Here is a 52,196-nt window from a genome sequence, read left to right on the forward strand (position 1 = left end):
TTCTTAAAAGCGAGTGCAAAGGTAGAAAGTATTTTGTAATAAGCAAAGAAAACTGAAGTTTTTTTATTAAAAAAGTTTCAGAAGAGGTCTTGAATGCTCATTAAAGTATAGTCACCTCCGTGTCATCTCCGTACCAAGTCCGTATCAACTCCCAATAAAGGTACCTTTATACGGACTTGGTACGGACTTGACTATATCCGGATAGGTAGCAGAGATATCAATATACCTCACCAACATATATATTAGATAGGAATGCAGAAAACATAAAATAATAGCTGGCAAAACGATATTTTTCAACTAACTTTATGCCCCAAAAAACAATTGGCTGATTTCAACGTTACACTATAATAAAAAAGACATCATGAAAAAACAAATCTTTAGTATGGCTGTCATGGCAGTCGTATTTGCTGCATGTGGTGGCACTAAAGCCCCCGTTACAGTAGTAGGATCGTGGGTAATGCCCATTAATGGACAACCCGGAGAAGTACAAGGCATCAAACTGGAAGAGAATGGAGAAGCATCTTCCATTAATATGCACACACTGGTATACAAAGAATGGGAACAACAAGGCGATCAGCTTTACCTGACAGTAAAAAGCATTGGTAATGGAATAGAAATAGAAGGTGTGGATACTCTGAAAATTGACAAGTTAACACCGGATTCTTTAGTGTTGAGCTCTAATTACGGATACACTCTGGAGTATGTAAGGCAGAAATAATACAAACTGTAACATATGAATCCCTGACGACTTTAAAATATAAAGTATCGTCAGGGATTTCTTCTTACCCCAACCAATCAATTACCTTGAACGAATTTCTCTACGCATAAATATAATATAAGAAAGGGCAAAGCAAAGTATTGTAACTGCAATCAATCCTGTCAACTGTGGCCATATAACCAGTAAACTCTGTCCCAATGGGAGAGGACTGGGTATAGCCCCTTGGACCTGCTCCATCATTAATGGTCCCAAACTTCGGAGAGACGGCATCAACAATACAGAAGTTGCCTGATTAAATAACTCACACGGATTCAACGACGTTATACCCCAAACTATTTTCTGATAGCCAATGGCATAATAAGGAGACATCATATCAGAAGGCATCAACATTTTGGCAATCCAGTTGACAATCATCGTATAGAAGACGCTAAAGAACAACCATATTGCCAAAGAAGCCAAGGCTGAAGTTGCCGTTTGCCGGAAACAAAGTGAAAACAGTATCGCCATATTCAACCAAAGCCCTACATAGAAAACACTGAGGACCAAAAAGGAAATGATACGGGCAAATTCTTCCGGCGTGGGTGGAATACCAATAGCAATCAATCCGGCACCCATCACCAGGAACCCTAATACAAACAGCATAATTGTAATCACGATCAATGCAGCAACAAATTTGGCATTGATTATGCAATCACGATGTATCGGTTGTGATAATATGCGGCATAACGTTCCCTTGTTCTGTTCCGAGTTCATGGCGTCAAATCCCAAAGCAATGCCTAGCAACGGTCCTAAAAAGTTAATGAATAGAACGAAGGAAGGTAACGTACCATCCGATACAGTAAACAATTTCAGGAAGAAAAAAGTATCTTCCACACCACCTGACTTGATAGCCTCGCGCATACTGGTGAGTGATGTATACAAAGCTCCCATACAGGTTAGTGTAATAATGGCAAGTAAGATAATAAAGCGCCAACTACGTACATGATCTCGGATTTCCTTATTCACAATAACCCAGAAAGGCTGCTCAACTTTGTTCATGTTTCTCACCTCCTTCCTTTACATAATCATTGTAGACATCAATAAGTTCCACCTGTTTACCCTCCATCTCCTCAAGATCAAGCTGTGCCAATAATTTTCCGTGATTAAACAAACCCACACGATCACAAGCTTTCTGCACCTGATCCAAGTTATGGGAAGAAAACAATACAGTCAAGGAATGCACTCTGCTCAAATTACGAATCAATTCAATAAATTCCTGAATTCCGGCAGGATCGATACCCGATGTCGGTTCATCCAGGATTATGATTTCCGGATTCTTAATCAGTACATCTGCCAATCCCAGACGTTGCCTCATACCACGGGAATACTTTCCAGTCTTCTTGTTTGCCTGTTCGGAAAGCCCTACCCGCTGCATGAGTTCCTTTGCTTTCTCCTCAGCCTCCCTCTTTGAAAGACCATTCAGAAGTGCTGTATAGACAAGGTTTTCCAATCCTGTCATTTCATCATAAAAGCCTAAGTCTTCGGGAAGATAACCTATTCTCTTCTTAACCTCAATAGGGTTTGTAGTGGAGTCTATTCCACAAATTTCCACTTTGCCGGAAGTCGGCTCCGTCAGCCCCAGCATCATCAGGATAGTTGTGGATTTTCCCGCACCGTTCGGACCTAATAATCCGAAGATCTCTCCTTTGCAGATTGACAGGCTAATATGGTCAACAGCAGTGAAATTACCGTATTTTTTTGTCAAATCGGTAAGTACAATCACTTGTTCGCCCATAATTACCTCCTTCCATATTTTCGGAATAGATAGTAGACACCTCCCACAGCTACAACGATAACTAATATTCCTACCCACCCCCAAAGCATAGGTGTTTTTACTGCAATCCTGAATTGTGCGGTAGCATTCACTTCGGGAGTTCTGGCTTCCATGGTTGCAATATAATCGCCGGGCAAGGCTTTTTTCGAAGCCTTCATTACAGCCGTAACAGTAGTTGTTTCTCCGGCTTTCAGCATCTCTATTTTAGCCGGCTCAAAAGAAACTTCCCAATCTGTAGGTTTACCGGATGAAAGTTGTATATCTTTTAGTAAAGAAGAGCCTGTATTCCTGACTACCAGTTCCAAGCGCTTCACATCTCCGGCAGTAATCTCAGTACTCAACAATCCTCGTGGAGTGGTCAGTTCCATTTGATAGGTACCTGTAACCACTACTTCCAAGTCCAGGTCGGCAGATGTATTGCCAGCAACCGCACGTACTGAAATCTTATAATTTCCGGCTTCTACATTGGCGGGTGGGGTGACGTCTATCGATACATTCTGGCTGGCATTTGCTTCCACTTGTGCAGAGGTAGCCTGTTTATAGTTAGGTTTGAAAATAACATTCCACCCCCTGGGTGCATTGGACATCAAAGCATATAACTGCTGATCAGCAGTCTGGTTTTTCAGTACGGCATTGAAGGTGAATGTGGATTTAGAATTTCCCTGCATATTGGGCTGGTCAGTAGTAAATTCAGTCTGATAAGTACCTTGCTGGGCTACAGTGACTGTTAGAGGAAGTTGGCAATCTCCGGCGAAGACTGTGAAATTATAGCTACCTTTATTTATCTTCAGTGGTACTTCCAATTTCAAGTTAAAGTCTTTCTTTTCATTAGGCAAAACTGCCAGTTTGTTAATATTCCAACCACCGGATTTTAACTCACGCTTCCAACTTGCAGGTAGTCCTGTTACGGACAGATCGGCATTGACCGGTGCATCCGAATTGTTGATTAAATCAATTTTGTAGTCAATGCTCGTTCCCGGAGAAACGGAAATCTTTGTGTAAGGAGAATAAAGAAACACGCTTGGTACAGAATCAGAGGCGTGTGTGTAATTCATGGGGATCAAACCCAATAAAATGGTTAATAGCAGCAAATAATTAGTTCGCATAATCATATAGAATTTTATGGTTAATTAAATATGAGTTATCGATTTGTGTGGCTGCAAAAATAAATAATGGAAAAATTAGTAGCTGTTAAAAGCAATAAAATATCGACACATAATTTTTACGATTATATAATATTTGTATTTTTTAATAGACTCAAAACAACCTTTTGAGATGCAATGTCCATCTAACTGAATTGTAAAGTAAAGCAACTACCTTTTCCCGCTTCCGAATAAACAGAAATATTTCCCCCATGCTGATTCATAATTTGCTTGCAAAGGCTGAGTCCAATACCCGAACCGGCAGTTTTCGTCGTGAAGAACGGAACAAATATTTTATCCTGTACTTCGGGTAAGATACCTTCACCATTATCCCGAACAGTAATAGTACAACGCCAGGAAGTCAGAGAAGAAGTCACTTTGGGTGCAAAAGCAGCTTTTACCTCAATTCTGGGTTCTTCGCGACGGCCAGATGCTTCACGGGCATTTTTTAGCAGATTAATAAGCACCTGTTCTATCTGGGCACGATCCACATTCAATATTTTCTCTGAAGGTGGAAGTTCAAAATGAATCGTTTCGTCTGGAAAGAGTTTCTGCAAATCAGTAAACAGCTCCCGAACTGATACACTCGCGCAGACGGGAGCGGGGAGACGGGTAAGACGACGATAGTTTTCTACAAACCCCAACAATCCCTTACTACGCCGATGAATAGTTTGCATGGCTTGCAGCATTACGGCATATTCTTTTTCGCCTCCTGCGTCTTTTAATGCCACAGGCACTCCACGCTCACTCAATGTTTCGGAAAGAGAGATGATAGGCGTAATGGAATTCATGATTTCATGGGTGAGTACACGGATTAGTTTTTGCCAGGCTTCCATTTCATTTCGTTCCAGTACAGAATGGATATTCTTCAAACTAATGAGGCGCCTTTCCATGCCGCGAGCTACGAAAAGGGTAGTAGCTACGGCCATTTCCAAAGTAGCACCATTCCGGTGAATACGCATGACTTGCGTTTCACCGGAAGGAAGATTCAGAAGTTCGGCCGGCAACTGTGGATCTTGCCCCAGCTGAGCAGTAGCAGCACGATTCAACCACTCGATACGCCCGGACATGTCGGTCACCAATACGGCGGTATCCACTTTATTCAACAGACTTTCGTAATACTGGTGTTTCACTTCTTCCTCTAATAAACGGGCACGAAAAGCCTGTAGAGTTTCTGATAATTCTACAGCCATCTCTGTCATCAGCTTATTTTTATAAGGCGGACGGAATGCCTGTGTCATATCATTATAACGCAAACTGTCTGTCAGGCGACGCATCATCTGCAATTGTTTCATCTGTATATAATAAAGGTGTATACCCGTCCCCAGAAGAAACAAGGATGTGATAAGCATACTAAACCACAAATCTGCACAAAATAACACATAGACGCCTACAGAAAGTACTGCCAGAAGACAGATGTGCAAGATAACAATTAAGGAATACTGCTTCATTCTTCATTTAATTAAACTATAATCCCAACTTCTCAATCTTCCGATACAATGCAAAGCGCGTGATTCCCAGATACTCTGCGGCCCGCGTCATATTCCCTTCGCTCAATCGCATAGCCTTTTCTACAGCCTGCCGTTCCAATTGCTCCAGATTGAGTACTTCTTCCTCCTTCTTAGGACGGGGTGAAGAAGCCTGAAACAGGAAATTGTCTGGACGAAGCAACGAACCGTCACCCAGAATTACGGCACGCTCCATCGTATGTTGCAACTCACGCACATTTCCCGGCCAGGGATAACGCAGTAATTTCGCTTTTGCTTCACGCGTCAAGCCCCGCATTTCCTTCTGATATTTACGGGCATAGCGCTGCAGAAAATGGTCTGCCAGGAGGATAATATCATTTCCCCGTTCCCGCAATGGAGGGATGTGTAATTCAATCGTATTGATGCGATAAAGCAAGTCTTGCCGGAAATTTCCTTCTTCCACCAGATGGCGGATATCTGCATTTGTGGCACATATCAACCGTACATCAATAGGTACAGACTGCGTACTCCCTAGACGATTGATCCGGCGTTTTTCAATGGCTGTCAGTAACTTGGCCTGCATGGACAATGAAAGATTACCTATTTCATCCAGAAACAGCGTACCTCCCGTTGCCACCTCCATACGTCCGGCTTTCGGTTTTCGGGCATCAGTAAATGCTCCTTTCTCATAACCGAATAATTCACTTTCAAATAATTGTTCAGGAATGCTTCCAAGGTCAATCGTTACAAACGGACGGCCGTAGCGTGGCGAACATCGGTATAGCAAACGGGCTATTACATCTTTACCTGTTCCATTCTCACCAAGAATAAGAATATTAGCATCTGTATCGCGTAATTTCTCTATCGTTGCAAATACCTCTTGCATCGCAGCTGATTCACCAATTATAGATTCTTCTACACCACTGCCTGCGCCACTAAGTACTTCCACCTGTTCTTTCAGCAGATTCACTTCACATCGGGAACGACGCAACTTGATACCGGACGAGAGGGTAGCAAGTAGTTTTTCTTTCTCCCATGGTTTGGGGATAAAATCGGTGGCGCCCGCTTTAATTGCCCGTACTGCTTTATCCGTATCTGCATATGCTGTCATGAAAATAACAACTGCCTGAGAATCGATACGCAATATTTGTTCCAGGCTCTCAAAACCTTCCTGTCCGCTTATGGCATCACGACTGAAATTCATATCCAGTAATATTATATCGGGCTGGAAAGTCGTCATGAAGTATTCAATACGATCAGGGGTTACTGCTACTTTAATCTTTTCCGCATAAGGCTCCAGTAAAAGGTTAAGGGCAAAAAGCACGTCCTCATTATCATCTACTATCAGTATCTTTCCTAATTGTTCCATAAAAGCTATTGTTTTTCTATCATCACTTGTCGGCAAAGATAGACAATATATCAATGTGTTGTGTGTGCGTATACGCACTATTTTTGTGCGGTATGGCACAGAAGGAGATTTCCTTTGCCCGAAGTAATATTCTATATAACAATCAATTATAATTTTGGCACGAGATTTGAATATCTATTATCAAAAGGGATATACTATGTACAAAAATATACTATTATCATTGATAACCTGCAGTACTCTGGTAACCGCTACTGCCCAAGAACATACTATGGAATTGACCTTAGGACAAACCATAGAGCGCGCTCGCCGACAATCGCCTGATGCACAAACTGCTCAACATAGCTTCCGTTCGGCCTATTGGAATTACAAATATTATAAGGCTAACTATCTGCCTGCTCTGAAATTGACTTCCGACCCTTATCTCAACCGTGCCATTAACAAAGTCACCATGGGTGATGGTAGTGTAAAGTTTGTAGAACAAAACCTATTGAGTACCGACCTGACTCTAAGTTTGACGCAGAATATTCCGTGGACAGGTGGTACATTGTTCGTGGAAACCTCCGCCCAGCGTCTTGACTTGTTTAGCGATCACTCTACTTCCTGGCAGACATCGCCGATAAATGTAGGTTACAGTCAGTCGCTTTTCGGATACAACAGTCTGAAATGGAACCGTCGTATCGAACCATTACGTTACCGGGAAGCCAAAAAGACTTATGTAGAAACTCTGGAGCTTGTAGCCGCTAATGCTACACAAAAATTCTTTGCCCTTGCCACAGCACAAAGTAACTATGAAATAGCTTCTACCAACTATGCCAATGCAGATACCTTATATACCTATGCACAAGGACGCTATAATATAGGTACTATTACCGAAAATGAGATGTTGCAACTGGAACTGAACAAACTGACAGAAGAGACCAACCGTATGAATGCCCATATTGAAGTGGAAAACTGTATGCAGGAGCTTCGCTCATACCTTGGTATCCAAGAGGATGTGCTAATCAAAGTCGACGTCAGCGATCATGTACCCAATCTTCAGATAGACCTGAATGCCGCTTTAATTACAGCCCGCCAAAATAGTCCGGATATACTGAACATGCAACGTCGCAAACTAGAAAGTGAGAGTAAAGTAGCCAATGCTCGTGCTAATGCCGGACTGAAAGCCGATCTTTATCTCCGTTTCGGATTGACACAAACAGGTGATAAGCTAAAAGACGCCTATCACAATCCTCTGGATCAACAATATGTAACCCTCGGCATCAGCCTGCCTATACTGGACTGGGGGCGGGGAAAGGGGCAGATTCGTGTGGCCCGCTCCAATCGAGATCTGACCTATACTCAAGTGGAGCAGGACAAAACAGACTTTGAATTGAATGTCCGCAAGCTGGTAAAACAATTCAATCTGCAATCCCAGCGCGTACACATTGCCGCCCGCACGGATGAAACAGCACAACGACGTGCGGATGTAGCCCGGCGGCTCTATATTTTAGGAAAATCTACCGTACTCGATCTCAATGCTTCTATCAGCGAAAAGGATGCTGCCCGACGTAATTATATAACTGCATTATATAATTACTGGAGCCTGTACTATACTCTCCGTAGCCTTACACTTTATGATTTTGAAAAAGATGCCCCGCTGACGGAAACGGAAAGAATAGAAGAAGTGATGGATGCAATGATAAGAAAATAAAGATTGAAAATATGTTGAAGCACTATTTGACTGTTGCTTTTCGCAACCTGATAAAATACAAGACGCAGACGGTTATCAGTATTATCGGTTTGGCAGTAGGGTTTGCCAGCTTTGCCTTGTCGGGTATGTGGCTGAGGTATGAGTTGACGTACGACATACATCAACCGGCAGCAGATCGCAATTACATGGCAGGAATGACTTCCGTGCATAATAATTCGGGATATGTACGATACACTTCCGTTTTGCTGGCAGGACATCTGAAAGATAATTATCCGGAAATAGAAGATGCCTGCTCAGTCGGGTTGCGCAATATGAAAATAGAAGGGAAAGAATATCAGTATATGAAGGTCGACTCTTCTTTCTTCTTTATGTTTCCTGTTACTCTGGTGGCTGGTAGTTATCAATTTCTGCATCGCGAAGGTGAAGCAGGTATTACGGAATCGGCTGCCAAGCGTTTGTTTGGTTCAGAATCTCCTTTAGGTAAAAAGATAAAGAAAGAATGGTCTTTTTCCGGTCAGGAGCTGACTATTACAGCTGTTTTCAAAGAGTGGAAGGAACACTCTAATTACAATTTCGATTTCCTGGTACCTATCGAACAAAAGTATGCACAGTGGGGATATCAGTCAATGAATACCTTAGTCCGCCTACATTCAGGGGTTAATGTTGAAGAATTGAGTCGGAAGTTACTGAATATATCAGTTACGGAAAAGTATGAAAACAATGGGCATACAACCGAATATAAAAATAACATAGGAGTGATTCTTACTCCTTTAACCGAACTCCATTATACTCATCCTCAGAATGATGCTACTATTCATTTGGAACACATCCGTTTATTTTGTCTGATCGGTCTGCTGATTGTATTAAGCGCCTTATTCAATTATTTAATCATGTATCTCATCCGCATTCGCATGAGGCAGCGTGAAATGGCACTCCGCAAAGTAAACGGAGCTTCGGACAGTAGTCTGATGCTACTTTTAATGTCAGAGCTTTTTCTGCTGATTGTAATTGCATTATTCATAGGAGGATTATTAATTGAGCTACTGTCGCCTGCTTTCAAAAAACTGTCCATGATAGAAGAGAACAGAATGTTTTTCTACCGCGAATCCATCTTATATATGGGGGGAATCATTATGGCAGCCATCCTTTTTTCCTGGTTGACCCTGCTTACACAACGTCATCATACGCTGCAATCATCAATAGTTTCAGCATCCGGGCGAGGTTTCTCCATGCTCTTTCGTAAAATAGGATTGTGGTTTCAGTTGGCTCTTAGTATTGGCTTCATTTTTTGTACTATAGTCATGATAAAGCAATTGCATCACCTCTATACATCCAGAGATATGGGATTCGCTAATATGGAAATTGGTATTGTGAAATACATGGAAGGATTAACAGATAGACATGAATTAGAGAATGGCATGAAGCAAATTCCTTTTATCGAATACCATCAATTAGTCGATGCGCCATTTAATATTAATGGAAGCTCTGTTCGTATAATAAAGAGATGGGATGGAAGCGAAAAAGATGCTGAAAGTGTGAGTATACAACAAAACAAATTAAATAAAGATATATTCAATCTCTTTGGGTTAGAAATGGCAGTCGGCGCATTCCCCAACGAGGAAGAAGCCGGCGATAATGTTCTCATTAATGAATCAGCCGCCCATGTCTTTGGCTGGGACGGGGAGGCTATCGGAAAGAAATTTGAGAATTATACTGTGACAGGTGTAATAAAAGACCTTCGTTTGTCACCCATTTTTCCCGCATTGCCCAGCCTTTACCAAATTACGAATCAATCGACAAACGATTTACCGCCCATCCATACATTCACCTATCAAGGTAGTTTGGGAGAAACCAAGAAGAAAATAGAGGCACATTTTCAAAAAACTTATCCGGAGTTTAGTATGCAAGTCACCAGTGTACGACAAATGATAGAGGATGCACTTGTTTCGGAACGGGCTTTAATGAAATTATTATCTGTGGCATCTGTGGTATGCGTAATTATTGCCATATTCGGAATATTCTCCCTGGTCAGTCTCTCGTGCGAGCAGCGCCGCAAGGAGATTGCTATCCGAAAAGTGAATGGGGCAACACTACGGGATATCATAGGTATCTTTATTAAAGAATATATGGTACTGTTAGTTTTTGCGGCCGTGATAGCTTTCCCAATAGGGTACATGATTATGAAACAATGGTTGGCAACCTATATTATTCAAACCACAGTTTCTTGGTGGATCTATGCTGGTATTTTGACAGCAGTCATTCTGATTATTTTTATCAGCATAGGCTGGCGAGTATTGCAGGCCGCCCAGAGAAATCCGGCGGAGGAAATAAAAACGGAATAAGAACCATTGTATATAACCTGATTATTAAATCGAAAATAAAATAGAACATCATGGATATTAAACTAGAAAAGAAACCTTGGTACATCCGTTACCGTTATTATCTGGCAGGAGGCGTTGTTTTTTTCGCTTTCATTGTCTACGTCATTATCCTTTCTGCCGGTCCCAGCAAACTGCGTATCGACCAGGAAAATGTACAGATTGCTGAAGTTAAGAATGATAAGTTCATGGAGTATGTAGATGTAGAAGGACTTATCCAGCCCATTCTTACCATTATCGTTAATGCCCGTGAATCAGGAAGCGTAGATCGCATTGTAGGCGAGGAGGGAAGCCTGTTACAGAAAGGAGATACAATCCTTGTACTCGAAAATCCCGATCTGATACATAGTATCGAAGAGCAACGCGATGATCTGGAAAAGCAATTGATTTCTTTCCGTGAGAAAGAGATCGAAATGGAGCAAAAGAGCCTGACCCTTCAACAACAAACTTTACAGACCAACTATGAGCTGGCTCGTCTTCAAAAAAGTTTCAATCTCGATAAGGAAGAGTTTAAAATGGGAATTAAAAGCAAAGCTCAGTTGGAAGTTGCCGAAGATGAATACAATTATAATGTTAAGAAGGCAAAGTTACAACGTGAGAGTTTACGTCAGGATTCCGTCGTTGCCATTATTCGCAAGGACTTGATCCATAATGACCGGGAACGCGAACGCAAGAAGTATGAACGTGCTTGCGAACGACTGGACAATTTAATAATTAAGGCCCCCGTCGCCGGGCAACTTAGCTTTGTAAAAGTTACCCCTGGGCAACAAGTAGCATCCAACCAAGGCATTGCAGAAATCAAGGTATTAGATCAATATAAAATTCACACTTCTCTTAGCGAATACTACATAGACCGCATCACAACAGGACTTCCCGCCACTATTAATTATCAGGGACGCAAATATCCGCTCCGCATCACCAAAGTAGTGCCCGAAGTAAAAGACCGCACTTTCGATGTGGACTTGGTATTTACCGGAGAAATGCCTGACAACGTACGTGTAGGTAAAAGTTTCCGCGTACAAATAGAATTGGGGCAACCGGAACAGGCTATTGTTATCCCTCGTGGCAACTTCTATCAATCCACCGGTGGACAATGGATATACAAACTGAATGCATCCAAAACCAAAGCTACACGTGTTCCTCTCAGCATCGGGCGCCAGAACCCGCAGCAATACGAGATTACAGACGGTTTGCAACCCGGAGATTGGGTTATTACAACAGGATATGATAACTTTGGCGAAGCGGAAGAGCTAATATTAAAGTAAAGAACAAATACATGATACAACATTATCTGAAAATAGCAATAAGAAACCTGTTGAAGTACAGAATGCAGACTCTGATCAGCATTATTGGCTTAACCGTAGGTTTTGTCAGCTTTTCCCTGTCCGGCATGTGGATGAATTATGAGCAAAGTTATGATAATTTTCATGATGGAGCCGACAGAGTCTATGTGGCAAGTGTTCCTTCCGTATTTAGAACCAGTGGTTTCTCAACTACGACTTCTCCTTTGCTGGCCCCTCATCTGGTCAATACCTTTCCTGAAATAGAAGTTGCGACTTATACAAACTTCACAACAGAGTATAACGATGATCAGAACAGGCATTGGACCATGATATCGGTAGACAGTGCTTTTATCTCCATGTTTCCGGTTACGGTATTGGAAGGCAGTTTGCAGTTTTTGTACAATACTGCCGATGAGATAGCCATTAGCGATAAAGCTGCCCGCTTGCTTTTCGGTAAGGAATCACCTATTGGCAAGGAGTTTCCGCTTGATAAGAAAATGACTGTTACTGCCGTGGTTCAAAAATGGAAAGGACATTCTAATTATGAATTCGACGTGATTTCAAGGCGAAAAGCCCCGGAATATCTGGACTGGGGCTATGCATCCGGAACTACCTTGTTTCGCGTTGCTCCCGGTACCGACATGGACGCTTTGGGTAAAAAGCTAAAAGATATAGAAGTCGATATGAAAGGAAATATACGGAAATATCCTGTTCACATTACTCCTATAACGGAATATCATTATACACATCCCAAATACAATATATTTATCCGTATAGAATATGTCCGCCTCTTTTGTCTGATCAGCCTGCTAATCGTTTTGGGAGCGCTATCCAACTATCTCATTATCTACCTGATACGCATTCGCATGAGGCAGCGTGAATGGGCACTCCGTAAAGTGAATGGAGCATCGGAAAGAAGTCTGGTCGCCTTGCTGATGTCTGAGATTGTATTACTACTGCTGGCTTCAGTTCCTGTCGGCTTCTTATTGGTGGAAGTTTCTCTCCCCATATTCAAGCGCTGGTCTTACATCACTGAAGAGAATAATCTCTTTTTTTATAAAGAGACGCTTATCTATATGTCAATCGTCATAGGAACCGTTCTACTTTTTGCCTGGCTCACCTTGTTGGTTCAACGGCGTTTTACATTACAGTCGGCTATATCTTCCGCTATCACCCGTCGCTTTTCTACCTTCTACCGACGGATAGGGGTTTGGTTTCAATTGGTGGTCAGTATTGGTTTTATATTTTGTACAATAATGATGATGAAACAATTGCATCATCTGCGTACATCTGCCGACATGGGAGTCACCAATACTGATATAGAGTATGTGGCCTATCTTGAAGGTATCCCTGACAGTGATAAAGAACATTGGGTAAAACTAATGAAAGAAATTCCGAACATTGATTTTCGGGAAGTCTCAAATTTCCCCTTACCGGGATTATCCCAATCTATGTTTACAGCCGTAGAATGGGATGGCAAACAACCGGGAGATAAAGAAGTAGCTGTCAATGATTTCCAGATTTCAAAAGAAACATTCGATTTATTAGGATTACAGTTAGTGGCCGGTATTTTCCCGGATGAGTCATCCAGCCCTAATGACATACTGATAAACGAATCATTAGCAAAAAAACTGGGTTGGAAAGACCCTGTTGGAAAGAAGTTTCATAAATCTTATGTGGTAGCCGGTGTTTTGAAAGATATCCGCCTTTCACCCATCACGCAGGCTTTGCCGGCTATATATACTGTATCGAAGTTTCCTCCCCGGAAACAGTATGTTTATACGTATCATGGGGAATATAAAGACGTTCTGAAGGCTATTAACAATCATATAAAGAAAAGTTATCCTGATTTTTACATGTGGTCACGGAGCGTAGGTCATATAATAGAAGAAGCTACCGCTTCCGAGAATATCTTGATGAAGCTGTTAACCGTAGCATCTATTGTTTGTGGAATTATTGCAGTCTTCGGAATATTTTCCTTAGTCAATCTATCATGCGAACAACGGCGCAAAGAGATTGCTATCCGTAAAGTGAATGGAGCTACCATTTCGGACATTATCAGTATATTCCTCCGGGAATATATGATATTACTGGCATTGGCTGCAATTGTTGCTTTTGCGGCGGGTTATATCGTCATGCAACATTGGCTGGAAGGATATGTCATTCAGACTTCTATCAATTGGTGGATTTATGTAATAATTCTGATCGTAGTTATTGTAATCATTTGCATTAGTATCGGCTGGCGGATATGGCAGGCTGCATGGCAGAATCCGGCAGAAGTGATTAAAAGTGAATAAAAAACACATTATACTTGAAAAATATGAAAACACTTAAATACGCTTGGCGTTTCCTTATACGCTCAAAATCATACACTATTATTAATATAATCGGGCTGGCACTTAGTCTGGCATGTACTATCATATTAGTCCGCTACATTCACCGAGAGCTTCAGGTAAACACACATTGCACGGATGCTGAAAATGTCTATATTCCACTTCGCGACATAGATGGCAACGTATTCACGGGCAGTGTAGGGGCAGATAGCGGAGCAGACACTGTTTATTTTCAGCCTGAGGCCGTCAAAGAAAGGAGTTACTTCATTACATCTTGCAATGATAATGTGACGATTGATGAAAAGCCTTATGCTGTCCAGCTATTGGCAGCTGATACGGCTTTCTTCCATTTCTTTAATTATCCGCTAAAGGGCAAACGCATGGCAGCACCGGAAGAAGCTCTTATCACCCGGCAATTCGCTAAACGTGTATTTGGAGGAAAAGACCCTATCGGGAAGACTATGGAATATTCCGGAGGCAAACATCTCACTATCTGCGGCATATTGGATGAACCGGCATGTAAATCCTCACTGACATTTGACATTGTAGTAAACCTGGATCTTAAAACAAGAAGAGAATGGAGCAGAATGTATGTGGAACTATTACGCTTTATGCCCGGAGTCGATGTGGATGCCATTAATGCTTCCAGTAATGTCTACCGCCAGACGTCACAGGGGTTTAGAATACGGTATAACTTCCTACCTGTCAGCCAACTTTATTGGAACAAAGAATTGGCGGCTTCCGGCGATGATCCCGAGATATGGCATTACAGCAGCCGTTCCCACATCCTGATACTCACAGGAGTATGCTTGTTATTATTACTGGCAGGCATATTAAACTTTGTCAATATCTATCTGGTCTTCATGCTAAGACGTTCTAAAGAATATGGTGTGAAGAAAGTCTTCGGTGTGCAGGGGCGCACTCTCTTCATGCAACTATGGACAGAGAATGCATTAATGATATCCATCGCCTTGCTATTGGCATGGTTTTTCATCGAGATATTCTCCGGATATGCCAACCGGTTGCTTGAAAGTGACATTCCCTATACTGCTTTTGACTGGCAGTTGTCATTAGGTATCTGGGTACTTTTGCCATTAGTCACCACAATCTATCCCTTCATCAAATACAATTATCTGCCACCCATCGTATCCATACGCTCCATCGGAGGATCACGCCAGTCTGTTGCCACCCGTACAATTTTCCTGTTTATACAGTATAGCATCACTTTACTGCTCATTATGCTATCCTTGTATTTCAGCAATCACCTCCACTTTTTGCAAGATACTCCTCCGGGATTCCGGACAAAAGGTATATTGTATGCCAACTTAGTACCTCTATCCAAAACTTGGTATTTAGAGAGTGAAGAACAGAAAAAGAAGCACTGGCAAGATGCTCAGAGCATTGAGCAAAAGCTGGAAGAATGTCCCTTCATCGAACAGTGGTTCCGTGGAGAACCCACACAATGTGGCATTTTAGGAGCAGGAAGCACAGGCACGTCCGTTCTTATAAATGATAAAGACGTGAAACAAAATATGATGCTGATGTGGGTTCCTCTTGACTTTTTCAAATTTTATGAGCTACGGATGAAAGAAAATGCATTGCCCGATAAAGTTGAAGGACGCAATAAATATCTGGTAGTCATGAACGAAGCTGCCATGAAAGCCTTCGGCTATACGAAACGTGACGAAGCATTTGTCAGGGGAGAACGAGCTCTTTGGATTGCCATGGGTATGGATGGAAAAGTAGTAGAAGGCGGAACATCTCTGATGCCCGTAGAAGCTGTTGTAGAAGACTATTACACCGGACATCTTACTGCAGGCAAGAAACCTCTTATATTCATGGTATCTCCCAGCGGAGGTGGTTCGCAATACCAGATAGCTTGTAAACATGGAAAAGAGAAAGAACTCATCTCTTATCTGAAAAAGGCCAGACAAGAGATTTTCAATACCGAAGAATTTGACCGTCACTGGCTGGAAGAAGATGTGCAGGCACTGTATCGCGAAGATCGGCGTGTGTCAACTGTCTTCACGCTTTTCTCTGCCATCTCCATCTTTGTTTCGGCTCTGGGTCTGTTTGGCCTCTCTCTGTTCGATATCCGCCAACGCTACCGTGAGATAGCGATTCGGAAAGTAAACGGAGCGCAATTGCGGAACTTATATTCAATCTTATTCCGCAAATATATATGGGTGATAGGAGGGGCGACGTTGCTTACTGTACCATTATCCTACTATCTGATATACATCTATACAAAGGATTTCGTGGTTAAAGCACCTGTCAGTATATCCATATATGTGACTGCCATACTCATTGTGGCGGGCATTTCATTGGGCACCCTGTTATGGCAAGTGAATAAGGCCGTACGCATTAATCCGGCAAAGATTATGAAAACAGAATAAAAACACATAGAGTATGAGACAAATCTTATTATCCATACGCATGCTATTGCGGTTCAAGGTGTATACCGTTGTTAATTTCATAGGATTAGCAATCAGCCTTGCCTGTGTATTTACCATAACACGATATATTCATCAGGAAAATACAGTAGACCATTGTTATCCGGAATACAAACGGATTTGTTTTATCGAACGTTCTATCAGCGACGGCACAAAAGAACTGGCCGGATACCAATCTGACTTAGAGAAGGATCCGGCAGTAGAACGTTATGCGTCATTCACTCCATGTAGCGATTTGGTTATGGATTTTGGGAAGCAAGAAATTACTGTCAATGCCTTATCCGTAGACAGTGCATTCTTTAGTATTTTTCCTTATTCCATTTATATGGGGAGCGGGAAAATAAAACGCCCCAACGATGCGCTCATAACTAAAGAGTTTTGGCTCCGTTCGCTAAATAGGGTACCCAACCCTATAGGCCTGACTTTCCAGAATTCCGTGGGAAGAAAGTTCCGCATTGTAGGTGTATTGGATACTCAGCAAACCAAAACATCGTGGTTGCCGGATATGTTCTTATCGGACGAACTGGAAGAATTGTGGTTTTCAAATCCGAACTATGCCGTAGTTATGGTACCGGGTACGAACATTGCCCAATTGAATGAGAAATATAATAAAGAACAGCCACGAGACGAATGGAGTACATTCCAGACCATGCACTACCAGTATTTACCACTGACAGATTATTATTATACGACCTCCCATGAAAAGACTGCATTATCCCGACACGGAAATAAAGATTATATTCGTATATTATGGATTGTTGCCTTTCTTGTGGGTATTATAGGCATCCTGAACTTTACCAATATTTATACAGTCATCATGTCCAAACGCGCCCGGGAGTTTGGTATAAAGAAAGTATATGGAGCAGGTAGAAAAGAGATCTTTCTTCAGATATACATTGAGAATATGCTACTCTCAGGAGCAGCACTGTTTATTTGTTGGTTGATTATTGAAATTACCAGACACTTGTTCTACAATGAGATGTATATTCCTACGAACTCAAATTTAAAGTTTGACCTGAATATATCCCTTCTTATTTTATTTGTGCTTCCATTGCTAACCACATTTTATCCATTTATAAAATTTACTCATAACACTCCGGTTTCTTCCATGCGCGAACTTTCTTCCACGCATTTCTCTGTCCGTTCACGCATGCTTTTTCTTGGCTTTCAATATGTCATCACCATCTATATGATTGTCATGTCACTTTTCTTCGTACGACAACTTGAATACATGCTTCATTCCGACCTCGGTTTCCGTACTCACGATGTGATAGAGTGCAAGATGTACGTCTTCAAAGGAGGCGGCACGTTCCATGCAAAAGAGAAGGAAGACCTTATGAAAGAAGGAAAAATACAACAAGCCAATAAAGAATTAGTAAACAAACGGATGAATGAAAGCACATTATTTACTCATTGGAGCAGGATACCAATGCCGATTCACCAGTTCAGCAAGCCGTCACGTTACGCTCTTAACCGGGCAGAGAATGGCTTCAAACCGGTACTACGAGCCAGAATGTCTCCACGCTCTATGGAATTATTCGAATTCCAACTACTGGAAGGCAGGTTATGGAATGATTCAATAGATGAAATGTTTACCAAAAACAGTTTTAAATGTATCATCAACGAATCTGCCAAAAAAGTATTTGGCATCAAGGATATTACGCGTGATAAACTTCAGGGTGAAGACAAAAGTTGGGCTTCCAGTAATGTTCCATCCGAGTATAATCCTCCAGTTGAAATAGTGGGAGTTATAAAAGACTTCAACGTCAAGCATTTATCACAGTCTGCCGCTCCCATGATTATCGAATATTTTGATGAGAAATATGAGCTTATTACCGTTACAGCTTCGTATCAGCACGAACGGAAGGCAGAAGCTATCGACTTCTTGCGTAAATTATATGAAGAAGTTACGGGAAGCACTGACTTCGAATATAAACTGATAGAAGATGAAATAGCTTCCATGTATAATGAAGATCGGCGGGTGGTGGATATCTATTCATTGTTTGCCAAAGTTGCCATTCTTATATCATCCTTGGGACTATTGGCCATTTCATTATTTGATATCCGTCAGCGTTATCGGGAAATAGGTCTGCGTAAAGTAAATGGAGCACAAGGGAAGAACATATATCCCCTGCTCATCAAAAAATATCTCTCAGTATTGGGGATAGCATCATTAATAGCTATTCCGTTGTCTTCCGGAGCGATAATACTCTATTTAGAAGACTTTGCCCATAAAGCACCCATCACTCCCGATTTATTTATTATAGGCATAGGCGCAACAGCCTTGATATCATTGTTGACTATTATCTGGCAGATTTATAAAGCAGCCAATGTAAATCCGGCAGAAGTGATTAAATACGAATAAGAGAAAGAAGAAAATACAGAAGCCATGATACAGCATTATCTTAAAATAGCCTTTCGGAATATACTGAAACATAAAACGCAAAGTATAATCAGCATTGTCGGCCTGGCAATAGGTCTGGCATGCTTTGCCTTGTCCACATTCTGGATACAATATGAGATGACATATGATAGTTTTCACAGGGATGCGGATCGCATCTATCTGGTACGCACGGATGATAATCAGTTCGGGGCACATTATTCCAACTTTGTACCCTATGCTTTGGGTGGCTATTTAAGAAACACTTACTCGGAAATAGAAGACTTCTGCATATTCGAGCAACAAAGTTTCTTCACCCTAAAAAACAAGCAACAGATAGAATGTCCGTATATTGCACCCGACTCTGCCTTTATACGCATGATGGATATAAAGATTTTAGAGGGTAGCCAAGATTTCTACTTATCAAATTCAGGAAAGACAGAAGAGGTGGCTATAACAGAAGCGATGGCTCATGAGCTTTTTGGTACCACAAAGGTTGTTGGCAAAAATGTGATTACTCCCAACAATATGAAGGAATACCGCATAGGAGCCGTTATAAGTGATTGGGGAAAACATTCCAATTTCAAATATTCCTTTATGGGATGGATGGGCAGTGATGACACTTCATGGGATAACAGCCACTATAGACTGCTGATAAAGGTAAAGAATGGAACTGACACACACGCACTTTTAGAAAAGATGAACCGGAATTTCCCTGAAGAATTGAAAAGGAATAGGTATACTAATGCAACCGGAATTACCCGTTTTTATCTGGAACCGATCACTAAATTACGCTATGCGGATGAATTTGTTCGTGGAGATGAACTCATTGTGCAATTCCGTTATATTGTTTATTTCTCAGTAACAGGAATACTCATTATTCTATGTGCATTAGTAAACTATCTGACGATTTATATGGACTGCTTCCGCTCCCGCAAACGTGAGATGGCTTTGCGTAAAGTAAACGGGGCTTCCGAAGGTTCATTGTTGGCATTGCTCAGTACCGATTTCTTATTTACCATCCTGCTGGCTTCAATATTGGGGATGTTTTTCATAGAACTGCTAAAGCCCTGGTTCTTACGCTATTCCATGATTGCTGATACAGACATATCTGTTTACAATAATTGCATGATATACATAGCAGGGATGGCCATATTGGCGTTTATCGTTGCTATACTTTCTGTCTTCATATTCCGCCGCCATTCGCTACAAAATACGATACATAGCCCACACACAAGCACCATAGGACATATTTGTCGCAAGGGAAGCATTGTAGTACAACTGGTTGTCTGTATAGCATTTATCTTCTGTACCACCATTATGCAAATGCAACTCTATCATTTACGTAATGTAGATACGGGAATGGACTATCAGAACCGGGCATCCTTGGCTATCTGGATGAATGTAGACATGAATGTGTGGGCAGAAAAAGTAAAGGCATTACCCATGGTCACCGAAGTGGTGAGACCCGTTTACTGGCCACTCATCAGCATGGGTGCCTACTCTGCTTTTAATGTCGATTCATGGGATGGTTTGGATGGTACAATTGAAAAGCCACTCGGTATAGATGAAATTCTGGCAGGAGAAGAGTTCTTCAAATTCTACAATATGCAATTGCTGGCAGGAGAGTGGGTTTCAGATAAATCGGATATCCGTGAAGTCAATATTATAGAGACAACAGCCCGGACTATGGGCTGGACGCCTGAAGAAGCAATTGGAAAGCACATCTTTTATTGTAATAAAGAAGTGACGCCTATGACCGTAATAGGAGTAATAAAAGACTGTGCTTACAAATCTCCCGCAAAAGATTTGCCACACACCGTATTTGTCAATACAAACAAATCGGAATATATGTGGCCGCGTTGTTTTGTGCTTTTCAAATATAAGCCGGGAACCTGGGAGGAATGCCGTCGCCGCATTGAGGAGATGCAACAGTCGGAACTTCCCGACCGCAAACTTTTTTTAGATAGTGAAGAAGAACGATACAACAAATACCTGAAATCAGAGGATGCATTATCCGGTCTTTTGAGTTTCTCTTCATTGGTTTGTATTCTGATATCCGTGTTCGGTATCTATTCCCTGGTCACATTGACTTGCGAACTGCGGCGGAAGGAGATAGCCGTCCGTAAGGTAAACGGGGCTACAATCGGCAATATTCTGAAGATTTTCTTTAAGGAATATACTTTGCTTCTGATCATATCTTCACTGATAGCTTTCCCGGCCGGCTATATTATCATGAAACAGTGGATTGAAACTTACAATCGTCAGGTGAATATAGGAGTGTGGCCGTTCATCCTCATATTTATGGGCATTATGATAGTGATTACTCTCAGTATAGGCTGGCGTGTATGGCAAGCTGCACGGCAAAATCCGGCAGAAGTGATAAAGAGTGAATAAACGGAGCTTATAACAAAAACGTATGGGCTTATAACTTGACAAGCAATGTGATTATGCAAAATANNNNTATTTTGCATAATCACATTGCTTGCTATCGCCTACATTTATACTTTTCACAAGATGTATCTGTGTTTTTTCAATAGACGATAAACGATAATCAAGATACATATTGATAAATTAAGCGAACATAAACATGGCTTTGCAAAAGTTTTTGGAAGCTATTTTAGGGGTCAAAATAGGGTCAGGGTCACTTATAACCCCGTCTGACAGTTATTTTTTCAAACAAAAATACATAAATTACTGTATATCAAAATATTACCGATTATTCTTATCCAATAAAAAAGTGTCTCTCCATAGATTTAATATGACAGCATTTTGCACAATACGGACAATTCCTGATTAAGTAAATACAATAAACAAGAAGTAAATATGATCCATCTCTTTGGCTACCTCTTTTTAGTCTGTGTCTTTTCATGCTTCTCCGAACTGAACTTTTCATTCACCACAAACGAATTTAAAATTTCGTCTACCATACATTGTATTCCCGGAGTTTCTTGATATACGGTTTCGTGCATGGTAATACTTACATGATGCACAATATCCAGTCCTTTCAATACCAGGCTGTATTCCCGTGTTTTATAATACTTGTACCCTGAAGTAGCATCTAAGGTTGCAGCCATTTTTGTAATCATGTATTTTCTTTGTCCGTTTTTTGCTTTTTGCTCCGTCACCACTACATCCTTTACATACGGAATCTGTTTGTAACTTTCTATCTTCATATTTGCTATATCATTGGCAGACAAAGGTTTTCTGCTCAACAAACTGAAACTCTCTATACGTATGTACATGTCGGGAAAGAATTTGTTCTTCCCTTTTTTTTGCCAAGTCAGATTATAATGATGGAACATTTCGCTATTTCGTTCGAAAGGTGTGATACCATCACTTGCGACATCCCCCGGCCGATATATTTCCCAATCGGCAGGGAGGATAAAGGAATACAAATCGTTTGTGATAGTTTGTTTTTCCGGTCCGACAGCTCCGACAGTAAGTGGACAGAGCAGAACGAACAGGAGGAAGAATGAAAATATGTAATTGAGACGGTACATCTTTTGGAGGTTTTTATGGTAAAACAAAATAGATAGCAACAATAAAAGCGAATGGATTATTTTATTTCAGGCAAATCGTAGATGTAAATCTCGTTGTCCGACAAATTGTCTATAGCATATATTTTCTTATGCTTTTCGCTGATGGTAAAAAGTGATACACGTCTGTCAAGCTTGTAGCATGCCACCGGATTGCCATCCCAATCGAATACATGCAATTCCGGATTGCACTTTGCTTCTGCCCCGCCTGCTTCTGCATTCAGGCACAAGGCATAAATCAGATTACTGACAGTCTGAGGTTGTCCGGTGTAATACAAAGGAGATTTCCTATTATCTTCTCCTGCCACAAAGTTGGTATTATATGGCTCTATCTTGATATCTACATCGTGCCGTAGTGTCATATCTTTATCATAAATCCGCAAACGTTTGAAGTAAGTATAGAATGCGGCAAATTTATTGCGTTCGGGGTGTACCCCGCACTGCTTCATATAAGCAAAAGTCAATGTTATGCCATCATACTCCTCCTGCCCGGATATCCATTGCGGATAATCGATTTTTTGAATGACATCTTGTTTTTTTCCATCATACAAAAAATATTCTTTAGATTCTATCAGGTTTCCCAAAGTAACGAAAGTGCCGTCTTGCAGTGGATAATAACCGTTCGTCTGTTCCGGTTGCATTACATTTTCCGTCTGCACCACTTCCAAATTTCCATCCTGGTATTTTAAGGTTTTAAAAATATTGATTCGGGATTCAAATACACCAAAGCCGGAATCAAGTTTCTGGAAACCGCGTGGGTCTAACAAAGAGACAAACTCGTCAGGTCCCGACCCGCGAGTCCCTGCACTGCCCATATAAACACAGTCGGGTAAAGAGAAAAACTCAAACAGGTCTTTTTCTCTTTCTTTGTATACAAACAACTGGTCATCGGCAATGCCTATATAACGAGGCAGCAAGAAAGGAACAGGCACCGTCTTTACTTGAGCTGTCAAAGCGAGTGTTTGTGGGAAAGAGGTCACAGTGACAACTTTTCCTTCCTGATTGTCACTGCAAGCATTACAAAGCAGAAACAGACATAAAAGGGACAATATAGAAACAGAAGATATATTCATTAGAGTTTTATATTTTACCACCTACAAGAGTACCGGGACCAGATGCAGCAGTAGCAAAAAGTCAATAATTATTTGCAAATAAAAGTATTTTTCCTGCTTAATGCAAATATTTGAGACACGAAAAAATGAAAACATGCCACGAAACATTCTTTTTTAAGGAAGGAAGATGCATCGGCAGATTACCCAGTGTAGACGGGACTAATTTCAATGCATTAGTACTAAGAGTCATATTTTTCTTTACATCACCTTAAAATGCTTCTTCATCTGTTGTGTGGATTTGGGGTTATAGGTGACCCTGACCCTATTTTGACCCCTATTTTTTCCTTTTAAAAGATATAACGCATTGATATACAATCATAAATAGTAAAATATTGCTCCTTATTACGAAATTATTCAATATACAATTTTGAGAGAAAAGTGAAAGAAGTTTTCTATAACTTATAAACAAATAACTTTACATTTAATACTATATTCCTTTAGTATTTACATCCCCAATATATTCTCTCTTCTTTGAAAACCTTTCCAATAATTGAGTAGTGCGATGTAGACAATGTGCGAATATGCACTATTTTTGTGCAGTATAGCACACTGCATTTACATCTTAAAGCTAATATCTATCTAATAAACAATTAGTTATATCTTTGGCATAAGATTTGAAAACTAAGTATTAAGAATCCTATAAAAGTCATCAAGAATCAACAACAGATAAGTAAATATAAACTATGATACAACATTACTTTAAGATAGCATTTCGTAATGTACTAAAATACAAGACACAAAGTATTATCGGCATCTTTGGTCTGGCAGTAGGCTTCACTTGTTTCGCCCTTGCCAACCTGTGGATACATTATGAAATGACGTATGACGCTTACCACGAAGGAGCCGACCGGATGTATATTCTTTGCAAAGAAAGCGTATTTGGAGTAAACGGATATTCTACTTCCATGCCATACCCGGCATCGACTGTTCTGAAAAACGATTTTCCTGAGGTGGAAGCTGCATGCGCTTACACCAGATGGGGACAAAAAGTAGATCTTAAAACAAATGATTGTACGGTAGAAACCAATAGTATACAGGCAGACTCCTGTTTCATGAAGATGTTCAATATATCCATTCTAACAGGAAGCAGGGATTTTATGTATTCCAATGACAAGATAGCCTTAACAGAAGATGTAGCTATACGATTGTTCGGTTCTACGGATGTACTGGGCAAAGAAGTTAAAAACTACAATGATGATACACTGACGATTTGTGCCATTCTCTCAAGCCTCAATCACAGTAATCTGTCATTCGGTTACTGGGGACAGGGAGAATACTTTCGCAGCTGGCAGAATGATTGGAATAATGGAAGTTTCGAAATCATTATCAAGTTACGTAAAGGGACTGATCCGATAGCCTTTCAGAAGAAACTTGCTGCAAATGAAACAAAAGCCGATCCGAGAGATCCCCACAGAGTGTTTGAGGGTATCCGGCTAATACCACTCGACGAGTATCATTATTCATCAGTTAACAGGAACCCATCTTTCCAATTCTACTATTTGATACTATTCTCTGTGGCCGGAGGTTTGGTGATTCTTTGTTCCCTGTTCAATTATCTCTCTCTGTTCATCACTCGCATGAGGATACGCGGGCGTGAGATAGAACTGCGCAAAGTATGCGGTTCCTCCATCGGAGGTATCTTTATTCTACTTTCTGTGGAGTACCTATACATCATATTGTTATCCGGTGTATTGGGTATGGCTTTTGTTGAGACGGCTTTACCCGCCTTTAAGAAACTGTCCGGGGTATCCGGAAATATTTATGGAGAATCACTTCTCTATTTTGCAGGGATCCTTTTACTGTCTTTACTTCTGTTAGTACCATTCGCCATCAGACGGTCGCACATCCGGAATAGCGGAAACAAGTACGCACTCCGTAAAGTAAGTATTGCATTCCAATTGGTGATAGGGATTCTTGTCACGTTCTGCATAATAGTGATGATGAAGCAAATCTATTTTCTTACGAATGTGGATTTAGGATGGGAAAGAAAGAATATAGCTTCCATCAATCTTTTATATCCGGACAATGATTTTGAAACCATTGCTGATAAAATCAGGCAATTCTCATGTACAAGGGAGGTAGTGACCGGACATTGTTGCCTATTGCCTAAATCATCAGGCTTTTCACAAACTTTCGACAATTGGGACGGAAAAGAAGATGCGGCGAAAAGTATAGATATGCTATGTCTGTGGAATTGTGAAAAGACAGTGTCCTTCTACAATCTGAAACTGCTGGAAGGGGAGATAGTAAAGCCAACAGAAACGAATAGCATAATGATTAATGAATCGGCCGTAAAAGCACTTGGAATGAGCGACCCAATTGGTAAGAAACTTTATCAGAAGGGCAGAACATGGACCATTGTAGGCATAATTAAAGACTTCCACATCACGGCACCGACAGAACCGGTGCAACCCTATACTTTGGTTGCAGTGGATATTCTTAAGGGTATAGGATTTTCTTTAGGAAAAGGGCAAATCTTAATCAAGTTTCATGATGGCAGATGGAAAGAACTGAAAAACCGGATAGACAGCATATTCAGCCGGGAGTATCCGGAAGTGAGATATAGATTATACAACACAGAAGAAGAGTATGGCGAATATCTCAAGTCCGAAGATGCACTGATAAAGTTATTGAGCTTTGTTGCCATGGTTTGTGTACTTATTGCTGCTTTCGGTATCTTTTCTCTGATTACTTTGAGTTGCGAGCAAAGACGCAAAGAGATAGCTGTACGCAAGGTGAATGGAGCTACAATTCGGGATATTCTAATTATGTTTATAAAGGAATACATACTTCTGCTCCTTATTGCAGCTGCCATCGCATTCCCGATAGGGTATGTCCTGATGAAACGCTGGCTTGAAAACTATATAGAACAGACCACAATTAATGCTTGGATATATTTAGTCATAGCCGGTGGCATAGCCATAATTATCTTTGCATGTATCGGCTGGCGAGTGTGGCAGGCGGCACGGCAAAACCCGGCGGAAGTAATTAAGAGTGAATAAAAAAAAGCGAACTATGATACAACATTATTTTAAGATAGCATTCCGTAATATACTGAAATACAAAGCACAAAGTATTATCAGTATCCTTGGTCTGGCAGTAGGTTTCACCTGCTTCGCACTTGCCACCTTATGGATACATTATGAAATGACGTATGACGATTTCCATGAGGGAGCAGATAGAATATATTTTGTCGGCCGAAAAAATCTTGTTGAAAACGAAAATACAATCTTTGCTTCATCCCGCCTGCCTTACGCAGTACACAAGCAACTGAAACTGGATTTTCCGGAAATAGAATCATCATGCGTATGGGATTATGGCAGAATGCAAATAGACAGTATTCAAGCTCCGGATGTCTCCCTTGCCCGTATCGACTCTTCCTTCATAAAAATGTTTAATGTTAAAATTCAGGAAGGAAGTAGTGTTGATTTTCTATATTTTCCTGATAAAGTAGCAATCACCGAAGAGGCAGCTATAAAACTTTACGGACATACATCCGTAATAGGAAAGAAAGTCAATGAACGGCAAACTATTTGTGCAGTTGTATCCGGATTTGGCAAACATACAAATTTGCCGTATGACTTCCTTGGTAATCTCATACAAACGACTGACCCGACAACGGAAAACTATACAACTCTTATTCGGCTACGTAAAGGAACCAATGTGGATGCATTCCAAAGAAAATTAGCAGAAGCTAAAATAGAAATAAAAAACAACCAAGGTAGAACGAATATCAGCAAAAATCTCGGTATGGTTCCTATTATGGAATATCATTACAGACCTCAAAATATTGCTATACAGATTCATTATTTGAAATTATTTGCTGCTATAGGCGGACTCGTTATTTTTTGTTCACTGATTAATTATTTATTCTTATTCGCCTCCCGCCTGCATATACGTGCAAGAGAAATCAATCTTAGGAAGTTTTGCGGATCATCTATGAGTCATTTGTATCTGATGCTGACTATAGATTTTTTGCTTATCCTGCTGTTTTCCGGTTTATTGGGTATGTTTTTTATAGAACTCTCCTTCGAAGCCTTTAAAGAGTATTCGGAGGTAGAAGGAAATATTTATACTGAAGCCTCGCTGTACTTTGTAATCATAAGCATCCTGGCTCTTTGTATGGCATCTCCTATTATTTTAAAACATAAAAATACTATTAAAGGAAATCGGCATTTATTCCGCAAATTCGCCCTTATACTTCAATTCAGCATCGGTTTGCTTTTCATTTTTAGCATAACTGTGCTTATAAAACAGACTCATTTTCTACGAAATACAGATGTTGGCATCGAAAGAAAAGGTATTGCAACCATGACTTGTTGGAATACATCAGAAGGAGAATTAGTACAAGTTAATCATGAAATCAAAAAAATGCCCTTTGTAAATGAAACTTTGCTTAATGCCTGTAGCCTCATACCTTTTAGAGGAAATGTTGCAGGAGTCTTCTCTTATTGGGATGATAAGAAAGAAGAAGATGCTCCTGTTGCATTTAACATTATGTATCACACACTGGAACTGGTACGTTTTTATGGAATAAAACTAAAGGAGGGAGAAATGCTGAATGAGGATGATACGGACAGAATACTGATTAACGAAACAGCGGTTAAAAAACTTGGAGTGCAACATCCGTTAGGCATGAAGATAGGCATGTATACAGTTATTGGTGTCGTAAAAGACTTTCATAATACTGCTCCTACTGTACCTATACATTCAATGATGTTTCTTCAGAATGTTCACTCCGGCGACACCAAAGGTCCTTGGTGTTGTGAAACTGATATTATAGTTAAATACGAAGTTGGTCAATGGAAAGAACTTAAACAAAATGTTGATTCCATTATGGAACTCCAATTACCGGGCAGACATTATATCCTGCTTGATGCTGAGGAAGAGTATGAAAAAGAGATACAATCGGAAAACTCGCTCATAAAGGTATTGGGAGTTATGTCTACAGTTTGTATCCTAATATCGGCTTTTGGCATATTTTCTTTTGTAACCCTCAGTTGCGAACAACGTCGCAAAGAAATTGCCGTTCGTAAGGTGAATGGAGCCACAATGAAAAATATACTTTACATGTTTGCAAAAGAATATTCGATTTTATTAGTCGTTGCCTCTATTTTTGCCTTTCCTTTAGGATACGTATTGATGAAACGTTGGTTGGAAGATTACGTAGAACAAACCAATATAAGCGCATGGATATATTGCGTGATATTCATTGGCACCGCATTTATTATAATTCTTTGTATCGGCTGGCGCGTATGGCAGGCTGCACGGCAGAATCCGGCGGAAGTGATAAAGAGTGAATAAATGGTGCGTATTCGCACTGCTTATGTGCAGTATAGCACACTATCTGAATATTATTTTCACATGTACATATTTAATATACAATACATTACAAGTTTGGCATAAGATTTGAAACCTATTATTAAAATAAATATACCATGATATTCCATTATCTCAAAATAGCATTCAGAAACCTGTGTAAGCATAAGACACAAAACATCATTTCCATCATCGGATTGGCAGTAGGTTTGCTCTGTTTCTGTGTCTGCATATATTGCAGTCGCTTTGTAGAAAGCACAGACCATTGTTTTGCTAATCACGATCGCATAGCAGAGTTAAACCTCTATGACGGCAAGGCAGACAGATATTTTTCCGGTTCTCCGGTTCCTCTGGCCGAAGAATTGCGCACATGGTCTTTGGGAGAAACGGAAGCCATTTCATCCGTAACCTATCCTCGTGAACGTCCTTATTATGTAGAGTTATCTCCGGAAAAGACGCTGCCTTATGAACTTGAAACGATTGAAATAGATACTTGCTACAATAAAATCTTCACTCAGGAAATGGTAGCAGGACACTGGAAAATGGCAAGTCAATCTCTTAACTCCGTGATCCTGAGCCAATCTATGGCCATTAAAATATTCGGTAATGCAGAAAGTGCTATCGGCAAACACATGACCCTCATGAGAAGGCTCAATACCTCTCCTGAAAGCACTCCGAAAACAGGAGGTATCGTCTATACCATTCAAGCAGTAATGAAAGATATCCCTCTGAACAATAGTTTGGATTTCATGCAAAACATAGATATGCTGACCGTAAACGATAGTGAAGGACTTCTACAAAGTCCAAAACGGCATAACATGACGGGAGCAAATACCTACGTACTGTTATCACCACAAACTACATGTACCGATTTAGAAAAGCAATTTTTCCAAAGAGACTATACCTATACTTTGTATGGTGAAGCTTACACTGTCACTGCCAATAGCATGGGAGCCACATTAAAGAAACAAGGCGCTTCCTATTTGGGATTAGTGACCGGAATTATCGGTACCCTGATATTATTAGTAGGACTGATTAACTTTTTCCATTTCCTTATCGGTTCTTTCTTCAATCGCACCAAGGAATACAGTATCATGAAAATGATAGGATGCAACTGGAAACAACTTTTCTACTTGCTGTTCACACAGTCATTGATCGTCATATCCATATCTTCTATACTGGTATTATCAGGCATAGAGTTATTGGGGAATCACATGAATTTCTCTTTACCGGGTATTGCAATGACCTTTACCACTGAAACGCTTTTAATACACGCTCTGCAATATATCGTTCTTCTTATCATACTCTGCGTCATTATATGTATGTCTGTTTCCATTCGCATCCGTAGAATTTCAGTACAAACAGGCATTTACGGAAGCAATAAACGCAGGGCGAAGCAATGGGGACGTAACTTTATGCTAGGCATCCAGTTCTTTATTTGCTGGGTATTCGTATCGCTGACAGCCGCTTTATATCTGCAATCAGAAAAAACAGCCAATAGTTTGCTTCATACACTAAGTCAAAAAGAAAAGTCGGAGATTCTTAGTATTCCCCTGGACTATCCCTTTATGAAGAATGAGGAAAAGCTGGCATTGATAGAGCGTTTTAAACAACATGCCGGAGTGAAAGAGATTCTGTTATCAGATATCGGTTATATGCAAGGTATGTCGGGCAATGGATTAACGACCGAAAAGGGAAATGAGAACTCCTGGGTTGATATTAGTGTCATGGCTGTACCCGCCAATTTCTTCTCTTTCATGAATATTCCCATAGAACAAGGAAGACTTCCTCAAACGGAAAAAGATATTGTGGTAGATAATGTCTGGCAGCAGATACAGAAGAAAGATGTAATCGGTATGAACTTGTATAGCGGTAATACCGACTACACAGTCTGTGGAATATCTGCACCTTTTCAGGCCGATGTATATAACCGAAGTAGTGGATATGCTTTCCTGCCTTATGATCCTTCAGTCTATATAGGCCATTGTTACATAAAGAGTCATCCGGGCCAGCAAAAGGAAGTAGCCCGATGGATTGAGAAAGTCTACCACGAGATGCTTCCTGAAAATATAACTTATCAGGCTAAAACATTCCTAGATGATATCCATGTTTCGCAGGCTCTTGAGTACAATCTGAAAGACATTATTTTGTTCTTTGCCGTTATCAGCATTATTATCACACTGTTAGGTGTGTACTCCAGTATCACGCTTGATACAGAACGACGCCAGAAAGAAGTTGCTATCCGTAAAGTAAACGGGGCAGATGTTCCGCAGATTATCCTGTTGTTTGCCCGTCTTTATATTATCTTGTTATTGTGTAGTGCCATCGTTGCATTCCCGCTTATATATGTTGTATTGATGTTATGGAGACAAATGTATACGGTATTCTTTGATTGCGGTCTGCTTTTCTGGCTCTGTATATTCTTGATTGTTACTTTCATTACAGGCTTTACAATACTTTTCCGTATCTTGCGGATAGCAAGGACCAATCCGGCGGAAGTTATTAAAAACGAATAAGAACAATGATATTACATTATTTGAAAGTTGCTCTACGAAATCTGCTGAAGTACAAGACTCACAGTTTCATTTCAGCCCTCTGCCTGGCAGTGGGAATCGTATGCTATACCCTTGTATGCTTTTTCATGCAGGAATGGACCAAACTTGAAAACTTACCTGACAGCGAGCGACGGATAAGAATAACAGTCAGCCAGAAACAAAGTCCTTTTTTCCGAACCCATGAAATAAAGCGACTGGAAGAGCAATCTATCAGTGGTTTAGAATGCCTGACCATACAATCCTTTAACAATTCAACGGAAATAGAAGTCATTGATAACGAACAACGTAATTTACCTTTTCTGATAGGTTATAGAGGGGTTAACAGTAACTTTTTCTCCTATAACAACAGAAAATTGCTACATGGCAGCCGACTTCCCGAAGCACCTGATGAAGTGGTATTATCCAATAAATTTGCAAGTAAAGCGTACGGCACTGCAAATCCTATTGGAACAACCATACGCCTTGCTAACCCACAAAGTATAGCGGGAAATACAATACAGAGCTTTAAAGTCGTAAATGTAGTGGAAGATAACGGACTGCAAGACCCCAAAGTCGATTGTTATTTCTCCTATGAAGTCACGCCTAATGACGCCTTGAGTGTAGAAGCCTATCTATCGCCTAAGGCAACGATGGAAATGCTAAACAAAAGTTTACAGTCCATAACGTGGCAACGGAATGAGGACACCGTACACCCTTACGCCGCGTTCAGTATGAGGCAGGACAAGGAACTGACAATGGTGCAGTTTCTAATACTGTTCATAGCCTCACTTATCCTGGTTTCAGGGCTGATTAATTTCCTTAAGTTCATCATTCAGATGTTCTATAACCGTCAGCGTGAAGTGGCGCTTCGCAAGTGTATGGGGTCCGAGATAAAAGGACTGTTCCTGCTTCTTTTCACTGAAGTATTTTGGATGATGTCCACTGCATTTCTTTTATCTCTGGTTCTAACGGAACTCATGATAAATCTTGCGGAAATATACATTCCAAGCCATGATATGCCCGATTTACCCTTGTCATCTATCTACGTTGTACAGTTTCATATATATATTGCACTTCTGATGATATGTATGCTCGTAATATGGTTTCCTATCCGCCGTTTACGGCAAGTGAGCATAATCAGCCAAATCAACAATAACCGTAGCCGTCATATTTTCCGTTCAATTATGATGTGGTTGCAGTTAGGCATTGCCATTTTCTTTGTGGGCAGCACGCTTGGTGTCAATATGGTGTGGCACGAAACGTTCAGTCGGGCATACAGTCCGCTTACATCCGAGGAAGAAGAGAATATCATTTCCCTAAAAGTGAATACCCAACGCATGTGGCAGAATCTAAATCCCATATTATCTGATATTCGGGCACTTCCGGAATGTATAGAGACACTGACTATGACAGATGATTTGCGAAGTGGAAGTCATTTTATGCGCACCTATAAGAAAGCCGACCAATCGGAAGTCTGGATTGCCATAGCAGAGGGATCTCCGAGTTACTTCAAATTCCTGAACATCCCGTTACAGGGAAAGGAAGTGAGTGAAGAAGCGGAAGGCACCGTCTATGTCAGTGAGGATTTCAGACTGCAACTGGATAAGGACAGCGTGCAAGACAGAGTAGAGATTGAAGGTCGAAGTTACCGAATCATCGGTACCTTCGAAGCGCTCTATAAAGAAATCCGGGGAGGAAATACCATTGGCTCGGCATTCTTTCCCGGTAATCGCTTCAGATGTTTCTATTTCAAACTGGCACCGAATGCGAACGCTGCCAAGAGTGTCCACCGTATTACTGATATTTGTCGGAAGTACGTACCCACTACTTTGCCTCTTGAAGTCCGTTCCCTGGCCGATAATAAACATACCATGATGGGATCAATGTATATGACACAAGTGGCGATGACAATCCTGGCCGTTGTAAGTATACTATTGGTTGTACTGAGCATCTATTCGGCCATCTCCATGGATACGGTCAGCCGACAGAAGGAAATAGCCATTCGTAAAATCAACGGAGCTACCCCACGGATCATTGCCGGTATATTCGGTAAGGCTTATCTGGTGATTTTCCTGCTGGCTTTTGCGGTTGCTTATCCTTTGGTACGACTGATGCTGCTATCAATAGACGCAGACACAGTGAAGTGCATACAGGGTTGGGATTGGGGAATTCTGTTATTCTTCAGTGTGGCCTTCATGATATTCCTCACCACCGCATACAAAATTTACCGGATCATGCATATCAATCCGACCGAGATAATAAAAAATGAATAAACAATATTACTAATTAAAATTATCACTATTATGATTAAAACAGTAAACCTGCAAAAAATCTTCAAGACCGAAGAAGTACAGACATGGGCTTTGAACAATGTGAACATCGAAGTGAAAGAAGGCGAGTTCGTCGCAATCATGGGACCTTCCGGTTGCGGTAAATCTACATTGCTGAATATCCTCGGCTTGCTCGACAACCCTTCGGGCGGAGAATACTACCTCAATGGAAAGGAAGTATCCAAATACACCGAAGCACAACGCACCAGCCTGCGTAAAGGGGTCATTGGTTTCGTATTCCAAAGCTTCAACCTGATTGACGAACTGAACGTATACGAAAACATCGAATTACCGTTGCTCTACATGGGCATTCCTTCCGCCGAACGCAAACGTCGCGTGGAAACAGCGATGGAACGCATGGCCATTACACACCGAAGCAAACACTTCCCGCAACAACTCTCCGGTGGTCAGCAGCAACGTGTTGCCATTGCCCGTGCCGTAGTAGCCAATCCAAAGCTGATCCTTGCCGATGAGCCTACCGGTAATCTGGATTCTAAGAACGGTAAGGAAGTGATGGAACTGCTGAATGAACTGAACAAAGAAGGAACCACCATCGTCATGGTAACCCACTCGCAGCACGATGCCGGTTTTGCAGGACGTATCATTAATCTGTTCGACGGACAGGTGGTGACAGAGGTGAGTCTGTAACCCATATTATACACATTTTTACTTAAGCCCTAAAAGGACGAAATCGGAGATGTACTATTTTATTTCGCCCTTTCAGGGCCCAGAAATGGGAATACTTATTACGTAGGGCGATGCCCTACGCTATATGATGTAAGCCTTTCAGGCTTCTGTACTGTAAATGCGAGCCCTTTCAGGTTTCCCGGCACTATATAATGTAAACTCTTCAGGCTTCCTGATAGAGCTAAAACCTATTAATATTATCACTAAAAGAACATGTACATTCTGAAGTTTGTCCTGCGTAGCTGGTGGCGAAATAAATTGTTCGTCACTATTTCTCTTGTCAGTCTGGTTATCGGTATCGCCTGCACCAATCTACTGACAGCCTTCGTCCTATACGAATACAACATCGAATATAACAACCCCAACCGTGACCGCATCCTCCGGCTGACACAAACACTACCTTTCGCGCAACAAGAAATGCAGGGAACATTCGTATACCACGAATCTGTCCCCGAAATCATCTCACAATTCCCAGAGATAGAAGCTTCATTACGCACACAAGCCATCACTCACACAAAAATCCGTGTGGGCGACCAAGAATATTCCGAACTGAACCTGCTATCGGCAGACAGCGCATTGCCCAAGTTTATCCCCATCGAAACCTTTGCAGGAAAAATAGAACAAGTATTGACTCACCCGGGAACCATTGCCATCAGTCAAGCTTTGGCCGAACGTTGTTTCGGTACCACCGACTGTCTCGGCAAGCTGCTGGAGATCCCCCAATCCAGCGAAAGTGCCTACCGTATTGCCGCCGTCTTCCGTCTACCATCACAAAGCATGTTGCGGGCAGACTTGCTCAAGCATCTCAAAAGTCCGGAAGGAACTACCTGTTCAATACTGCTCAAAGAAGGAACAGACCTCAACGCCTTTCGCCAACGCTTCGAGACAACCGAGCTTCCTACTTTATTAGGCAAAGGGTATTATCGTACCCAGACTTTACAGGAATCCTATTTTACCACTACCACACAAGATAGCAACCAGTGTATCGAGCATCGGCAGAAGGCCCTGTTAAGCGTCGGCCTGCTATCCGCTTTATTAATCTTGTTCATAGGTTGCTTCAACTATATCAACCTCAGTTTTTCACGCTTATTGAAACAAATACGCACCTTGCACATTGAAAGCCTTTTAGGTGCAAGCCACCGTCAAATCCGTTGGCACCTCTTTGCCGATACTTTCCTGATGGTGATTGCAGCATTCTTGTTATCCATTCTGTTGATGAGCGACCTGTTGGCAGTATTCAATGCAGCAATATCCGCGCATCTGTCGTTCTCCTATCTTTTCTCCGTTCAGGTATTCCCTGTTATCTTGCTGTTTGTCATCATTCTATCCGTTGTTCCGGCAGAATACATGAGCCGGAAGATACAGACCTTGTCCGAAAGCCGTTACCGCAGCTTCTTTACAGGTCGTAAAAAACAGCGCATTGTAGCGGCACTGGTCACCTTACAATTCATGATTTCTATCGGACTGCTAAGTGCTTTTATGATAATCCGTAGCCAGATGGACCTGATAAAACAGGAGGGAAGCCGCTACAAAGGAATCGTTGAGTTTGGAATCGGCGACTCCCGGCAATCCCCTTTATCTACTTGGATAGAAGACATTAAATCCATCCCCGGAGTGAAGTCTGTTGTATCTTCCCAATCAGGCCTTTATACCATGAGTATGGCCGTTCCCCGCCAAAATGGTGAGAAGAATGACCTTCTGATGCTTGAACTTTATGAAAACTGTCCGGACTTCCTGAATATATACGATTTCGACTTGCTGGATGCCAAACAAACATTCCATTTATTACTCCGTACCTCTGTGCCGGTCATCATCAACGAGTCCTTCATTCGCTATCTTGTGCCCGAAGGAGAAGACCCGATGGGACAACCTATCTCTAAATACGTGCCCGAAAAGAGTGAGAAAGGTACTATTATCGGTGTCATGAAAGATTTCAAGAAATATTCGCTCACAAACAATGTGTTTCCACTGAGAATGATCCTGCACGAAATGCCACAAGATAGCTATACCACATTGACCTTACGGTTTGACGAACAAGATCGCACAGCAGTTATCCATCATCTTCGCGGATTATGGGAGAAGAAATACCCCGGTACTCCATTCAATTATGAAGACCCTTATCAGGTACTGATCTCCAATAATCAGGAAGTCACCGACTTTTCCCGCATCCTGCTGATGTATGCATCAATCAGTTTGTTCCTCACACTGTTCGGATTGTTCGGCATCACCCATTATGCTATCCAGCAACGTATACGCGAAATAGGAATTCGGAAGATTCACGGTGCATCATTCGGGCAAATATTATGGCTTGTCAATCGCCCGTTCCTTTACTACATAGGTATAGCGTTTTTACTCATTGTACCCTTGGTCTGCTATCTGATGAATTATTGGCTGCAACAATTTGCTTACCATGTACACATTGGTATCCTTCATTTCCTGCTTCCATTGTTCTTCACTGTCTGCATCACCCTGCTCACAGTATGCCTGAACAGTTATCGGGCAGCAAGAAATAATCCGGTAGATAGTATCAAGTACGAATAACCGTATCCCGGTTAATCTCCAGAACCAGAGACTGAAAATCAATCATCGCATTAAATAAAGCGATGTGTAAATAGGAAGAAATCTCATCTGACGGAATATCACATTCCGTCAGTACTCCCTGTTCCAACAGCAACGCACGTTTTGTGCCTTTCAATAGGGGAGTCCTCGGTGTATACCAGACTCCCTCTTTTTCTAACGCCACATTAGCAATGGAAGTATCCGTCAAAAGATTATTTCTGATAATCAATACATCATCCTGATTGCCACGCAGGGCATACAATACTTCCAGTTCCTTCCGGTCCGTACTTTTGTAGCGATAATCAATCGTATCCGAACCGACCAACCGGAGTGAACGTACAGTTCTCATTGTATAAGCGGAAAATGCCACTTCACATACTTCTCTGCCATAAACTACCCGGCATTTATAAAAACCGCTTTCAGGGCAATCCCCTGTATAATCCAGAATATCCAGTTGATCCGTCATTCCGAAAACCGCCTGTCTCGTCTCATTCATCCTACGGTTATGATGGGCAAGGTTCTGCAACTTACCGTCACGTACTTGTATCGTTTCAATAAATAGGCACATATATTTTCTGTTTCATTTCTTCATATTCACTGCGGGCGTCACTCTTGAAAGTAATGCCACCACCGCTTTTAAAATACATTCCGTCCGCCTCTTGCTCCACAAAACGTATCATCACGGCACTATCCATATCGTCTCCATCGAAATATCCGGTTATTCCCGTATAGAATCCCCGTTCATATCCTTCAGCCTCACGAATAATCTGCATCGTCTTCTTTTTGGGTGCACCGGTGATAGAACCGGCAGGCAACATACTGAAAAGAATATCACCTAACTGCCGTTTGTAATCTTCTGGAAGTTCACCGCATATTTCCGAACTGGTCTGCAGTATCGGTCCACGATTTGTCTGCAACACATCTATATAGCGATAACGCTCCACCCGGACATGAGATGCCACAATACTCAGATCATTCCTGATCAGATCCACAATCGTAGCATGTTCCGCCGCTTCTTTCCCGTCGCTCATCAAGGTTTGTACGGCATCGGGCAGGGTAGCGTCTATCGTACCTTTCATGGGATAAGAGCTGATAATACCTTTCTTTATCCGAACAAAAATCTCGGGAGAGAAAACTACAAAACGATTCTTTACCCATACTTTATATAAAGCACGGGAGTTACAATATATATCCTTTAAAGTCAGATTGGTTTGTACCGGAGTCCGGCAAGTTAAATTCGTAAGAAAGCTGTTTCCGGCAAGAATATTCTTTTTCACATGTTCGAAAGCACGACTGTATTCCTGAAAAGAAACAGGCTGTGAGATCCATTCTATCTGTTCCGGCAAACTCTCCGGAAGCAATTCATCCGTTAAACCGGCAACTGCTTCATTCGTAAATCCATTCAGGTTATATATCAACTCCTCCGGTGAGACCTCTGCCGTCTCTTCCATATAAACCTGTTCCTGCGAATAATCAATCAAAAAGACAAACGACTTTGAACAGCCTGCCAGCATATTCATACGTGCGATTGCTTCCTGCTTACTATATAGTTTCATACATCTATTTTCGTTTAGCAGGAAGCAAAGGTAATAAAAAAACTATTTCCGTGCCGCCACTGCCAGCAATACTCCCAGCACAATGCCCAGCAATGCCGCAAACAACACGCGCATATCCGGCGGAAGCATGAAAGTAATGGTGTGTGCAGGATACCAGAAGAACGGGATTGTCTTCTTAAAGACAAAGTTCCATTGAACGTTCCAGTTCAGTCCGGTAATGATTTTTGTCATCGGAATAGGAGTGACAAGACTCTTAATAGAACCGCCGCACATCAAAATATGCGTATCTGTTATTTTATGGAAAGTCATGAATACCGGAGCAAAGATTGTGTTCATCGTTACCGATATGGCCAGCGCCACCAGCACCTTATCGAGAGATATCGCTTCACTTGTAAACGTTGCGGCAGCATTTGCCATTCCCATATACTCCATGAACTGCGGCACACCTTTTGAAAAGATAATCATAGCGGCATTGATACCCATACCGAGTATGCCCCATACCACCATGCGCGGAATAATGCCGAAACCCTTCCGGTTGTACACTCCCGCACTGATTCGTAATCCCAGCACTTCGCCCAACGAAGACAGAATGGCAAACTTCAGAAAGCTCATCACCATGCCGTGTTCAGCATTGAACGACTTATACCAGTCATAAACCGCGTCACTCAAAAAGAAGGGTAGAAAGACTACCACTACCAGAATAATAAACAGGAAATCTTGCTTTTTCATTGAAAAGACGTGTTTTTCATTAATAATGCGACAAACATACTAAAAAACTTTCAATATCAAAGCAAGATGATAACAAAATAAATAATATTGTAACTAATATGAATCCGAATATTAAAATTAGAGCTGAAATCCTGCGAAATCCGTCTTTGCCCAATCTTAATTATATCAGAAAAAGGCGCTTCTTTTCAGAAACACCCCTCAACCCTGTTGTAAACTATCATTTTTTCTTCAAGAAACGTTTAGCCAAGTATTTTCGTATGGGTTCGTCATACCACTTCAAACACAAATAGGCCAGTAATATATTCCATGCATAAACACATAAGACAACCTGCCAGGTCTGCTCTAAAGTAAAGAGTTGATTTTTAATCAACCATGCATAGAACAGATACATGAACGGATAATGTATCACATAAATCGGATAAGAGATATCTCTCAGAAACTTACATAATTGAGTTGACTTTTTATCCGTAGTAGTTCCCGATGCTCCTATCCATACAAGGACTGGGAAAGCTACGATAATACAAAATGCTTCATAAAGGCCATTTGTGCAAATCGGCTCCGCACCTTCCAGATAGGGTACTGAGAACAAAGCAATCAATACAATGGTACATATCCAGAACGCGCCTTTCACCTTCATAGGCTTAAAGTTACGCGACATAAGCATCCCCACAGAAAACGGGAACAGCATTCTCAACAACCCACCGCCAAAGTTTACACCGTCTAATGTCCATCCTACACCTATATTTCCATAACCGGAAACATCGAAGACCGCAAATAGCGCCAATGCCACTCCCAACAATACAACGAGCACAGTCAGCGCCTTATTAGATAAGCGACGAATAAACAAAGCATAAAGAATATTACCTATATATTCAAAGAACAATGACCAGCAAGGCCCGTTCAATGGAAACATCTCACCGTTGCCACGCACTTCATAACCTACGCCCGGCATTGCGGGAATAAAGAATATCGTACAAAGCAAGGACAGCATTATCATGGAGATGCCGATATGCGTTCCATCCCATTGCACAGAACCCTGAATACAGTATGTAATAGCACCCAGAACAGCCCCCATTATCACCATAGGATGAAGACGTATCAAACGGCGCTTAAAGAAATCTTTTATTGTGAGACTCTTACCCCAACGGTCGTCATAGGCATAGCCGATAACGAAACCTGAAAGGATAAAGAAAAAATCCACGGCCAAATATCCATGATTGAACGTTGTAATCATAGTATCGCTTGCAAAAGCATAGCCTTCGAATATATGATACCATATTACCATAAGAGCCGCTACACCACGAAGTCCGTCCAGAAGATCGTAATGCGCCTTGGTATCCGGAAATGCTGCTGAGGGGGTATTAGACATTTGTGTCTTAGTATTAAGTTAATATTTTCAGATGGCAAAGATACACAAAAAAAAGACCGCCTTTATAAAGACAGTCTCTTTTCATTTTATCTGATTTCAGGAAAATCCTTATTCAATCACTCCGAGTTCACGGAAACATTTCGTCAACTTCTCGACAGCATAGTCTACCTGCTCTTTGGTGTGAGTAGCCATCAATGCTACGCGTACCAGCGTATCTTGCGGTGCACAAGCGGGCGGAATAACCGGATTGATGAAGATGCCTTCGTCAAACGCCATCTTAGTTACGATAAATGTTTTTTCCGCATCACGCACATACAATGGAATGATAGGAGATTCAGTTTCACCGATTTCGAAACCGGCATCACGGAATTTCTTCAATGCATAGTTGGTGATGTCCCACAAACGTTGCTGACGTTCCGGTTCGTTCATAATGATGTGAAGAGCTTCACGGGCAGCAGCCGTAGCAGCAGGCGTGTTACTTGCCTGGAATATATAAGAACGGGCATTGTGGCGCAACCAGTTGATTACCGAAGCATCTCCGGCAACGAAACCACCGATAGAAGCCAGTGACTTGCTGAACGTACCCATAATCAGGTCGATATCATCTGTCACACCGAAATGATCGCAAACACCACGTCCCTGTTTTCCGAATACACCCAATCCGTGTGCTTCGTCCACCATGATGCTGGCATTGTATTTCTTCTTCAAACGTACGATTTCGGGGAGATTGGCAAGGTCGCCTTCCATAGAGAAAACACTATCCACCACGATCAGTTTGATAGCATCCGGCTCACATTTCTGGAGTTCTTTTTCCAGATCGGCCATATCGTTATGTTTGTACTTCAATTGAGTTGAGAAGGAGAGGCGGCGGCCATCTACGATGGAAGCATGCACGCGATCGTCACAGATAATGTAATCGTTACGTCCCGTCAATTGCGGAATAACACCCTCATTTACAGTAAATCCGGTGGAAAAACAGAGTGCATCGTCTTTTCCGACAAACTCAGCCAGTTCTTTTTCCAACTCTACGTGTATATCAAGAGTTCCATTTAATAAACGGGAACCTGCACAACCTGTACCGTATTTATCTGTGGCAGCTTTTGCGGCTTCTATTATTCTTTTATCGTAAGTCAGTCCCGTATAAGCATTCGAACCGAACATCAGGACTTTTTTACTATCCATCAACACCTCAGTATCCTGATGGCTGTCAATTGTGCGGAAATAGGGGTATACGCCCATTGCCATATATTGCTGTGGCAGGTCGTATTTCGCCAATTTGTCTTGTAGTAATCCCATGAAATGTTTATTATATAATATGAAATATTTAACTCTTAGTTACAAGCCTTTTGAAAACAGGGGGCAAAGATAGCAAAATATGTGCTTATCTGTTCTTTTTTTACTAAAAAATATATTTGCCTATGGATTAAAGCTCACTCTATGGTTAAAAATTCAAGTATTTGTATTACTTTTGCCATTTATAAAATTGCATAGTGAAACACCCCTTGCATGGACGAAGAAAAAAAGAAAATATCATTCATTATAAATCCGAAATCCGGTACGCAGAGCAAAGAGCAAATCCTCCATTTGCTCGATGAAAAGCTGGATAAGGCAAAGTATGTTCAAGAGGTAATCTATACCGAATATGCCGGACATGCTGTTGAAATTGCTGCACAAAAAGCAAAGGAAAATGTGCATGCTGTAGTGGCTATTGGCGGTGACGGTACGATCAACGAAATAGCCCGTTCGCTGGTGCATACAAAAACTGCATTGGGCATCATTCCGTGTGGCTCGGGAAACGGACTTGCACGCCACCTGCAAATTTCGATGGAGCCTAAAAAGGCGATAGAAATTATCAACGAAGGAATTATAGACGTCATTGATTACGGAAAAATCAATGAAGTACCTTTCTTCTGTACCTGTGGTGTGGGTTTTGATGCTTTTGTCAGCTTGAAGTTTGCAAAGGCGGGCAGGAGAGGACCTCTTACCTATTTAGAAAAGACTCTACTGGAGAGCCTGAAGTATCAGCCCGAAACTTACGAACTGGAAACGGAAGACGGTACCTTAAAGTATAAGGCTTTCCTGATAGCCTGCGGTAATGCTTCTCAATACGGAAACAATGCGTACATAGCTCCACAGGCCACTCTGACGGACGGATTACTGGACGTGACCATCCTTGAACCCTTCACGGTGCTGGATGTGCCCTCTCTGTCTTTCCAACTGTTTAATAAGACTATAGACCAAAATAGCCGCATCAAAACTTTCCGCTGCCAGACGCTGCGCATCCACCGTACCAAACCAGGAGTAGTGCACTTTGACGGGGACCCGATGATGATGGGAGAAAACATCGACGTGAAGGTAATCAAAGAAGGATTGCAGGTAATCATCCCCCGGTATGCCGAAAAAGACTCTTCGAATGTATTGCAACGGGCACAGGATTATATAAATGGCCTGAAGCAGATCAATGAGGAGATTGTGCATAAGAATAAGATGATATTGGATAAGAGTAAAGAGCAGATTAAGAAGTTAACGAAAATCTGAGTTTTTTATAAAATAAATCTGTATTTTTGCACGTCGTAAGCAATTAAGTATGCGCCCTGACAGCGCAGTCAATTTATAATTTATAATTATCAAGATGTTTAGATCACACACCTGCGGAGAACTTCGTATCTCCGATGTCAATAAGCAAGTAACGCTGGCAGGTTGGGTGCAGCGCAGCCGCAAAATGGGAGGCATGACATTCATTGACCTCCGCGACCGTTACGGTATCACCCAGTTAGTTTTTAACGAAGAGGTGGATGCAGCACTTTGCGAGAACGCCAACCGCCTGGGACGCGAATTCGTCATTCAGATTACAGGAACGGTGAACGAACGCTTCAGCAAGAATGCCAATATCCCGACCGGAGATATTGAAATCATCGTATCGGAACTGAATGTGCTGAATGCAGCCCTGACACCTCCGTTCACCATCGAAGATAATACGGATGGTGGCGACGATATCCGCATGAAATACCGTTATCTGGATTTGCGCCGTCCATCGGTACGCAGAAATCTGGAACTCCGCCATAGAATGACCATTGAGGTACGCCGCTATCTGGACAGCCAGGGTTTCATCGAAGTGGAAACTCCTGTACTGGTAGGCTCTACTCCGGAAGGCGCACGCGACTTCGTGGTGCCCTCACGCATGAATCCGGGACAGTTTTACGCTTTGCCGCAAAGCCCGCAGACCTTGAAACAATTGCTGATGGTATCCGGTTTTGACCGTTACTTCCAGATTGCCAAGTGTTTCCGTGACGAGGACCTTCGTGCCGACCGTCAGCCAGAATTTACTCAGATAGACTGTGAAATGTCTTTCGTGGAACAGGACGACATCATCAACCTGTTTGAAGGTATGACGAAATATCTGTTCAAAGAAATCCGCGGTGTGGAATTGGAAGGTCAGTTCCAACGTATGGCATGGGCGGACGCCATGAAATATTATGGTAGCGACAAACCCGACTTGCGTTTCGGTATGAAGTTCGTGGAGCTGATGGATATACTGAAAGGTCATGGCTTCTCTGTATTTGATAGCGCCGAATATATCGGTGGTATCTGTGCCGAAGGTGCCGCACGCTACACCCGCAAACAACTGGATGCACTGACGGAATTCGTGAAGAGACCGCAGATTGGTGCAAAAGGTATGGTTTACGCCCGTGTAGAGGAAGACGGAAATGTAAAATCGAGCGTTGACAAATTCTATACGCAGGAAGTACTGCAACAGGTGAAAGAAGCTTTCGGTGCCAAACCGGGTGACTTGATTCTGATTTTGAGTGGCGACGACACCATGAAGACACGCAAGCAGCTTTGCGAGCTTCGCTTGGAAATGGGTAGCCAACTGGGATTGCGTGATAAGAACACATTCGCATGCCTGTGGGTGGTAGACTTCCCGATGTTTGAATGGAGCGAACAAGAAAACCGCTTGATGGCTATGCACCATCCGTTCACCCATCCGAAGGATGAAGATATAGCCTTACTGGACACTGATCCGGCAGCAGTACGTGCCGATGCTTATGATATGGTAATCAATGGTGTGGAAGTTGGTGGCGGTTCAATCCGTATCCACGATCCGAAGTTGCAGGCAAAGATGTTCGAAATCCTGGGATTCACTCCTGAAAAAGCAGAAGAACAATTCGGATTCCTGATGAATGCATTCAAATATGGTGCACCTCCTCATGGCGGTCTGGCATATGGTCTTGATCGTTGGGTATCTCTCTTTGCCGGATTGGATAGTATTCGTGACTGTATCGCATTCCCGAAGAATAACAGTGGACGCGACGTGATGCTGGATGCTCCTGCGGCACTTGATCCGTCTCAGTTGGACGAACTGAATCTGATCGTAGATATCAAAGAATAAGAGTAGGTTAGTTTGTTGTGAGAGAATCGAGACGCATCTTCCGTTTTGCAGTAATCGGTACGCTGAATGCCCTGATTATAGCAGCAGTCATCTGGCTGATGATGGATGAACTGGACATCGACTATATGCTCTCTAACATAACTGCTTACGTCATTGCACAGACTCATAATTTTATCTGGTGCAAGCACTGGATATTTCCTTTGGATGATAAAGAAAAGAAGAGCAACACCTGGAGGCAGGTGTTGCTCTTTTCTATCGCTTTCGGAATGGCGTATCTGGCGCAATTCCTATTTCTGATAGTGTTGGTCGAGGCACTGAATTGTGATGAATACCTGGCTCAGTTCCTGGGACTGTTCATCTACGGAGGCGTGAATTTTATAATGAACAGGAGAATCACGTTCCGTTAACGTTTTATCAAACTGCGTTTGCTGCGCTTTTATCAAATTGCGCTTTATCGAATTGCATTTTAATCGAGAAAGCGTTTCGTCAATCCACCGTATTCATCAATACGGCGGTCGCGCAGGAAAGGCCACCAACGGCGTACATTTTCCGAGCGTTCCATATCTATTTCCACTACTATATTTTCCGGACGGTCGTTTCCGGCTTGTGCAAGGAATTCTCCTTGCGGACCTGCTACAAAACTATTTCCCCAGAATTGGATGCCATTTGTCTGCATGGACGGATCGGGTTCGTGACCGACACGGTTAACAGAGATAACAGGAAGTCCGTTGGCTACGGCATGGGCACGCTGAGAGATAATCCAAGCGTTGAGCTGGCGTGCCTTTTCATCATCGGCGTCACTGCTTTCCCAGCCAATGGCAGTGGGGTAGATTAATAATTCGGCACCTTTCAATGCCATCAGACGGGCAGCTTCAGGATACCACTGATCCCAGCAAACAAGTACACCCAACTTTCCGAGAGAGGTTTGGATAGGTTCGAAACCTATATCTCCAGGGGTGAAGTAGAACTTTTCATAATAGGCCGGATCGTCGGGGATATGCATCTTGCGATATTTTCCGGCAATGCTTCCGTCACGGTCAAAAACAACGGCGGTGTTATGATAGAGTCCCGGGGCACGTTTCTCAAATAGGGAGGTTACCAATACGATCTTATTGGCAGCGGCCAGTTCGGAATAAAATCCGGTGGAAGGGCCGGGAATGGTTTCCGCCAGATCAAACAGTTGCGTATTTTCAGTCTGACAGAAATACAGGGAGTTGTGCAGCTCTTGTAATACAACCAGTTGCGCACCATGTGCAGCACAAGCTTCTATGCTTTTAGCCAGGTTCATCAGGTTCGTACGAAGATCTGCTGTATTGGCTTGCTGAATAATTCCGACTTTTATTTTTCTCATATCTTTCTAATTTTATTTCAATACACCGGCAGGGTACTGCATCGTAACACAATGGAGTGATCCATGCTGCTTGATCAGTGCCCGGCAATCAATGCCTACAATCTCATATTCCGGGAACGCTTCCTGCAAGACTTCTTTAGCACGTTGGTCATTCTCCGGCTGACGATAAGTAGGATAAAGCACTGCATCATTCATTATCAAGAAATTGGCATACGTTGCGGGGAGGCGTTCGCCCTCTTCCTCAATTTTGTCTACCATAGGCAATGCCAACAGACGATAGGGGTTTCCATTCAAAGTACGGAAGGTTTTCAGTTGCTCTTCCATTTGATGTAGAGCTTCGTAATGTTCATCCTGCGTATCGGTGCATTGCACATAGGCAATAGTATCCGGTGAGCAAAGACGAGCGAGCGTATCGACATGACTATCTGTATCATCTCCTGCCAAATACCCATGATCGAGCCAAAGTACCTGTTTCAGATGAAATACAGAACAGAGATAGCCTTCGATTTCATCGCGGCTCATCTGTCCGTTACGATTGGGAGAAAGCAAACACTCAGACGTGGTGAGCAATGTTCCCAAACCATCGCTCTCAATGGAACCACCTTCCAGAATAAAGCCCAGACGATTAACATACCGCCCATTCAGGAAACCGGATTCCACAGCCTGACGGGTAATCAGATTGTCTTTATCTGAAGCGAATTTCAGCCCCCAGCCATTGAACATGAAATCAAGAAGCGAAGCGCCTTCTGAATCCAACATGGTAATTGCACCATGATCACGCGCCCAAGTATCATTCGTTTCACACTCCATGAAACGGACATTCTGCATATTGACGGTAGCTGAAATCTGCTTTTTGACCTCCTCCGGTTCGGGAGTTACAATCAGAAGCAATTCCCGCTGGGCTATTTCGCGTGCGATAGCGGCAAAGCAGGCTTGTACTTCCGTAAGCATATGTGCCCAGTCAGTTCCGGCATGGGGCCAAGTCAGCTGTATTCCGCTTTGCGGCACCCATTCGGCAGGTAAAACAGCATTAAACGTATCACTCATATTTATCATTCTTGCTTTTCTTCTTTCGGCTTGCGGTCAAAGAACGGATTCTTGGTCGAAGCACTGACCGGAATAGCATACACGGATCTGCATCCCGGCAACCACTCCAATTGCTGTGCAGCAAGTCCGGCAGAGAACATCACACGGGTATCCACACGCAAATCGGCCGCCGTGGCACAAGCCGAACCGATAGCTATACCTACATCGACCGAATTCACGGCACAAGGCACACCTTCAGGGCGTCCCGCACAAGTGGGATAACCACAATGGCCACAATTCAATCCTTGCGCCTGCTCGCGCGTACCTATTATAATTACACATTCAGCCTGCAAAATGTTGGCGGCATCCCGCAAAAAGAACTTCATTCCGTGTTCTTCCACCATGGCAATCATCTTGTCCGACAATACTTTTAAATCGTCTCCGGTGACCATAGCTATTTCAATTATATCTACACCTTTTCCCTTCGGAGCGGTACGGGCAGCAGTCATCATCTGCCTTGCCACGTCCAACACATGTTCGTGGCGGCTTGCACGTTCGTTCTGTATCATAATTCTCACTTTTATTAAAAACTGATAGCAAAGATAATGCAAATTGAGTGCAGAACTTTCATGCTTGCATGAAAAAGTTATGCCGAAATGCAGCTTATCTTATTTAAAGATACTGATTTCAGCTAATAATCCACCGTTTTCTCAGAATTCCTTTCTATATTTGCTTTCAAATGGAGACCAGGACTATACTTCAAATAGACAACGCATGCATCGCTTTCGGAGCAGATACACTTTTTTCCGGTTTTTGCTTACAACTGCACGAAGGGGAAATCGCCTGCATTTCCGGACAATCGGGGCGAGGAAAAACCTCCTTGCTGAATGCAGTTTTAGGATTTGTACCCCTCAAAGCAGGGAGCATCACCGTTAACGGCATTTTACTGGAAAAAGGAACTATCGACCAAATTCGCCGGCAAGTGGCATGGATACCGCAAGAACTGGCTCTTCCATCGGAATGGGTGAAGGAAATGGTGCAACTCCCTTTCAATCTGAAAGCTAACCGGGCTACTCCCTTTTCACTAGACAAACTATTTGCCTGTTTCGATGAATTGGGGCTGGAAGAGGAATTGTACGATAAACGTGTGAATGAGATCTCCGGAGGACAACGGCAACGTATCATGATTGCCGTAGCCACCCTGATGCAAAAACCGCTGCTGATTGTGGATGAACCGACTTCCGCACTGGATTCGGACTCTACGGATAAAGTACTTGCTTTCTTCCGGAAACGAATGAGGGAGGGAAGTGCCATCCTCGCCGTCTCTCACGACCAGGGATTTGCGCAAGGATGCAACCAGATGATAACACTGTAACTAAGAGATTAATAAAGTGGGAACTATCGACATATCATATACCAGTTTAGCCATCGGATTGTTGCTATTGCTTATTCCGCTGTTCTACTTGTGGAAGTTCAGGACAGGGCTATTGTGGGTTACCGTGATTGGGATCGCACGGATGATTGTACAACTTTTCTTTATCGGTATCTACCTGAAATACTTGTTTCTGTGGAATAACCCGTGGATCAACTTTCTGTGGGTGATTATTATGATATTCGTTGCCGCACAAACCGCCCTGGCACGCACCCAGCTGAAACGGAAGATACTGTTTATTCCTATCTCCATAGGTTTCTTATTCAGTGTCGTCTGCATCGGCATGTACTTCATTGCCATTGTATTACGATTGGAAAATGTGTTCAGTGCCCAGTATTTTATTCCGATATTCGGTATCCTGATGGGAAACATGCTATCCAGCAATGTCGTTGCGCTGAATGCCTATTACAGCGGATTGAAACGGGAACAGCAATTGTATCGCTATCTGCTTGGCAATGGTGCCACAAGGGCAGAGGCACAGGCGCCTTTTATCAAACAGGCTATCATTAAGTCTTTTAGTCCGTTAATTGCCAATATTGCCGTTATGGGCCTGGTGGCACTGCCCGGCACTATGATCGGACAAATCCTGGGAGGTAGTAGCCCGAATGTCGCCATCAAATATCAGATGATGATTATGGTGATAACCTTCACGGCATCCATGCTTTCGCTAATGATTACCATCTCGCTGGCATCGCGTAAGTCGTTCGATGCCAACGGAAAACTATTGCAGGTAATGGTAGAGAAAAAGGAAAAGAAGAAAAACCGTTAGTGCTCTACTTTTTCAGGAGTATAACGCAACTGCACATACTGTACGCCGGGTTTTATATAAGCACTGTCCATCAATACTTTCCTTACCCGGAACGTCTCAAGACGGCGATTTATATAACTTTTTATATATCCTTTCTGCGGTTTCACATACGAAAGCACTTCTATACGCCCTGCCAAATGGATATTGACTTTGGCTTTCACCGTACGTACCGCCCCCGGCCTCTTTGACGATTGTCCGGGCATTTCCTTATGTTTATCTATCCAAAAGATGGCTGTAGCCTTCGGAGTAGTATCCACAAACTCCTCTTGTGCACCCTCTTCACCGCCATCCTGGGCTTTGGGTGAGGGTTGGCACGAGAAAAGAATGCATAATAAAGCCAAAAACGAGAAAAGTAATGCTTTCATGGTATAGAGTTTTACAATTATCCGAACAAATATATAAAAAAAGAGTAAAACAAACAGTTATTCAGTGCATTTTTACTATATTTGCACCGAAATTTTCTATTCACATAATGAGAATTAAGGAGATAGTAAGCGCCCTTGAACGGTTCGCGCCTCTGCCATTGCAAGACGGATTTGATAATGCCGGCCTGCAAATCGGATTGACAGAAGCGGAAGCAACAGGGGCTTTGTTGTGTCTTGACGTTACTGAAGCCGTGCTGGACGAGGCGATTGCGTTAGGGTACAATCTTGTCATATCCCATCATCCGCTGATATTCAAAGGATATAAATCCATCACGGGCAGGGACTATGTAGAGCGTTGTATCATGAAAGCAATCAAGAATGATATCGTGATCTACTCAGCACATACCAACCTGGATAATGCTCCGGGAGGGGTGAACTTCAAGATTGCCGAGAAAATAGGATTGAGTAATGTACGCGTGCTGGAAGCCAAAGAGAATGCCTTGGTAAAATTGGTGACTTTTGTACCCACGGCACAGGCGGAAGATGTTCGTAAGGCTTTGTTTGCAGCCGGATGCGGTTGCATAGGAAACTACGACGCATGCAGCTACAATGTAGAAGGAGAGGGAACTTTCCGCGCCCAAGAGGGTAGCCACCCGTTCTGTGGAAGCATCGGAGAGTTGCATACGGAAAAGGAGGTGCGGATAGAAACCGTATTGCCTGCCTACAAGAAATCGGAAGTTATCAAAGCTCTACTGAGTGCCCATCCGTATGAGGAACCTGCATTCGACTTATATCCTTTGCAGAATAGCTGGACACAGGCCGGGGCAGGAGTTATCGGCGAACTGGAAACACCGGAAACGGAGTTGGAGTTCCTGAAACGCGTCAAGAAAACCTTTGAAGTGGGCTGCCTGAAGCATAATAAACTGACCGGGCGTGAAATACAGACCGTGGCACTGTGTGGAGGAGCCGGAGCATTCCTGATGCCGCTTGCCATACGCAATGGTGCAGACGTGTTCATCACTGGGGAAATCAAGTATCACGATTACTTCGGACACGATACGGACATTCTGCTGGCAGAGATAGGACACTACGAAAGCGAACAATATACGAAAGAAATATTCTATACAATAATCCGGGAGTTGTTTCCTAACCTTGCGCTGCAACAGTGCAAAGTGAACACCAACCCCATAAAATATTTATAAGTAAAATGGCTAAAGAAGCAAAAAAAGATCCTCAGGAATTGACCGTGGAGCAGAAGTTGAAAGCCCTGTTCCAGTTGCAGACTATGTTGTCTAAGATTGATGAAATCAAGACTTTAAGAGGTGAACTTCCGCTGGAAGTACAGGACTTGGAAGATGAAATCGCCGGTCTGAGCACTCGTATCGACAGAATTAAGGCAGAAGTAGCCGAACTGAAATCCGCCATCGCTACTAAGAGAGTAGAGATTGAAACTTCAAAAGCTTCTATCGCAAAATACAAGGAACAGCAGGAGAATGTACGCAACAACCGTGAGTACGACTTCCTGAGCAAAGAAATCGAATTCCAGACTCTGGAAATGGAGCTTTGTGATAAGAGAATCAAAGAGTTTGCTGCACAGGAACAGGAGAAATCTGCTGAAGCTGCAAAGAGTACAGAAGCGTTGGACGAAAGACAGAAAGACTTGGACGTTAAGAAGAACGAACTGGACGAAATCATCTCTGAAACTAAGCAGGAAGAAGAAAAGCTGAGAGACAAAGCCAAAGAACTTGAAACTAAGATCGAACCGCGCTTGCTCCAATCTTTCAAGCGTATCCGTAAGAACTCTCGCAACGGATTGGGTATCGTATATGTACAACGTGACGCTTGTGGTGGTTGCTTCAACAAAATCCCGCCCCAGAGACAACTGGATATCCGTTCTCGTAAGAAAATCATCGTTTGCGAATATTGCGGACGTATCATGATTGACCCGGAGTTGGCTGGTGTAACCATCGAACACAAGGAAGAAGTAAAGGAAAAGCCAACGAGAAGAAAAAAGACTGCGGAATAATATTCGGCAGTGTATATATAGGAAAGGACGCCCCTG

37 protein-coding genes are annotated in these 52,196 nt (G+C 42.3%); 21 read left to right on the forward strand and 16 right to left on the reverse strand.

Translation table 11 applies throughout. The annotated features are described in order from the left end of the window. The first annotated feature begins 361 nt into the window (after positions 1-361). Positions 362-718: a lipocalin-like domain-containing protein gene (locus BWI44_RS18110; protein ID WP_007662576.1), complete on the forward strand. Its 357-nt coding sequence runs from the start codon at positions 362-364 to the stop codon at positions 716-718. A gap of 81 nt (positions 719-799) precedes the next feature. On the opposite strand, the gene BWI44_RS18115 is transcribed toward BWI44_RS18110, so the two are convergent. The 5 genes from BWI44_RS18115 to BWI44_RS18135 all read right to left on the reverse strand — a co-directional run bounded on the left by BWI44_RS18115 (position 800) and on the right by BWI44_RS18135 (position 6,511). Next, a complete protein-coding gene (locus BWI44_RS18115) occupies positions 800-1,756 on the reverse strand; it encodes an ABC transporter permease (protein WP_007662574.1) in 957 nt (318 codons plus the stop codon). After that, positions 1,743-2,492, reverse strand: coding sequence for an ABC transporter ATP-binding protein (locus BWI44_RS18120; RefSeq protein ID WP_007662572.1), 750 nt, complete (start codon positions 2,490-2,492; stop codon positions 1,743-1,745). Before BWI44_RS18120 ends, BWI44_RS18115 begins: the two co-directional genes overlap by 14 nt. 2 nt (positions 2,493-2,494) lie before the next feature. Further along, complete coding sequence (locus BWI44_RS18125) at positions 2,495-3,643, reverse strand: COG1470 family protein (RefSeq protein ID WP_007662566.1); 1,149 nt, start codon at positions 3,641-3,643, stop codon at positions 2,495-2,497. A 176-nt stretch (positions 3,644-3,819) separates the two neighbouring features. Continuing rightward, on the reverse strand, positions 3,820-5,124 hold the full coding sequence (locus BWI44_RS18130; protein ID WP_195209410.1) for a sensor histidine kinase: 1,305 nt from the start codon (positions 5,122-5,124) through the stop codon (positions 3,820-3,822). A gap of 16 nt (positions 5,125-5,140) precedes the next feature. Next, the gene (locus BWI44_RS18135) at positions 5,141-6,511 is read right to left on the reverse strand and encodes a sigma-54-dependent transcriptional regulator (protein WP_138293007.1); all 1,371 of its coding nucleotides are present in this window, start codon (positions 6,509-6,511) and stop codon (positions 5,141-5,143) included. 196 nt (positions 6,512-6,707) lie between these two features. Here BWI44_RS18135 and BWI44_RS18140 point away from each other — a divergent pair, with 196 nt between their 5' ends. Genes BWI44_RS18140 through BWI44_RS18170 form a run of 7 tightly spaced genes read left to right on the forward strand, consistent with a single transcriptional unit; the run spans position 6,708 to position 21,425 of the window. After that, the gene (locus tag BWI44_RS18140) at positions 6,708-8,201 is read left to right on the forward strand and encodes a TolC family protein (protein WP_138293006.1); all 1,494 of its coding nucleotides are present in this window, start codon (positions 6,708-6,710) and stop codon (positions 8,199-8,201) included. An 11-nt stretch (positions 8,202-8,212) separates the two neighbouring features. After that, positions 8,213-10,543: an ABC transporter permease gene (locus BWI44_RS18145; RefSeq protein ID WP_195209409.1), complete on the forward strand. Its 2,331-nt coding sequence runs from the start codon at positions 8,213-8,215 to the stop codon at positions 10,541-10,543. A 50-nt stretch (positions 10,544-10,593) separates the two neighbouring features. Continuing rightward, complete coding sequence (locus tag BWI44_RS18150) at positions 10,594-11,844, forward strand: efflux RND transporter periplasmic adaptor subunit (RefSeq protein WP_021967268.1); 1,251 nt, start codon at positions 10,594-10,596, stop codon at positions 11,842-11,844. Positions 11,845-11,855: 11 nt separating this feature from the next. After that, complete coding sequence (locus BWI44_RS18155) at positions 11,856-14,159, forward strand: ABC transporter permease (protein ID WP_286815683.1); 2,304 nt, start codon at positions 11,856-11,858, stop codon at positions 14,157-14,159. 23 nt (positions 14,160-14,182) lie between these two features. Further along, complete coding sequence (locus tag BWI44_RS18160; protein WP_195209407.1) at positions 14,183-16,591, forward strand: ABC transporter permease; 2,409 nt, start codon at positions 14,183-14,185, stop codon at positions 16,589-16,591. A gap of 13 nt (positions 16,592-16,604) precedes the next feature. Next, complete coding sequence (locus BWI44_RS18165; protein ID WP_195209406.1) at positions 16,605-19,013, forward strand: ABC transporter permease; 2,409 nt, start codon at positions 16,605-16,607, stop codon at positions 19,011-19,013. A 24-nt stretch (positions 19,014-19,037) separates the two neighbouring features. Continuing rightward, the gene (locus BWI44_RS18170; protein ID WP_138293001.1) at positions 19,038-21,425 is read left to right on the forward strand and encodes an ABC transporter permease; all 2,388 of its coding nucleotides are present in this window, start codon (positions 19,038-19,040) and stop codon (positions 21,423-21,425) included. Positions 21,426-21,871: 446 nt separating this feature from the next. Here BWI44_RS18170 and BWI44_RS18175 read toward each other — a convergent pair whose 3' ends face one another. Both BWI44_RS18175 and BWI44_RS18180 read right to left on the reverse strand, forming a co-directional pair. Next, positions 21,872-22,531 (reverse strand): hypothetical protein, encoded by a 660-nt coding sequence (locus BWI44_RS18175; RefSeq protein ID WP_117706322.1) that lies wholly within the window; start codon positions 22,529-22,531, stop codon positions 21,872-21,874. 56 nt (positions 22,532-22,587) lie between these two features. After that, positions 22,588-23,640: a BF3164 family lipoprotein gene (locus BWI44_RS18180; RefSeq protein WP_195209405.1), complete on the reverse strand. Its 1,053-nt coding sequence runs from the start codon at positions 23,638-23,640 to the stop codon at positions 22,588-22,590. Between the two features lie 722 nt (positions 23,641-24,362). Here BWI44_RS18180 and BWI44_RS18185 point away from each other — a divergent pair. From BWI44_RS18185 to BWI44_RS18210, 6 genes are all read left to right on the forward strand, one after another. Beyond that, complete coding sequence (locus BWI44_RS18185) at positions 24,363-26,681, forward strand: ABC transporter permease (protein WP_195209404.1); 2,319 nt, start codon at positions 24,363-24,365, stop codon at positions 26,679-26,681. A 13-nt stretch (positions 26,682-26,694) separates the two neighbouring features. Then, complete coding sequence (locus tag BWI44_RS18190; protein ID WP_195209403.1) at positions 26,695-28,983, forward strand: ABC transporter permease; 2,289 nt, start codon at positions 26,695-26,697, stop codon at positions 28,981-28,983. A gap of 134 nt (positions 28,984-29,117) precedes the next feature. Continuing rightward, on the forward strand, positions 29,118-31,514 hold the full coding sequence (locus BWI44_RS18195; RefSeq protein WP_195209402.1) for an ABC transporter permease: 2,397 nt from the start codon (positions 29,118-29,120) through the stop codon (positions 31,512-31,514). 5 nt (positions 31,515-31,519) lie between these two features. Beyond that, positions 31,520-33,805: an ABC transporter permease gene (locus tag BWI44_RS18200; protein ID WP_195209401.1), complete on the forward strand. Its 2,286-nt coding sequence runs from the start codon at positions 31,520-31,522 to the stop codon at positions 33,803-33,805. 30 nt (positions 33,806-33,835) lie between these two features. Further along, a complete protein-coding gene (locus BWI44_RS18205; RefSeq protein ID WP_007214190.1) occupies positions 33,836-34,510 on the forward strand; it encodes an ABC transporter ATP-binding protein in 675 nt (224 codons plus the stop codon). Between the two features lie 252 nt (positions 34,511-34,762). Next, positions 34,763-37,090, forward strand: a complete 2,328-nt coding sequence (locus BWI44_RS18210) for an ABC transporter permease (RefSeq protein ID WP_195209400.1) — start codon at positions 34,763-34,765, stop codon at positions 37,088-37,090. On the opposite strand, the gene BWI44_RS18215 is transcribed toward BWI44_RS18210, so the two are convergent. The 5 genes from BWI44_RS18215 to spt all read right to left on the reverse strand — a co-directional run bounded on the left by BWI44_RS18215 (position 37,077) and on the right by spt (position 42,058). Further along, positions 37,077-37,676, reverse strand: coding sequence for an aminotransferase class IV family protein (locus BWI44_RS18215; RefSeq protein ID WP_195209399.1), 600 nt, complete (start codon positions 37,674-37,676; stop codon positions 37,077-37,079). The genes BWI44_RS18210 and BWI44_RS18215 overlap by 14 nt on opposite strands. Beyond that, the gene (locus BWI44_RS18220; protein WP_195209398.1) at positions 37,660-38,664 is read right to left on the reverse strand and encodes an aminodeoxychorismate synthase component I; all 1,005 of its coding nucleotides are present in this window, start codon (positions 38,662-38,664) and stop codon (positions 37,660-37,662) included. The genes BWI44_RS18215 and BWI44_RS18220 overlap by 17 nt, the downstream gene beginning before the upstream one ends. A gap of 42 nt (positions 38,665-38,706) precedes the next feature. Continuing rightward, on the reverse strand, positions 38,707-39,393 hold the full coding sequence (locus BWI44_RS18225; protein ID WP_117706308.1) for a hypothetical protein: 687 nt from the start codon (positions 39,391-39,393) through the stop codon (positions 38,707-38,709). A gap of 217 nt (positions 39,394-39,610) precedes the next feature. Further along, positions 39,611-40,762: an acyltransferase family protein gene (locus BWI44_RS18230; protein WP_195209397.1), complete on the reverse strand. Its 1,152-nt coding sequence runs from the start codon at positions 40,760-40,762 to the stop codon at positions 39,611-39,613. 108 nt (positions 40,763-40,870) lie between these two features. Beyond that, a complete protein-coding gene (gene spt, locus BWI44_RS18235; RefSeq protein ID WP_195209396.1) occupies positions 40,871-42,058 on the reverse strand; it encodes a serine palmitoyltransferase in 1,188 nt (395 codons plus the stop codon). A 210-nt stretch (positions 42,059-42,268) separates the two neighbouring features. Between spt and BWI44_RS18240 the strand changes: the two genes are divergently transcribed. From BWI44_RS18240 to BWI44_RS18250, 3 genes are all read left to right on the forward strand, one after another. After that, a complete protein-coding gene (locus BWI44_RS18240; protein ID WP_138292992.1) occupies positions 42,269-43,300 on the forward strand; it encodes a diacylglycerol/lipid kinase family protein in 1,032 nt (343 codons plus the stop codon). 94 nt (positions 43,301-43,394) lie between these two features. After that, positions 43,395-45,152 (forward strand): aspartate--tRNA ligase, encoded by a 1,758-nt coding sequence (gene aspS / locus BWI44_RS18245; RefSeq protein ID WP_195209395.1) that lies wholly within the window; start codon positions 43,395-43,397, stop codon positions 45,150-45,152. A 17-nt stretch (positions 45,153-45,169) separates the two neighbouring features. Then, positions 45,170-45,559: a GtrA family protein gene (locus BWI44_RS18250; RefSeq protein ID WP_138292990.1), complete on the forward strand. Its 390-nt coding sequence runs from the start codon at positions 45,170-45,172 to the stop codon at positions 45,557-45,559. A 59-nt stretch (positions 45,560-45,618) separates the two neighbouring features. Here BWI44_RS18250 and BWI44_RS18255 read toward each other — a convergent pair whose 3' ends face one another. The 3 genes from BWI44_RS18255 to BWI44_RS18265 are packed head-to-tail and all read right to left on the reverse strand — an operon-like array spanning position 45,619 to position 48,098. After that, the gene (locus tag BWI44_RS18255; RefSeq protein ID WP_117706299.1) at positions 45,619-46,503 is read right to left on the reverse strand and encodes a carbon-nitrogen hydrolase; all 885 of its coding nucleotides are present in this window, start codon (positions 46,501-46,503) and stop codon (positions 45,619-45,621) included. 12 nt (positions 46,504-46,515) lie between these two features. Further along, positions 46,516-47,559 carry an agmatine deiminase family protein gene (locus BWI44_RS18260; protein ID WP_195209394.1) on the reverse strand — a complete coding sequence of 348 codons (1,044 nt, stop codon included), beginning with the start codon at positions 47,557-47,559 and terminating at the stop codon, positions 46,516-46,518. After that, entirely contained in the window at positions 47,556-48,098 is a 543-nt protein-coding gene (locus BWI44_RS18265; RefSeq protein ID WP_195209393.1) for a ferredoxin domain-containing protein, read from the reverse strand. Before BWI44_RS18265 ends, BWI44_RS18260 begins: the two co-directional genes overlap by 4 nt. 185 nt (positions 48,099-48,283) lie before the next feature. On the opposite strand from BWI44_RS18265, the gene BWI44_RS18270 reads away from it, so the two are divergent. Both BWI44_RS18270 and BWI44_RS18275 read left to right on the forward strand, forming a co-directional pair. After that, positions 48,284-48,904, forward strand: coding sequence for an ABC transporter ATP-binding protein (locus BWI44_RS18270; protein ID WP_118222329.1), 621 nt, complete (start codon positions 48,284-48,286; stop codon positions 48,902-48,904). 16 nt (positions 48,905-48,920) lie between these two features. After that, positions 48,921-49,730: an ABC transporter permease gene (locus BWI44_RS18275; protein WP_022210432.1), complete on the forward strand. Its 810-nt coding sequence runs from the start codon at positions 48,921-48,923 to the stop codon at positions 49,728-49,730. Here the strand turns inward: BWI44_RS18275 and BWI44_RS18280 are convergent. Continuing rightward, positions 49,727-50,134: a DUF4891 domain-containing protein gene (locus BWI44_RS18280; protein WP_195209392.1), complete on the reverse strand. Its 408-nt coding sequence runs from the start codon at positions 50,132-50,134 to the stop codon at positions 49,727-49,729. The genes BWI44_RS18275 and BWI44_RS18280 overlap by 4 nt on opposite strands. A gap of 107 nt (positions 50,135-50,241) precedes the next feature. On the opposite strand from BWI44_RS18280, the gene BWI44_RS18285 reads away from it, so the two are divergent. Both BWI44_RS18285 and BWI44_RS18290 read left to right on the forward strand, forming a co-directional pair. Next, positions 50,242-51,336 (forward strand): Nif3-like dinuclear metal center hexameric protein, encoded by a 1,095-nt coding sequence (locus tag BWI44_RS18285; RefSeq protein WP_195209391.1) that lies wholly within the window; start codon positions 50,242-50,244, stop codon positions 51,334-51,336. A gap of 5 nt (positions 51,337-51,341) precedes the next feature. Next, on the forward strand, positions 51,342-52,160 hold the full coding sequence (locus tag BWI44_RS18290; protein WP_138292985.1) for a zinc ribbon domain-containing protein: 819 nt from the start codon (positions 51,342-51,344) through the stop codon (positions 52,158-52,160). The last annotated feature ends 36 nt before the right edge of the window (positions 52,161-52,196 follow it).

It is taken from the genome of Bacteroides sp. Phil13, assembly GCF_001940965.1.
In the GTDB taxonomy this organism is placed as follows: Bacteria; Bacteroidota; Bacteroidia; order Bacteroidales; family Bacteroidaceae; genus Bacteroides; species Bacteroides intestinalis.

What these genes read in the sequence shown, in the direction of transcription:
- BWI44_RS18195 (WP_195209402.1), top strand. Translation starts at nt 29,118, where the DNA reads ATGATATTCCATTATCTCAAAATAGCATTCAGAAACCTGTGTAAGCAT.
- BWI44_RS18225 (WP_117706308.1), bottom strand. Translation starts at nt 39,393, where the DNA reads ATGAAAAAGCAAGATTTCCTGTTTATTATTCTGGTAGTGGTAGTCTTT.
- BWI44_RS18215 (WP_195209399.1), bottom strand. Translation starts at nt 37,676, where the DNA reads ATGTGCCTATTTATTGAAACGATACAAGTACGTGACGGTAAGTTGCAG.
- BWI44_RS18115 (WP_007662574.1), bottom strand. Translation starts at nt 1,756, where the DNA reads ATGAACAAAGTTGAGCAGCCTTTCTGGGTTATTGTGAATAAGGAAATC.
- BWI44_RS18285 (WP_195209391.1), top strand. Translation starts at nt 50,242, where the DNA reads ATGAGAATTAAGGAGATAGTAAGCGCCCTTGAACGGTTCGCGCCTCTG.
- BWI44_RS18185 (WP_195209404.1), top strand. Translation starts at nt 24,363, where the DNA reads ATGATACAACATTACTTTAAGATAGCATTTCGTAATGTACTAAAATAC.
- BWI44_RS18210 (WP_195209400.1), top strand. Translation starts at nt 34,763, where the DNA reads ATGTACATTCTGAAGTTTGTCCTGCGTAGCTGGTGGCGAAATAAATTG.
- BWI44_RS18175 (WP_117706322.1), bottom strand. Translation starts at nt 22,531, where the DNA reads ATGTACCGTCTCAATTACATATTTTCATTCTTCCTCCTGTTCGTTCTG.
- BWI44_RS18120 (WP_007662572.1), bottom strand. Translation starts at nt 2,492, where the DNA reads ATGGGCGAACAAGTGATTGTACTTACCGATTTGACAAAAAAATACGGT.
- BWI44_RS18125 (WP_007662566.1), bottom strand. Translation starts at nt 3,643, where the DNA reads ATGATTATGCGAACTAATTATTTGCTGCTATTAACCATTTTATTGGGT.
- BWI44_RS18170 (WP_138293001.1), top strand. Translation starts at nt 19,038, where the DNA reads ATGATACAGCATTATCTTAAAATAGCCTTTCGGAATATACTGAAACAT.
- BWI44_RS18190 (WP_195209403.1), top strand. Translation starts at nt 26,695, where the DNA reads ATGATACAACATTATTTTAAGATAGCATTCCGTAATATACTGAAATAC.
- BWI44_RS18220 (WP_195209398.1), bottom strand. Translation starts at nt 38,664, where the DNA reads ATGAAACTATATAGTAAGCAGGAAGCAATCGCACGTATGAATATGCTG.
- BWI44_RS18205 (WP_007214190.1), top strand. Translation starts at nt 33,836, where the DNA reads ATGATTAAAACAGTAAACCTGCAAAAAATCTTCAAGACCGAAGAAGTA.
- BWI44_RS18165 (WP_195209406.1), top strand. Translation starts at nt 16,605, where the DNA reads ATGAGACAAATCTTATTATCCATACGCATGCTATTGCGGTTCAAGGTG.
- BWI44_RS18255 (WP_117706299.1), bottom strand. Translation starts at nt 46,503, where the DNA reads ATGAGAAAAATAAAAGTCGGAATTATTCAGCAAGCCAATACAGCAGAT.
- BWI44_RS18160 (WP_195209407.1), top strand. Translation starts at nt 14,183, where the DNA reads ATGAAAACACTTAAATACGCTTGGCGTTTCCTTATACGCTCAAAATCA.
- BWI44_RS18145 (WP_195209409.1), top strand. Translation starts at nt 8,213, where the DNA reads ATGTTGAAGCACTATTTGACTGTTGCTTTTCGCAACCTGATAAAATAC.
- BWI44_RS18150 (WP_021967268.1), top strand. Translation starts at nt 10,594, where the DNA reads ATGGATATTAAACTAGAAAAGAAACCTTGGTACATCCGTTACCGTTAT.
- BWI44_RS18155 (WP_286815683.1), top strand. Translation starts at nt 11,856, where the DNA reads ATGATACAACATTATCTGAAAATAGCAATAAGAAACCTGTTGAAGTAC.
- aspS (WP_195209395.1), top strand. Translation starts at nt 43,395, where the DNA reads ATGTTTAGATCACACACCTGCGGAGAACTTCGTATCTCCGATGTCAAT.
- BWI44_RS18140 (WP_138293006.1), top strand. Translation starts at nt 6,708, where the DNA reads ATGTACAAAAATATACTATTATCATTGATAACCTGCAGTACTCTGGTA.
- BWI44_RS18200 (WP_195209401.1), top strand. Translation starts at nt 31,520, where the DNA reads ATGATATTACATTATTTGAAAGTTGCTCTACGAAATCTGCTGAAGTAC.
- BWI44_RS18260 (WP_195209394.1), bottom strand. Translation starts at nt 47,559, where the DNA reads ATGATAAATATGAGTGATACGTTTAATGCTGTTTTACCTGCCGAATGG.
- spt (WP_195209396.1), bottom strand. Translation starts at nt 42,058, where the DNA reads ATGGGATTACTACAAGACAAATTGGCGAAATACGACCTGCCACAGCAA.
- BWI44_RS18135 (WP_138293007.1), bottom strand. Translation starts at nt 6,511, where the DNA reads ATGGAACAATTAGGAAAGATACTGATAGTAGATGATAATGAGGACGTG.
- BWI44_RS18290 (WP_138292985.1), top strand. Translation starts at nt 51,342, where the DNA reads ATGGCTAAAGAAGCAAAAAAAGATCCTCAGGAATTGACCGTGGAGCAG.
- BWI44_RS18180 (WP_195209405.1), bottom strand. Translation starts at nt 23,640, where the DNA reads ATGAATATATCTTCTGTTTCTATATTGTCCCTTTTATGTCTGTTTCTG.
- BWI44_RS18230 (WP_195209397.1), bottom strand. Translation starts at nt 40,762, where the DNA reads ATGTCTAATACCCCCTCAGCAGCATTTCCGGATACCAAGGCGCATTAC.
- BWI44_RS18240 (WP_138292992.1), top strand. Translation starts at nt 42,269, where the DNA reads ATGGACGAAGAAAAAAAGAAAATATCATTCATTATAAATCCGAAATCC.
- BWI44_RS18280 (WP_195209392.1), bottom strand. Translation starts at nt 50,134, where the DNA reads ATGAAAGCATTACTTTTCTCGTTTTTGGCTTTATTATGCATTCTTTTC.
- BWI44_RS18130 (WP_195209410.1), bottom strand. Translation starts at nt 5,124, where the DNA reads ATGAAGCAGTATTCCTTAATTGTTATCTTGCACATCTGTCTTCTGGCA.
- BWI44_RS18265 (WP_195209393.1), bottom strand. Translation starts at nt 48,098, where the DNA reads ATGATACAGAACGAACGTGCAAGCCGCCACGAACATGTGTTGGACGTG.
- BWI44_RS18110 (WP_007662576.1), top strand. Translation starts at nt 362, where the DNA reads ATGAAAAAACAAATCTTTAGTATGGCTGTCATGGCAGTCGTATTTGCT.